The organism is Campylobacter lari (assembly GCF_001017575.1).
Taxonomy (GTDB): Bacteria; Campylobacterota; Campylobacteria; order Campylobacterales; family Campylobacteraceae; genus Campylobacter_D; species Campylobacter_D lari_C.
The window spans coordinates 458,174-515,844 of the sequence record NZ_CP011372.1 but is presented as its reverse complement, the minus strand read 5'-3'; the positions used below and the strand labels follow the sequence as shown (position 1 = coordinate 515,844).

The following is a 57,671-nucleotide window of genomic DNA, read 5'->3' as shown; positions in this document are numbered from 1 at the left end:
TGGAAAATAAAAAAATGAAAGTATATTTAAAATAAGCCTTAAGGCTTATTTTAAATGCTCTAATATATCTTCGCAAACCTTTCTAGGTTCTTTTGCTTTATAAATAGGTCTTCCAACCACAATAAAATCTGACAAATTATCCTTAGCACACTGTATATCAGCTACTCTTTTTTGATCATCTGAATTTTCTTTAAAGGGGCGAATTCCAGGGGTTAATGTGATAAAATTTGAATTAGTGTTTTCTTTTATCAACAAACTTTCATATACCGAGCAAACCATGCCATCAAGACCACTTTCATAGCTAATTTTAGAAAAATCTTTAACAGCTTGTTTAATATCTTGTTTATATATACTAAAAAATTCTTGCTCGTCAAAACTAGTTAAAGCAGACACAGAAAGCACCAAAGGTCTTTTACTTAAAGCATTTAAACGCTCCATAATCATACACATAGCACTTTTACCTGCACTTGCATGGATATTAAACATATCCACATCAAGCTTAGCAAGTTCTTCGCAAGCATCTGCCATAGTATTTGGTATATCATAAAGCTTTAAGTCTAAAAAGATTTTAAAATCATCCACTTTTTTAATCGCCTCTAAAAGCTTTATTCCGTCTCTTAAATACGATCTAAGCCCTATTTTAACCCAAAGATCTAAACCTTTTAATTCTTTAGCTAAATTTATGCATTCATCATAACTTGCCACATCAAAAGCCACACAAAGCTTCATTGTTCTTCCTTGTTGATTTTATCTAACACCCCATTGATAAATTTAGGAGCATTATCCCCTGCCATTTCCTTTGCAAGCTCTATAGCTTCGTTGATAATAATCGCTTTTTGTGTAGAAGTAAATAAAATCTCATAAGCACCCAAGCGTAAAATAGCCTTTTCTATACTAGCTACTCCATCTAACTTATGCTCTTTTAAACACTCATTAATTTTCTCATCAAGCAAAATAAGTTGCTCATTAATGCCATTATATAAATCTAGAGTGAATTTTCTTTGGTCATTACGAATTTTTTTCTCATCTAAAAATTCATTGATAAAATCTTTATTTTCTTGATTTAACTGTGCTGCATAAAGCAAAGAAACTATACTTTGTCTTACTTGGTGTCTAGTAGCCATTTTAAGCCTTAATTTTTTGGATTAAATTAAGCATTTCAACTACAGTAAGCATAGCTTCAAAACCTTTATTACCTGCTTTACTACCCGCTCTTTCTATAGCTTGCTCTAAAGTATCAGTTGTTAAAACTCCAAAACTTACGGGTATATTAGCTCCAAGTCCCACGCTTGCTATACCTTTAGTAGTTTCAGCCGCTACATAATCAAAATGCGGTGTACTTCCACGAATTACTGCTCCAACACAACAAATTCCATCAAATTTTTTACTCTCACAAGCTTGTTTTAGCGCAAAAGGAATTTCAAAAGCACCTGGCACTAAAACAAGACTTAAGTTTTCTTCTTTACCCCCATGTCTTAAAAAAGCATCTTTAGCACCTTCAACTAAACGATCTGTGATAATGTGATTAAATCTTGCATTGATAATTGCAATTTTTTCATCACCTTTTAAACTTAAATTTCCCTCTATTATATTCATATTTTTCCTTTTTAAATGATTTCTTGAATTTTTAAAAGCGTACTTACGCAGTTTTTAAGTCTTGAAAGATCAAGCATATTTGGTCCATCACACAAAGCCTTGCAAGGATCAATGTGTGTTTCAAAGAAAAATCCATCCACACCTACACTAGCCGCAGCTCTTGCTAAAGGCTCTACAAATTCACTTTTGCCTCCACTACTTCCACCATTTGCCCCTGGCATTTGCACACTATGGGTAGCGTCAAAAACAACCGGAGCATATTTTCTCATGATAACCAAACTTCTCATATCTACCACTAAATTCCCATAGCCAAAACTAGAACCTCTCTCAGCTACGAAAATCCCATTTTCTTTGGCTATTTCAAAACCTTCTTCGTTGATACCTCTAGTTTGTAAAATTTTAGCCACGCTGTATTTAATATCTTCAGGATTTAAAAATTGACCTTTTTTTACATTTACCTTAGCTTTTGTTTTGGCAGCTGCCACTAAAAGGTCGGTTTGTCTACACAAAAAAGCTGGAATTTGTAAAACATCTACAACTTCAGCTGCAATACTTGCTTGAGAACTCTCATGAATATCAGTAAGAATTTGCATGCCAAATTTATCTTTAACTTTTTGCAAAATTTCCAAACCTTTTTCAAGACCTGGTCCTCTAAAACTATTAATACTAGTTCTATTTGCTTTATCAAAACTTGATTTAAAATAAAAATCAATTCTATCATCTTTTAAAAAGCATTCAAGCTCTTGTGCAACCTTAAAAACAAGCTCTTCATTTTCTATCACACAAGGCCCTGCTATTAGTATCATTTTTTTCATCATTTTTCCTTGTTTTTTATTATTTTACTTTATTTTTATTATTTTCTTCAAGAGGGAAAACAAAATTTAAAATAATAGCTGTAATCCCACCTGCTGCGATTCCTGAAGAAAATAAAGTTTTAAACCACATTGGCATAAATTCTAAAATATCAGGATTATTAGAAACTCCAAGTCCTATACCCAAACTCATAGCTATAATGATAATAGAACGACGATTTAAATTTTCTTTAGAAATAATCCTAACCCCCGTTGCAGCTATAGTACCAAACATCACTAAAGTTGCCCCACCTAAAATAGGCTCTGGAATTTGCAAAGTAATATCAGCCACAATAGGAAATAAACCCAAAATCATCAACATAAAAGCTACAATAAACCCTACATAACGACTTGCAACACCTGTTAAAGCTATGACGCCGTTATTTTGCCCAAAACATGAGTTTGGAAAAGTATTAAAAAAAGCTGAAACAAAGGAATTAAAACCATTTGCTAAAACCCCGCCTTTTAATCTTTTTGCATAAAGTTCACCTTTAACTGGCTGATTAGAAACTTCGCTAGTAGCACTAATATCACCAATAGTTTCTAAAGAAGTTACCATAAAAACCAAAATCAAAGGTAAAATGAGATTATAATCAATACTCAAACCATAATGCAAAGGATCAGGTAAAAACATTAAAGGTAAATTTTCATTAAAATTAAAGCTAAAATTTTCAAAAGTCATAGCCACTAAAAGCCCTATTATCATAGCTATAAACAAAGAAGAAATTCTTATATAAGCATTGTTAAAACGATTTAATATAATAATACTTAAAATCACAACTCCAGCTAATAATAAATTTTGCAAAGAACCAAACTCGCCACTTGCCTTAGCCGCAAATCCACCTCCTGCACTCACAAGGCCAACATTAATCAAACTAAGACCTATAATCATCACTACTATACCTGAAACCAAAGGCGAAATCACTCTTCTAATAAAAGGTAAAATTTGTGAAATAATCATTTCAGTAGTTGAACAAAGCATTAAAGTACCAAAAATAGCTCCAAGCATTGCTTCTTGCGATAAACCATTATTTTTTAAAACAAGCCCGCCTAGTATAATAGGCGCAACAAAGTTAAAACTAGTTCCTTGAATAGATAAAAGTCCACTCCCTATAGGACCCCAAGTTTTAATCTGTAAAAGTGAAGCAACACCTGAAGCAAAAAGCGACATACAAATAATTCTAGCTGTATTAGTATCATCTATTCCAAGACCCTTGCAAATTAGTAAAGCAGGTGTAATTACAGCCACAAACATAGCCATTAAATGCACTAAAGCAGCAAAAAATGCTTTAGTAAAAGGTGGTCTATCTTCTAAACCATAAATTAAATCTGTTTTATTTTCCATTTTTCTTTCCTTTTGTTTGCTTACTAACCAAAATAATTCCTCCTAAAATAATGCTAAAAATTCCTATAAAAACCATCAAGCTAGGAAATTCATCTCCTAATAATATACCTAAAAACAAAGTAAAAACTACATCTATATAACTAACTCCTGCAACAATCCCTGCCTTTTTTGCCACCCCATAAGCTTTAGTAACATGAATTTGATACATTGCTCCAAAAATTCCCATCAAAACAATAAAAATCCAAGCTTTAAAACTAGGCATAACAAAAGGAGCAATTAAAAAATCAAGCTCTTTTATTTCATAAAAAGAACCTATAATCATAGATATTAAAGGCATAAGAGTACCAATTAAAACAAAAGATAAAGCTATAAAAGGAGCTGGGTATGATTTTCTAAGCTCTCTTACACTAGTTAGCGCCAAAGCTGCGCAAAAACCACTTAAAATTCCTAAAATACTATTTTTTAAATCAAAGCCTGAATGCGTAGTGCTATCTGCAAAAGGCTGACAAATTAACAACACCCCTATAAAAGCAATCAAAATCCCAAAACAAGCTTTTAATCCCAAACTTTCTTTAAAAAACAAAAAAGCAATCAAAGCTATAAAAATAGGTGCTGTTTTTTGAAAAGCAAAAGCACCGCCTAATGAAATATTAGAAACATTATAAAAGAAAAGATATAAAGCAATCGTTCCTATAATACCTCTAAAAATAAGCAGTCCAAGATGTCCACCACTTTTGTGAAAATTTAATTTTGAAAGCGCATAAAGCATAAAAGCTGTGCCTATAATATTTCTAAAAAACATAATTTCAATCGATGATAATTCTTCACTAAGAATTTTTGCACAAGCACCTACAAGTGCAAATTCTATGGAAGCAATAATCATAAAATATATACCTAAATTCTTTTTAACTATTCTTAACATATAAATTCCATATAAAAATTCCCGTTATTTTAGTCTTTTTTGCTTAATTTTAAGGCAATTTTTATATAATCACAAATAAAAATTTAAAAATGAGTATTAATGCAAAGTATTATTTTAATAGGAAAACCAAATGTTGGTAAATCAAGTCTTTTTAATAGACTTGCAAAAAAACGCATAGCCATAACTAGCGACATAAGCGGAACTACAAGAGATACTAACAAAATAGAGGTAGAAATTGATGGCAAAAAAGCTTTATTGATAGATAGTGGCGGACTTGATGAGAGCAATGAACTTTTTAAAAATGTCAAAGCAAATTCGCTTAAAGCTGCTAAAAATAGTGATATTATCTTTTATATGGTGGATGGAAAATTTTTACCTGATGATGAAGATAAAGCATTTTTTTATGAAATGAAAAAACTCAACAAACCCATAGCTTTAGTAATCAATAAAGTCGATAACAAAAAAGATGAAGAAAGATCTTGGGAATTTTCTAATTTTGGCGTAAAAGAAGTTTTTAATATCTCGGTTACACATAATATAGGCATTGATGAACTTTGTATGTGGGCTGGTAAGTTTTTAAATGAAAGTTATTTAAACGCAGATGAAGAAGAAGACTTTGAAAGTTATTTAGAAAATTTTGATGAAAACAGCGGAGATTTTAAGTTAAAAACCATCAATGAAAATCATATTAAAGTAGGAATTATCGGCAGAGTAAATGTAGGAAAATCAAGTCTTTTAAATGCCTTAGTTAAAGAAGAACGTAGCGTGGTAAGCGATATAGCAGGTACTACGATTGATCCTGTCAATGAAAGCATTATGCATAAAGATAAAATCATTGAGTTTGTAGATACTGCGGGTATTAGAAAACGTGGGAAAATACAAGGCTTAGAGCGTTATGCGCTAAATAGAACTGAATATGCCCTAGCTAATGCTCAAATTGCACTTTTAGTACTTGATGCAGCCGAAGGCTTTAACGAGCTTGATGAGCGTATTGCAGGACTTGCTGCTAAGCATTGTTTAGGTGTGATTATCGTGCTTAATAAATGGGATAAAAGTGAGCTTGATTTTGATAAAACTTTAAAAGAATTAAAACTAGATCGTTTTAAATTTCTAGCTTATGCACCCGTTGTAAGTGTATCAGCTTTAAGTGGAAAAAGAGTGCATGTACTTTTAGATAAAATCTTAGAAGTTTTTGCCAATTTCACGCAAAAAATTCCAACTGCAAAATTAAATACCTTGGTAGAAGAAGCCACAAGAGCTCACCCATTGCCTCATGATTATGGAAAACTAGTTAAGATATACTATGCTGTGCAGTATGACTTAGCACCTCCAAAAATAGCTCTAATCATGAATCGACCTAAAGCTTTGCATTTTAGCTATAAGCGCTATTTGCAAAATCAAATTAGAAAACAATTTAATTTTGAAGGCGTTCCTTTGATTTTAGCTTCAAGAAAAAAAGGTAGCAAAGATGAACAAGAAGGATAATCTCCTTTTTGTAGGCTTTATGGGCTGTGGTAAAACAACCATAGCAAGGACTTATGCAAAAAAATATGATAAATTCTTTTTAGATACAGACAGTTTAATTAAAGAAAAATTTAATCTTGAAATTAGTGAATTTTTTAAAACATATGGAGAGAAAAAATTCCGCAAAGAAGAAAAAAAACTTGTTTCTTTTTTAACTTGTGTGCAAAATTGCTCTATTGCAAGCGGTGGTGGTTTTATAGAGCAAAAAAAATTAAAAAATATTGGTATTATTGTTTATTTAAAAGCAAGTTTTGATTACCTTTTGCAAAGACTAAGCAAAGAAAAATTAACCACTAGACCTTTATTTGCAAATATAAATAACGCCAAAATTCTTTTTGATCAAAGAGTAAAAAAATATGAAAAAAAGGCAGATATTATAATCAACATTGAAAACAAAAGTATTAAAGAACTTATCAAAGAGATTAAAAAAGAGGTAAAATGAGAGTTATTACGGGATTACAGCCAAGTGGAGATTTACATATAGGTAATTATTTTGGCTCTATAAGACAAATGCTAAACATGCAAGAAGAAAATCAAATGTATATGTTTATAGCAAATTATCATGCTATGACTTCAAGTTTTAATGGAGAAAAACTCAGACAAAATTCACTCAAAGCTGCGGCAGCTTTTTTGAGTTTAGGGATTGATCCGCAAAAAAGCGTGTTTTGGTTGCAAAGCGATGTAAAAGAAGTAATGGAACTTTATTGGATTCTTTCTCAATTTACCCCAATGGGGCTTTTAGAAAGAGCACATAGTTATAAAGATAAAATTGCCAAAGGTTTAAATGCCAACCATGGACTTTTTTCTTACCCTGTTTTAATGGCCGCAGATATTTTACTTTTTAATGCTCAAATAGTTCCTGTAGGTAAAGATCAAATTCAACATGTTGAAATAGCAAGAGATATAGCCTTAAAAGTAAATAATGAATGGGGTGAAATTTTTACCTTACCTCAAGCTAAAGTTAATGATGAAGTTGCCGTAGTACCTGGCACCGATGGAGCCAAAATGAGTAAGTCCTATCAAAATACAATCGATATTTTTAATACACCAAAAGCTATTAAAAAACAAATTTCTTCCATTGTTACAGATAGTACAGCTTTGGAAGATCCAAAAGATTGGCAAAATTGCAATATATTTAAAATCGCAAAATTGTTTTTAGACAAAACAGAGCAAGAAGCTTTGAAAGGTCGCTATGAAAAAGGTGGCGAAGGTTATGGACATTTTAAAATGTATTTAAATGAAATCATTAATGAGTATTTTGCCTCGGCTAAGGACGAATATGAAAAATTATTAGCTAATCCTTCTAAAATTGAGGAAATTTTAGAATTTGGAGCAAGTAAAGCAAAAAAACAAGCCCAAGAAACAATGGAAAAAATTTATGTTAAAATAGGACTATAAAAGGAGTTAGAATGTTAGATTTAAAACTTTTACAAAATAATTTCGATGAAATTGCACAAAAACTAAAAGCTAAAAAAGTGGATGAAAATTTAATTAAAGAACTGAGTGATTTATTTGTAAATTTAAAAAAAGAAAAAGCACTTTTAGAAGAATTTCAAGCTTTTCAAAATAAATTTAGCAAAGAGCTTGCAACAGCACAAGATAAAGAAAGTTTAAAAGCACAACTAAGTCAAAATAAAGAAAAAATTAATACTCAATCAAAAATCGTTAATGAATTAGAAGAAAAACTAGAACAAATTGCTCTAGCAATACCAAATACCCCTGATGAATGCGTGCCTTTTGGAGAAGATGAGGATGAAAATGTAGAATTAAAAAAAGTTCTAACTCCACCTAGTTTTGATTTTGAAATTAAAGAACATCATGATTTAGGAGAAAAATTAAATTGGCTTGATTTTACAAGAGGAGTTAAAATCTCACAAAGTCGCTTTTGTGTGCTTAAAAACGAAGGAGCTTTACTAAGCAGAGCCTTAGTAAATTATATGATAGATTTTAATAGAAGTAGAGGTTTTGAATTAGTTAATGTACCTTTTTTAGTAAATAGTGCAACTATGTATGGTACCGGACAACTTCCTAAATTTAAAGATGATATGTATAAGGTAGAAAATGATGATTTATACCTCATCTCAACTTCTGAGATTCCCGTAACTAATCTTTATTCTAATGAAATTTTAACTCAAGAAGAATTGCCTTTAAAAATGACTTGCTATAGCGCTTGTTTTAGACAAGAAGCAGGAAGTGCAGGTAGAGACACAAGAGGTATTATAAGACAACATCAATTTGAAAAAGTAGAGCTTGTTAGTATATGCAAGCCTGATCAAAGCGAGCTAATGTTTGAAGAAATGCTAAATTGTGCTAGTGATTTACTAAGTTCTTTGGGTCTAGCACATAGACATTTGATGCTTTGTACTGGGGATTTAGGTTTTTCAGCTGCAAAAACAGTGGATTTAGAAGTTTGGCTTCCATCGCAAAATAAATACCGTGAAATTAGTTCTGTATCTAATTGTAAAGATTTTCAAGCAAGACGTGCAAAAATTCGCTTTAAAAATGATAAAGGCAAAAACGAATTAGTACATACACTTAATGGTTCTTCGCTAGCTGTTGGAAGAACCTTGGTAGCTATCATGGAAAATTATCAAGAAAAAGATGGAAGTATAAGAATTCCTGATGTATTAAGAAAATACTTTTAAGAGGAAACATGGCCGAAGAAGTAACACTTAAAGAGCAAGACACTCAAGAAAAAAACTTTTCAAATATCGATGAAAATCCAGGAGTGGAAGAACAAGCTATCCCTCCTGGGATGATACCTCCTGAATTAGAGGAAGAGGAAAGTACTTTTCAAAGGGTAGAAGAAGAACCACAAACAACACAACCTGAAGAGAAAAAAAAGCTTTTTGATAAAAAATTTATTATTTTAATTTCTACACTTGGAGGACTTGCTTTAATATTACTTATAGTTTTAATCTTACTCATAGTTTTCAAAGAAGATAAACAAGCTATTTTAAATACTCAAGTCCTAGATGATAATACTAGCTCAAGTATCACCAAAGTAAAACAATCAGCATTAGATCTTGTAGTACAAAAAGCTAATTTGTTATATGAAAAAGGTGATGTAGAAAGTGCTCTAGAACTTTACAATAATATCAATATTTTTAATCAATCCTTATCTAGCTATAATCTTGGTGTAGCTCAAATGAAACAAAAAGATTATACTAGCGCAATTGAAAACTTTAAACAATCATTGGATTTGGGTGAACATAGAGTTGCCGCAGCTATTAATATTGCAGTATGTTATTATTATATTGGCAACAAATCAAGTTTTCAGCATTATATTGGTTTAGCCAAAGTTTACCTTCCTCAAGAGTCAAATTCTTCATTGTATTATTATTATCAAGGATTAATTAATTATTATCAAGGATTTTACCCAGAATCCTTGCAAATGTTTTCAAAAGTAAACAATCAGTCTTATAAAGATGAGTCTTATTACATTAGTGGCAAGATTTATTCTCTTTTGCAATCTGAAAAAAATGCTATTGATTTTTTACAAAAACAAGAAGAATATAATGCAGATCTTCCCTTAGGGTTACTATACGCAAAAAACAGTCAATATGTGAAAGCAAAAGAATACCTTGAAAAATCTAGCAAAAATGACTTACATAAACAAAGAAGTCAAGTTGCTTTAGCTTTGGTTGAGCTAAAAATGGGTGAATACGAAAGTGGATCTCAAATTTTAAAAGCCTTATATATAAAAGATAAAGATATTGGATCAAAATACTATAAAATAAAAACAAGACTAAAAAGAAATTTATCTAATATTGATATAGCTCAACAAAGTTTTGCAAAAAGATTAATCATAGGAAAACAACAAATATATGATTTATTGTTTTATTTTTCACCTTATCGTGTTTTTGATGTAAAACAAAGCATGGAGCTTATAACAAAAGCTGATTTGGGAAATTTTTTACAAGGCTATGAATATGAAAACGAGTTACTTGTTAAAAGTAAAGCTCTATCGGGAGTTAATATAGAATTATCTCATGCTATAGATTTAGCTTTTAACTATCACTTAAGAGAAGCAAATCAAGAATTTAAAAATTTAAGCGAAATTTATCATGCACATGATGTAATCCATTATAATCTTGCTCTAACTTATGCACAATTACAAGATTACAATAACGCTTATAAGCATTTTTCAACTGCTTATCATTTAAATCCAAAAAACTATATTGCAGGAATCTTTGCTATATATTGTATGGATTTAGCAAAAAAAGACTATACCAAGCTAGCTAATGAACTTTTGGAAAATTTACAAGCAGATAATAGCATTGATCAAAATCATAACATATTTAAATATCTACTACACTTAGCTAAGAATGATTTTACTGCAATAATTCCTTACTTAGATAATCTTCCAAATTCAGGTGGCACTCCTTTGGAGTTAATGTTTGCCATCATAGCTGCTAATGGTAATAATCTGGAAACTTTAAGAAATCAAAAAATTAAAGAATTAAAAGACTTGTTAAATGAAGATATTATTAGCAATATTTTATATTTTAACTCCAAAAATATGAATCTTGATATTAAAGAATACGCCAAACAAGCACAGATGTATTTTCTAACTGCCAAACTTGATTATGATTCTTTATTCGGTGGTGCTGGTATAGTTAAAGACAGCTATGTGACACTTATGCAAATCACAGGCTTACTTAACCATGTTAGAAATGACATAAAAAAAAGACTTTCCAATAGCAATAAAAACTCTATAGGACTAATCTTTGCATTAGCTTATGTAGATGTATTTGCAAAAGAATACCAAGAAGCATATACACTTTATAATATTTTAATAGATGATTATAAGATCAAAGATGCTCAAACTTTATTTTTAGCTGCAGTTGCAGCAATAGGTTCAAACAATCCAAATTCAGCTATAGCTTTACTTGAACTAGCAAGATTGGAAAACGAAGAAACCTTAGAAGCAAGGCTTGCTTTGGGACTTTTATACCATGAAGTGCAAAACCTAGAACCTGCTATGTTTCAATATGAAAAAGTAGGTAATAATTTTGAAAGCAAATTCTTTACTTTTGATATTAAAAACTAGTATTTTCGTAACGAAAATACTAGTTATATAAAAATCATATAATTTATTTAACACTTATAAAAATCAGGATTATAATCTAAAAATAAGTGGCTCCGGATGTAGGATTCGAACCTACGACCAATCGGTTAACAGCCGACTACTCTACCGCTGAGCTAATCCGGAACATCAATAAATAAGAAATGACATTATATAAGAAAAAAATGCTCTTGTCAAGAGTTTTTCGCAAAAAATTATATTTTTTTATAAAATTTTACTCCAGCTAGATTTTTTACAATAATTTTTTGCTCCTTAAGTAGCTTTTCTAATATATCTTTGCTATATTGACTAAATTTGTTTTCTATATCAAATTCACTTTGAGCTCTAAGTTGCAACATTTTTAAAAGCTCTTGAGTATTAAAATCAATTTTTTTACCTTTATAATAATGCTTAGCAAGCACAACAGGGGTGCTATTAATATACATACTTAATTCTTCTAATTTTTCCATAGATACACCTTTAACAGGATAAGCTGGAGGTCTATCGATAGTGCTAAAATCTACTCTTAATGGCTTTATTTTGCCAAATACTTCATTTAAAGCTAACATTTCTTCTTTATTGTCATTTAAGCCTTGTACAACTAAAACTTCCATAACAAGCTCGCCTAGAAATTTTTCCCTAAAAGCAATCATTTTATCAATCATTGTTTCAAGTTTAATTTGTTTTAGAGCTTTATCTATTCTATAAAATGTTTTTTCTTTAGCACTATCAAGACTAAATTTAACCACATCAATATCCAATAAAGCATTGTATGCATTTGGATTTAATACACCACTGCCATTACTTAAAATCAAAAGTTTTTTATCTTGTTTTATTTTATTTAACTCACAAACTAATTCTTTCAAATGAGGATATAAACTAGGTTCACCATTTGCAGTTAATGTGAGAAAGTCAAATTTCACATCGCTAGCTAAAGATTGCTTTACCTGTTCTAAGATATCTTGAATTTTTGGATATATTAAAGATTTTTCCACGGGTTTTGCAGCTTGTAATTCACAATACACACAGTCAAAATTACATTGTTTTTGATTTGGACTTAAATCAATCCCTAAAGAAAGTCCAAATCTTCTTGAGCTTATAGGTCCAAAGGTAATTTTATTCACTTTTGTGATTTCTCTTGAACTAGCTTGATAAAATATTTAGCATTTTCAACGGGAATATCAGGCAAAATACCATGTCCTAGGTTGAAAATATGCGTACTATCTTGCATGATATTTAAAATTTTATCTACACCCTGCTCAATAGCTTTTTTATCATACAATCTACAAGGCTCCATATTACCCTGTAAAGTATATTTAGCGCCTAGCTTTTCTTTTGCCAATTCTAAAGGCGTACTCCAATCTACACCAAAAACATCAAAATTTCCATTTATACCATCCAAAAATCCACTAACACCTTTAGGAAATAAAATCACGGGAATATGCGGATATTTTTCTTTAATAAAATTAGCAATTTCAAGCATGTATTTAAAAGAAAACTCAAAAAACATTTCTTTTTCTAAAGCACTTGCCCAACTATCAAATATTTGTATAGCATTAGCTCCTGCTTTAATTTGCTCTTGAACATAATGCTTTAAAGCTAAAGTAAGTTTAGATAAAATTTGATGTAAAAATTCAGGATTTTGATAAACTAATTTTTTGCATTTTGCATAATTTTTACTACCGCTACCCTCTATCATATAAGTAGCAATAGTCCAAGGACTTCCACAAAAACCAATCAAAGCTTTATCTTGTGGAAGTTTTTCTCTAGTAAGCGCTAATGCATCATAAACATAAGAAAGATTTTTAATACTTTTTTCAACATCTAATCTTTCCAAATCTTCCTTGGTTTTAATAGGATTTGAAAATACCGGTCCTTCACCTTTTTCAAATTTTAAATCCATGCCCATTTCTAAAGGCACCACCAAAATATCTGAAAAAATAATAGCTGCATCAACACCCAAAATATCTACTGGTTGTAAGGTAACTTCACTTGCTTTTTGATAGTCCTTACAAAGTGATAAAAAATCTCCAGCGCTTGCTCTAACTTCCATGTATTCAGGCAGATATCTTCCTGCTTGACGCATCATCCAAACTGGAGTATAAGGGGTTGATTTTTTAAAACACGCATCAATAAAAATCATTTTTATTCCTTATTAATGATCACTTTTATGTAAGAAATAAAGTCCTACACAAAGAGCCAAAATAGAACCTGCCAAATAAGTCATATCCAAAACTGTATTAAGTTGCATTTGTAAAATTCTTTGGAAAAAATTTACAACTAAAACCATGATAATTACTTTTGCAAGCTTATCTTTTAACTGATCCAAACTATGCACTTCTAAAACTTTTGACTGCTTTGTTTGTTTAAAATCCTCTATTTCACTAATAAAAAGCTCATAAATTCCAAAAGAAAAAATAAATAAAACCAAAGCCATTAAATATAAATCCACAGCTCCTATGATCAAACCAACAATATCTTCATGCAAATCCACCGTAGAATTTGGCAACATAAAGTATTCAAATACATATTTTAAAACTTTAATCACATCATAACTTGCGATAAAAAATAAAACAAAAGCCCCTATTAAACCAAAAATTACAGGTAAAATAGTAACCAAACGACTTTTAACTAATAAATTCTCAAAAAATCTTTCTAGCATTTTTCTCCTTTTAAACTAACTCTAGCCATTTTTGTGCAATACGCACTGCATTTGTAGCAGCTCCTACACGAATTTGATCAGCCACACACCATAAGTGCAAAATGTTTTTATGATTAATATCACGTCTTATTCTTCCTACATAAGTTTCATTAGTATCACTTGTAAAAAGCGGCATAGGATATTTTTTATTTTCTACATCATCAATCACAACAACACTTGGTGCTTTAGAAAGTATCTCTCTAACCTTAGCAATATCAACATCTTTTTCAAAATGCATAGTAATGGCTTCACTATGACTTCTAAGCACAGGGACTCTTACGCAAGTTGCTGAAATTTCAAGTTTTTTATGTAATATTTTTTGCGTTTCATTCACCATTTTTAATTCTTCTTTAGTGTAGCCATTGTCACTAAAAACATCAATTTGAGGAATCAAATTTAAAGCCAGAGTGTATGGAAAAGTTTTTGCTTCAAATTCATCTAGTTTAAAAGCAAAAAAACTTTGCATTCCTTGAACTAATTCCTCCATACCTTCTTTACCCGCACCACTTGCTGCTTGATAAGTGCTCACATCTACTCTTTTTAGATTAAATACATCATCAAGTGGTTTTAAAACATGCACCATTTGTATAGTAGAGCAATTTGGATTAGCAATAATCCCTGTTTTTTCCCAATCTTTAATATCTTCACTATTACATTCAGGAACTACCAAAGGAATATTCTCATCCATTCTAAAATGACTTGTATTATCAATTACCACAGCACCACATTCTACTGCGTATTTTGCATACTCAGCACTTATATTTCCTCCAGCACTAAAAAAAGCAATATCTACAGGATTTTCTTTAAAAACACTTGGAGTTAATTCTTTTACTTTATAGCTTTTACCTCTAAATTCTACTTCAGTACCTGCACTTTTTGCACTTGCTAATGGCAAAATACTTTCAACTGGAAAATCAAGCTCATCTAAGACATTTAAAAGTTCTTCACCAACTGCTCCTGTTGCACCTACAATAGCTATTTTTTTCATTGCCCGTCCTTTTTAAGTAATATTGTATTTTTTCATTTTTTCGCTAAAAATTTTCTCACTCATCCCTATAAGCTTAGCTGCTTCTGTAATATCTTGTGAATTTTTTAAAGCTTCTAAAATCAATTCTTTTTCAAGATTTTTAATATCTTTACTTTTTCTACTTTCTAAAAATAAATCTTGAGCACTAATCTCATCATTTTCACTTAAAATACAAGCTCTTTGTATAATAGAAATCAATTCCCTAATATTACCTGGAAAATCATAAGTCAGTAAAACATCTTGTGCTTCTTGACTTAAAGTTTTTTCATTAAAATCATATTCTTTACACGTATCAAGCAAGACCTTTTGTGCAATTTGCAAAATTTCTTCTTGACGCTCTCTTAGTGGTGGTATATTAATAGGAATAGTATTAAGTCTATAATATAAATCTTGTCTAAACTCATTATCTGCAATCTTTTTTTCTATATGAGCATTAGTTGCACTGATAATTCTCACATCAATCTTTATACTTTTAGTACTTCCTAATCTTGTAATTTCTTTTTCTTGCAAGGCTCTTAATAATTTTGCTTGAATTTCATAAGGCATTTCACCTATTTCATCTAAAAACAAAGTACCTTCATTAGCAAGCTCAAATAATCCTATTTTAGTAGTATTAGCATCAGTAAATGCACCTTTTTCAAAACCAAAAAGCTCACTTTCTATCAAATTTGATGGAATTGCTGCCATATTAATTGCTACAAAAGGCTTTTGTGCTCTTTTTGAATTTTTATGCACAAAATTTGCAAAAACTTCTTTACCTACCCCACTTTCTCCAAAAAAAAGCACACTTGCATCTGTTTTGGCAGCTTTAGTAGCTAATTTTAAACAATCTTCCAAAGCCTTAGAAGTGCCATAAAAATCTTGATTTTCTTCTTTTTTGATAGTCTTTTTATTTGTTTTTTTAGAAGTCTTTTCTTGAATTATTTTTGCGCGTTTTATTGCGGTAACTAAAGTATTAATATCAAATGGTTTTACCAAAAAATCTTTTACACCAAGTCTTACTGCTTCTATAGCGCGATTTAGTGTTGCATTACCTGTAATAATAATAAAATCATATTTATTCTCACAAGCTTGCACAAATTCAATACCATCCATACCTGGCATATTAATATCTGTAATAATCAAATCAACATCATCATTTAGTTTCTTTAAAGCTTCAGTTGCTGATTTATAAGATTTTATAGTAAATTCTTCATACTCACTCAAAGCGATTTCGAGTGATTTTCTCATATTTATATCATCTTCGACTATAACCAAATTCATTTCAAACCTTAAGCTAAAATACCTTTTTTAGGACCACTTTTACCATGGCATTCTTTATATTTTTTACCACTACCACAAGGACAAGGTGAATTTCTAGGTACTTTAGTAATTTGTGCTTCACCATTTTCATCAACACCACTTTCTGTGGTATTAGCTAAAAACTGCTCATTTTGTTCATGGCTTTTTTCTTCAAAATTTTGTGCTTCTTTTGGAGTAAAGACTACGTTAAATAGCAATTTTAAACTATCAAATTTAACACGCTCAACAAGCTCCATGAAAAGATTATAGCTTTCTTTTTTATATTCCACCAAAGGATCTTTTTGGTTATAACTTCTTAAACCTATACCAGTTTTTAAAATATCCATTTGGTATAAATGCTCCCTCCATAGATTATCTAAAATTTGAAGGTATAAAATTCTTTCAATTCTTCTAGCTTCTTTATCTTCAATAATGCTCATTTTGTCTTTATAAGCTTTTTCTAAAATTTCGCTTAATTTATTTTCTACTTCAATTACACCCAAATCTTTAAAATCAGCTTCGCTAAGCTCAAGATTGCATTCATAATTTACTTTTTGTTTTAAACTTTCAAAATGCTTAACATCATCTTCAAGCTCTGCATTTAAATAAATTTGACTTACCAAGTGATTGCTATATTCAGCAATATTTTTTAAAATTTTATCTTGCAAGTCAAATTCTTCATCTAACAATTCATTTCTATAATTATAAATAGTCTTTCTTTGCTCATTAGCCACATCATCATATTCAAGCAAATGTTTTCTGCTTTCAAAATGTAAGCTTTCAACTTTTTTTTGTGCATTTTCAACAGCTCTTGTAACAATACGACTTTCTATATGCTCACCCTCTTCTATGCCCAATCTTTCCATAATATTTTTAATGCGATCGCCACCAAAAATTCTCAAAAGATTATCCTCTAAACTTAAATAAAATCTACTTACACCAGGATCACCTTGACGTCCTGCACGCCCACGAAGTTGATTGTCTATTCTTCTGCTTTCATGGCGCTCAGTTCCTATAATATAAAGCCCTCCTAAAGCTCTTATTTCATCATCTATTTTTATATCAACCCCACGGCCTGCCATATTAGTAGCTATAGTTACTGCGCCTTTTTTACCCGCATCTTGGATAATTAAAGCTTCTTGCTCGTGATTTTTAGCATTAAGCACATGATGAGGAATGCGTTCTTTTATAAGCATATTATGAAATACTTCACTTCTTTCAATACTTGCAGTCCCTACTAAAACCGGTTGACCTTTTGCGTTGGCTTTTTTTATCTCTTCAATAACTGCTTTAAATTTTTCTTCTTGAGTTTTATAAATCAAATCATCTTTATCTATTCTTGCAACCGGTATATTTGTAGGTATGGAAACCACATCTAAATTATAAATTTGAGAAAATTCTGTTGCCTCAGTTTGTGCAGTACCTGTCATACCTGCTAATTTTTTATACATTCTAAAATAATTTTGGAAAGTAATATCTGCTAAAGTTTGACTCTCTTCTTGAATTTTAACCCCTTCTTTAGCCTCTAATGCTTGGTGCAAGCCATCGCTAAAGCGTCTTCCTTCGCTTAATCTTCCCGTAAATTCATCAACAATTACAACTTCTTTATCTCTTAATACATAATGCACATCTTTTTCAAATAAATTATGTGCTTTTAAAGCCTGATCAAGCTGATGGGCTAATATTGCATTATCTAAGCTATATAAATTTTCCACTCCAAATAATTTTTCAGCCTTAGAAATTCCAGCCTCTGTGATCACAATAGTTCTATTTTTCTCATCAACAACAAAATCACCACTTGGTAATTCTTGAGGAGTAGCAGCTGCTTGGCCTTTTTGCATTTGTTTTGCTACTTCATTTGCTTTAATATAACCATCTAAAGTTCTATTTGTAGGCCCGCTTATAATAAGTGGAGTTCTTGCTTCATCTATTAAAATACTATCTACTTCATCAACTATAACAAAATTATGTTCCCTTTGTACTTTCTCAAGCTTTGAAAATTTCATATTATCGCGCAAATAATCAAAGCCAAATTCATTATTTGTACCATAAGTTATATCGCACTCATAAGCTTTTTTATGTGCCTCATCGCTATTTTGTTCTGAAAGTATTACTCCCACACTAAAACCTAAAAAATTATAAATAGCACTCATTTGCTCTGCATCTCTTTTAGCCAAATAATCATTTACAGTAACTACATGCACACCCTTACCGCTCATAGCATTTAATACAACAGGTAAAGTTGCAACCAAGGTTTTACCTTCCCCAGTTTTCATTTCAGCGATTTTTCCTTCATGTAAAACCATACCACCGATTAATTGCACATCAAAATGACGCATATTAAGCGTTCTTTTTCCTACTTCCCTAACTATTGCAAAAACATCATTTAGTATTTGATCTAAAGTTTTTTCTTCTTTTTGAATTTGTGTTTTAAAATCTATAAAATTTTGTTTTAATTCATCATCGCTTAAATTTTGGTATTTTGACTCTAAAGCATTAATTTGCGCAACTCTCTTTAAATATTTTTTTACTTCTCGATCGTTTTTTGTGCCAAATATTGCTTTAAATACACTAGAAAACATTTTTTTACCTTTAATTACAAAAATATATGCTAAATTATACCTTGATTTTAATTAGAACTATATAAAATTTTATTTGCATAAATTTTATATAATTTGCAAAATTTTTAAAGGATAATTATGAAATATTTTATATTTTTAATGATATTTGCTTGTAATATTTTTGCTTTTGATATAAATTTTAAAAATTTTAGCAGTGATTTTGAGCAAAAAGTGCAAAGTAATAATTCTTCGCTAAATTACAAAGGAAATTTTATCATTACTCAAAATAAAGCTTTTTGGAATTACACTAAGCCAAATAAAAAGCAAATTTATATCAATCATAAAGAAGTTGTTATCATAGAACCTGAATTAGAACAAGCCATTTATACTCAATTGCAAAATTTACCAAATCTTCAAGCAATTTTTAAAAATGCAAAATTAATATCTCATGAAAATTATGAAGCAAAATACGAAAATATCACATATAATATCAAACTAGAAAATAGTAGTCTTAATAGTATTTCTTATAAAGATGAATTGGGAAATTTAGTCAGTATTTATTTTTACAACCAAAAATTTGATCAAAATATTAACGAAAATATTTTTATACCAAAAATCCCAAGCCATTTTGATATAATCCAATAATCAAAATGGTATCTCTTTAAATAAATCTTGTTCTTTGCTTGGTGCTAACATTTGCATTTGAGTATTTTCCATAGTTTTTAAAATCATATCCATGGCCTCTTTGCTTGTATTGACATCTTGGTTAAAACTTATATTGCTATCCTTAACACTACTTGTTTGAGTAACATTCATATCTTTTGATTGGGTATTATTTTGATCTGAAGTTTTGGTAACTTTAAGAATATTTTGATTTTCTTCTTGCTTAATAGTTTCTTTTAAATCTTCGTCTTTTTTTTCTAAATCTTTGACAAAACGCTTTAATTCTTCTAAATCAAATTGACTCACTGAATTAATTCTTAAAATATAAATATTTTTTATTTGAGTTTTATATTTTTTATTGCTAAATTTAAGCAAAGTTTCTTTGAAATTGTTTTTGCCCACTTCTGTGAATAAATCTTCATAAAAATAGCTAGATATTATAGTATTTAGAGCATCTATAATCTTTTTCTCTTCTAAATTTTCACCTTCAAATTCTAGAGTTATTTCAATCTTTTTTAAAGTATTATTTCCAACCTTTGAATACAAATCTGTTCTAAAATCTTCTATACTTAAAGAATTAGCATAAATACTACAAAAAGAAAAAAATAAAATTACCACCCATCTCATAATCATTCTCCATCTTATTCTAAATTTACAAACTTTTCTTGTAAATAAAATTGTTTTACCTCTTTATCGAATTTTAAAATTTTTAAAAAATAATCCTCAAAAGGCATTTTATAATTATATACGATTTTTAAATTACTTGGATTAATAGCTCTTGATAAACATACATACAATTGTCCTTTTTCAAAAATTCCATCAATATCACATATTAATTTATCTATACTCATACCTTGAGATTTATGGATTGTTATAGCATAAGCTAGTTTTATAGGAAATTGAACAAATTTAGCTTTTATCTTAACTTCTAGTTTTTCATCTTTGTCTAACTCATACTCTTCTAAGGTATATTCATATGGTTTTAATTTCAATCTTTCACCATTATTTTTTTCTATTAAAATACATTCTTGCTCTTTATCTTTTATAAAATCTAAAACAACACCTTGCTCCCCATTATAATAATTCTCTTCTTTATTATTCACACAAAAAATAATCTTAGCGCCTATTTTTAATTTTAATTCACCCAAAGAATTAAGTCCATTAATCCACTGCTCATAAGTTTTATCATCTAAGGTACAATCTAGTTTTTCAGCTTTTGCTTTAAATATACTTTCTTTACCTTGTAAAAGATTTAATTTTTCAGTATTAATATAATTAGTTTTTTTATTTGTGGCACATAATAGAGTATATTCATCCATATATTCAAGTAAATTTTTTGAACTAATTAACATTTTTTTAAAGAAATTTAGCATTTCTTTATTTACTTCACCCATTCTAAGAAAAAACAAATATTCATAAAATTGCTTATCTAAAGTTCTTTTTGTAACGCTAAGTTTTAGATTAATAAATTTAAGATCATTCCAAGCTTGCGAAGAAAAAGCATATAAAGTATTTTGAAATAAAGTATTTTGGTTTTGATTTTCTTTATGCTTAACCACGGGTGGAAGTTGAAAAAAATCTCCAGCCAATAAAATTTTACCATTAAAACCACTTCTTGTTAATCTATAATAAATCATTTCCATCAATGAAGCACTTACCATAGAGATTTCATCAATAACCAATAAATCACATTGTTTTAAAATTCTCTTTAATTTTTCTAGCTTATCTTTTTGCTTCCTATCTTCATAATACAACTCATCATAATTTTGACATCTTTTAAAAGCAAAAAAACTATGTAAAGTAACCCCTCCTATATTAAAAGCACTAAGTGCAGTAGAACCCAATACAATAACAATTTTTCCTTGAACTCTATAAGATCTTATAAGCTCCATAGTTAAAAAAGACTTACCAACACCTGCACCACCAGTTAAAAATACATTATTATTTTTTAAAAAAGATCTTAAATTCTCTACAACCAAATTCAAACTACTCTTTCATGCAAGATATTATTAACATCATTGGCCTATGCCATTCTTTTTTAAATTTATTTTTAAATTCAGGAAAAAGATTGATAATTTTATTAGAAGGTTTTGGCTCAATAATATTGGTTATTTTAAAATTATTTTGCAATAATGAAGAAATATAACTTGTTAAGATACAGTGATATTTAACCACTTCCTCGCCTAAAAAATTATATTTATTTTTATTTTCATAAAAATAATTTTTAATAGGAAAATATTGAATATCCCCATTATTCTCATATATAAAATCTTGGGAAATATTTGCAGTAAAAACAGGATGCCCAACACTAAAAACTAAACTACCATTTTTATTAAGAAGTTTTGAAATATTAAAAATTAATTTTTCATAATCCTTTATATAATGAAAAACTAAAGAACTAATAACTATATCAAATTTTATATTTTGTAAATTAATGATTTTATCTATTTTTTCACAAGAGCCTCTATAAAAGGATATTTTATTTTTATATTTACTTGTTTTAATCTTAGCTTTATCTAACATTTTTAAAGATAAATCAATAGCAAAAACTTTTTTAACACCATTTTCTAAAGCATAAATACTATGCCACACATATCCACAACCTAAGTCTAATATAACTTTATCTTTTAAACTTATCAAACAAGTTTTAAATTTTTCCATTCACCAACACCCCATCCAATCCCACTTTAGATCTTAGCATTAAGGCATATTTATCAAAAAAAATATTATCATATTTATTATCTAACATCATACATCCTTATAATAACTTTATTATATCAAAACTTTTCATTTTAATCTCATCACCCAACCTCAAACCATCAAATAAACCATTAAAACAATTCAATAACCAAACAACACAAATCTAAGCCATAAAAATAACTAAAACAACCAAATCATCTAATTCTTAGTAAGCATTCTATCAAATCTTAAAGCTACAGTTAATTAAAAAATTTCACAATAAAAACGTACCCTACCGTTTAACCAAACAACCAAACAACTAAACAACTAAACAACTAAACAACTAAACAACTAAACAACTAAACAACTAAACAACTAAAAATCTAATTTTTCATATTAATAAAAAAGCAAAAAAATAAGCAGTAAAAACTAAAAAACTAAATTTATCAAACTCGCTATAAACATTTTAAACTTAAAACGACTAAATCCCCAAACAATATAAATCCAAAAGCTAAATCACTAAAAACACAAACAACTAAAAACAAAAATAAAAACCATGACAAAAAATAAAAAACAATAGCAAAAAAAATAAAACAATAAAGAATAAAAATAAATTAAAAAATAAAAAGGAATATAATTAAATAAAAAAACCACAAAAAATAAAATAATAAACCTAAAAACCATAAAAAATTTAAAAATAAAAACAAACTACTACTAAAAAAAATTAATAGCCACTCAAACTAAAACATCTAAAAAATAAAACCATCCAACTAAATAACTAAATTTTATAAAATAATAAAAAATAACAATAAACATCCTACCTAATCAACACAAACTAATTAGAAATTTTCACAAGCTAACCAAACTAATCCACCACAAGCAATAAAAACTAACTAAACCAATAAATAATTCATGATCGCACCATAAAAGAAATAAAAGAAATAAAAGAAATAAAAGAAATAAAAGAAATAAAAGAAATAAAAGAAATAAAAGAAATAAAAGAAATAAAAGAAATAAAAGAAATAAAAGAAATAAAAGAAATAAAAGAAATAAAAGAAATAAAAGAAATAAAAGAAATAAAAGAAATAAAAGAAATAAATTATAAAACAATAAAAACTATCTCTAAAGAAAAGAAATAATAAACTAATTAAGGATTCAACTAAGTAATAAGTAAGAATAATAAGAGAACTAACAAGTCCGCAATGAGCTACTTTCCCCCTGCCAGTAAGGCGTAGTATCATCACCCACGATGTGCTTAGCTTCTTGGTTCGGGATGGAGCAAGGCGTCTCCACATCTGTATAATCACGGACATTGTTATTTAAATATTCTATTTAATATAGCATAATAAAAGCAATCAATAAGATTTAGATATAAAAATCATTTTTATTTTAGTTTTTAATCTTATTCTTATATTTAGATGTTTTATTAAACTAAATCACTTTATTGTTTTAGAATACTTAAAAAACAATGTTAAGAGCAAGTTCTAATATAAACTTTACTTGTAAGATTTTATAAGCTAAATGTAGTTTTCATATAAAAACATTCAAAGCTTTATTAAAAACCTTAACAAGGAAGTGATGCTTAAATAAGATAAGCCAAACGCTCTATTAGTACTGGTCAGCTAAAGGACTTTCATCCATTACACACCCAGCCTATCAAACTAGTAGTCTTCTAGAGAGCTTAGAGAAGATTCATCTTAGAGTTGGCTTCACGCTTAGATGCTTTCAGCGTTTATCCGTTCCAAACTTAGCTACGCTGCGATGCTCTTGGCAGAACAACAGCTACACCAGTGGTTTGTTCAACCCGGTCCTCTCGTACTAGGGTCAAATCTCTTCAATCTTCTTACGCCCACGGCAGATAGGGACCGAACTGTCTCACGACGTTCTGAACCCAGCTCGCGTACCGCTTTAAATGGCGAACAGCCATACCCTTGGGACCTGCTCCAGCCCCAGGATGCGATGAGCCGACATCGAGGTGCCAAACCTCCCCGTCGATGTGAGCTCTTGGGGGAGATCAGCCTGTTATCCCCGGGGTACCTTTTATCCTTTGAGCGATGGCCCTTCCACACAGAACCACCGGATCACTAAGACCGACTTTCGTCTCTGCTTGACTTGTATGTCTTGCAGTTAAGCTGGCTTATACCTTTATACTCTACGAACGATTTCCAACCGTTCTGAGCCAACCTTTGTAAGCCTCCGTTATTATTTGGGAGGCGACCGCCCCAGTCAAACTACCCACCAGACATTGTCCCACTTGAGGATAACTCAAGCTGGTTAGCTACCCAAATAAGAAAGAGTGGTATCTCAACAACGGCTCATATACAACTGGCGTCATATACTCAAAGCCTCCCACCTATCCTGCACATTCTTATCCAAATAGCAGTGTCAAGCTGTAGTAAAGGTCCACGGGGTCTTTCCGTCTTGCCGCGGGTAGGAGGAATTTTCACCTCCACTACAATTTCACTGGATCCCTCTTTGAGACAGCTCCCATCTCGTTACGCCATTCATGCAGGTCGGTATTTAACCGACAAGGAATTTCGCTACCTTAGGACCGTTATAGTTACGGCCGCCGTTTACTCGGGCTTCGATCAAGAGCTTCGCTAATGCTAACCCCATCAATTAACCTTCGAGCACCGGGCAGGCGTCACACCCTATACATCCTCTTACGAGTTAGCAGAGTGCTGTGTTTTTGGTAAACAGTCGGGAGGGACTCTTTGTTGTAAGTTTCTTCGCTTTCGGAGTAAATCCTAATACGAAGCGAACCACACCTTATACCGAAGATACGGTGCTATTTTGCAGAGTTCCTTAAAGAGAGTTCTTCCACGCGCCTTAGAATACTCATCCCACCCACCTGTGTCGGTTTACGGTACGGGCAACATTAGCTAAACTTAGAAACTTTTCTTGGCTCGACGGCATCAGCAATTCTCCTCGCTGTCCGAAGACTTTGAAGAGCCTTTCAGTTCTCGGAGTATTGTTATACGGATTTGCCTATATAACCTCCTACGACCTTAGACTAGCACTTCCATCCGCTAGCTTGCTTAGCCCTAAGCGTCCTTCCATCGCACACTAATGTTGGTATTGGAATATTAACCAATTTGCCATCGTCTACCCCTTTCGGACTCGACTTAGGACCCGACTAACCCTACGATGACGAGCATCGCGTAGGAAACCTTGGGTTTACGGCGTTAATGATTCTCACATTAATTATCGCTACTCATGCCTGCATGCTCACTTCTATTCGCTCCAGCACTCCTTACCGGTATACCTTCGGCGCAAATAGAACGCTCTCCTACCACTTGATAAAATCAAGTCTACAGCTTCGGTACTTACTTTAGCCCCGTTATATTTTCCGCGCAAAATCACTAGACCAGTGAGCTATTACGCTTTCTTTAAAGGATGGCTGCTTCTAAGCCAACCTCCTGGTTGTTTAAGTAACTTCACATCGTTTTCCACTTAAGTAAGATTTAGGGACCTTAGCTGGTAGTCTGGGTTGTTTCCCTCTTGACGACGGATTTTATCACTCGCCGCCTGACTGCTGTGATTACATATAAGGTATTCGGAGTTTGATAGGGTTTGGTACATTGGTGTATGCCCTAGCCCATTCAGTGCTCTACCCCCTTATACTACGACACAACGCTATACCTAAATATATTTCGGAGAGAACCAGCTATCACGAAGTTTGATTGGCCTTTCACCCCTATCCACAAGTCATCCGGGGGCTTTTCAACGCCTATCGGTTCAGTCCTCCACTAGTTCTTACACTAGCTTCAACTTGCTCATGGATAGATCACTTCGTTTCGGGTCTGCAGCATCTGACTTAAGCGCCCTATTCAGACTCGCTTTCGCTACGGCTTCGCGTGTGCTTAACCTTGCCAGACACCACAACTCGCAGGCTCATTATGCAAAAGGCAGTCCATCACACTGTATTGCTACATAGTGCTCTGAATGATTGTAAGCAAATGGTTTCAGGTTCTATTTCACTCTGATCACCTCAGTTCTTTTCACCTTTCCCTCACGGTACTTGTGCACTATCGGTCTGGTATTAGTATTTAGGGTTGGATCGTGGTCGACCCAGCTTCAGACAGGATTCCTCGTGTCCCGCCCTACTCAGGATACTGCTAGCTAAGGTTTGGTTTTCGTATACGGGACTATCACCCTCTATGGCTACACTTTCCAGAGTGTTCTACTAACCTCACCTATTGCACATTGCAGTCCTACAACCCCCAGTGCAAGCACTGGGTTTGCCCTCTTGCGCTTTCGCTCGCCGCTACTGACGCAATCTCTATTGATTTCTTTTCCTGTAGGTACTAAGATGTTTCAATTCCCTACGTTCGCTCCATTATGGTAGTATATATCTCTATATACTGGGTTGCCCCATTCGGAAATCTACGGATCAAAGCTTCTTGACAGCTCCCCGTAGCTTATCGCAGTCTAGTACGTCCTTCATCGCCTTTACCAGCCAAGGCATCCACCATTCGCTCTTAATAGCTTACCTTTTAATTCATTCTAAAACGCATCACTTCCTTGTTAAAGTTTTTATGATAAGACTTTACTATCTTAAGACGGAAAGCATTTAAACACTTAATAAAACTAAATAAATTAGTCTCACTAGGTTGTGAGTTTAAAACTTGTCTTTAACTAAAAGCTAAAGAAAAGATAGCTAGGTTTTATCCTTTAACAAGTCCTGTAAAATTGTTTTTATTAAAACTTGCTTGTGACTCTTAACAATGATAATTCAAATAACATTAAATAACTAATCTAATATATAAAATATTCTATTATTTATTTAGCTTAGGTCTTAAAACCTAAAGGAAGTATATATAAAGAGTTTAAATAATTTAAAAACATAAGTAATAAATTATTTTACTTTACTTATTACTTTATTATTAGTTATATACTTGCTTTAAGTTTTAAAACTTTATTATATGATTGATAAACAAATCTTTTTTATGGTGGGCCTAACAAGACTTGAACTTGTGACCTCACCCTTATCAGGGGTGCACTCTAACCAGCTGAGCTATAGGCCCTTATAAATGGTGGAGAATAGCGGGATCGAACCGCTGACCTCCTGCGTGCAAAGCAGGCGCTCTCCCAGCTGAGCTAATTCCCCAAAATTAGCTTTTCATCAATCTTTGAAATCTAAACAAGGATGATTGAGTCTATATATGAACTGATAGTTGTGAGACTTATCAGTTTGTACTCTAGAAAGGAGGTGATCCAACCGCAGGTTCTCCTACGGTTACCTTGTTACGACTTCACCCCAGTCGCTGATTCCACTGTGGACGGTAACTAGTTTAGTATTCCGGCTTCGAGTGAAATCAACTCCCATGGTGTGACGGGCGGTGAGTACAAGACCCGGGAACGTATTCACCGTAGCATGGCTGATCTACGATTACTAGCGATTCCGGCTTCATGCTCTCGAGTTGCAGAGAACAATCCGAACTGGGACATATTTTATAGATTTGCTCCACCTCGCGGTATTGCGTCTCATTGTATATGCCATTGTAGCACGTGTGTCGCCCTGGGCATAAGGGCCATGATGACTTGACGTCGTCCACACCTTCCTCCTCCTTACGAAGGCAGTCTATTTAGAGTGCTCGGCCGAACCGTTAGCAACTAAATACGTGGGTTGCGCTCGTTGCGGGACTTAACCCAACATCTCACGACACGAGCTGACGACAGCCGTGCAGCACCTGTCTCTAAGTTCTAGCAAGCTAGCACCCTCTTATCTCTAAAAGGTTCTTAGGATATCAAGCCCAGGTAAGGTTCTTCGCGTATCTTCGAATTAAACCACATGCTCCACCGCTTGTGCGGGTCCCCGTCTATTCCTTTGAGTTTTAATCTTGCGACCGTACTCCCCAGGCGGTACACTTAATGCGTTAGCTGCATTACTGAGATGACTAGCACCCCAACAACTAGTGTACATCGTTTAGGGCGTGGACTACCAGGGTATCTAATCCTGTTTGCTCCCCACGCTTTCGCGCCTTAGCGTCAGTTAAGTTCCAGCAGATCGCCTTCGCAATGGGTATTCTTGGTGATATCTACGGATTTTACCCCTACACCACCAATTCCATCTGCCTCTCCCTCACTCTAGACTACCAGTTTCCCAAGCAGTTCAACGGTTAAGCCGTTGGATTTCACAAGAGACTTGATAATCCGCCTACGCGCCCTTTACGCCCAGTGATTCCGAGTAACGCTTGCACCCTCCGTATTACCGCGGCTGCTGGCACGGAGTTAGCCGGTGCTTATTCCTTAGGTACCGTCAGAATTCTTCCCTAAGAAAAGGAGTTTACGCTCCGAAAAGTGTCATCCTCCACGCGGCGTTGCTGCGTCAGGGTTTCCCCCATTGCGCAATATTCCCTACTGCTGCCTCCCGTAGGAGTCTGGACCGTGTCTCAGTTCCAGTGTGACTGATCATCCTCTCAGACCAGTTAAGCGTCATAGCCTTGGTGGGCCATTACCTCACCAACTAGCTGATACTATATAGTCTCATCCTACACCGAAAAAACTTTCCCTACTCAACTTGTGTTAAGCAGGAGTATAGAGTATTAGCAGTCGTTTCCAACTGTTGTCCTCTTGTGTAGGGCAGATTAACTATACCTTACTCACCCGTGCGCCACTAATCCACTTCTAGCAAGCTAAAAGCTTCATCGTTCGACTTGCATGTATTAGGCACGCCGCCAGCGTTCACTCTGAGCCAGGATCAAACTCTCCATAAAAAATAATTGGATAAGTTTAATCTTTTTCTTCAAAGAAAAAGTTGATTGTTAAGATTTAAAAATAAATCTTTCTGGCTCAATCGATCACTTATTTAGATTTCAAAGATTGACTATAAGATTTGATTAACAATATTAATAATTTAAAGAACAAATACTAAAAAATTAAGACAAAAAGTCTTAGCTTTTTAAAACCCTTTCGTTTAAAAAGGAAATGAAATTATAGCAATAAAAGCTTAAAGTTTTATTAAATAGATTATATATTTAAAGGAATTTGTTTTAGGATAAAAAAAAAGGGGGGGGCGGAGGGTGTGGAAAAAAGATTAGAGAAAGAAATATAGAGGTGTATTATAATATGTAATATATAGATTTAATATCGAAAAACTGGAGGTGATGGATATATAATATAAGTATTAGAGTTTAGCAAAAAAATGAGATGTTGGTTGATAGCATGTAGTAGTTATAATGGCAAGGAGAGTAAGATAAGGGCTTATTGAAGCCTTTGCGTAAAAATTATTTTTGTACTATGTGAACAAAATATCATGTATTTTTAAGACTATATAAATTTTTACCAGCCTATATTTTTTAAAAAAATCCATTAAAATATCTATTTTAACTCTTTGATTGTATTTGTGTGTAAATTTATTATTTGAACTTGAATATAGTTTTTCATCTCTGCTAATTTATTTTTCACCCCTATGATAAATTCTTGATAGATTTTAAAGTTAACTATGGTTATTTAATTAACACTAAATATTATAAAAATCATAAAAATAACTCAATATTTTCCACAAATCTTATTAAGTAAAGAATATAAACTTTTCTTTGTGATGACAAAATGAATTTTATATCAAATAAATTTTCAAATAAGAATTTCTATAGATCGCCATAATGATTGTATTGATTATATTATGTAAAAATTATTTTTATGATTTTAGAATTTTCCTCAAGTGTTTTTTAAACTAGAAAACACACAACAAATCTTAACATCACTACTATATCTTAAAAAATTATTAAAATATGCTTCTACATCCAAAATCAAATAATTTTTTAAATCCCTACTTAAGAGTTTCACTATATTTTTTTATTCTATCGTTGAATTTAAAAATCTCATAATTTATTTTTAACTCGGCATTAAAAATATCATCATCTGTTACTAAAATATTTACAAAATCAACATATTGACTTATATACATATTATTTGATAAAAAAATATTGTATCTACCTTGCATATATTTACATTGTTTTTACAATACTAATAGTAAAATGTTCATCATTATTGTCTATATAATAGACCAACAAAAGTATTATAATTTTCTAATCTCCTATATTGCAAGACAATAAAAAAATTAATTTAACTTATGGCGACCCCTAGAGGATTTGAACCTCTGTTATCACACAGAGAGAGTGACGTCCTGAGCCACTAGACGAAAGGGTCATGAGTGGTGTCCCGTGTTGGATTCGAACCAACGGCCCCCTCCTTAAAAGGGAGATGCTCTACCGGCTGAGCTAACGAGACAATGGCGCGGCGGACGGGGCTCGAACCCGCGACCTCCGGCGTGACAGGCCGATATTCTAACCAGCTGAACTACCGCCGCACCTAAAACAATAAAAGAATGGTGGTCACTATAAGACTCGAACTTATGACATCCACCTTGTAAGGGTGGCGCTCTACCAACTGAGCTAAGCGACCATTAAAGATTTTTAGTGGTGTCCCGTGTTGGATTCGAACCAACGGCCCCCTCCTTAAAAGGGAGATGCTCTACCGGCTGAGCTAACGAGACAATGGCGCGGCGGACGGGGCTCGAACCCGCGACCTCCGGCGTGACAGGCCGATATTCTAACCAGCTGAACTACCGCCGCACCTAAAACAATAAAAGAATGGTGGTCACTATAAGACTCGAACTTATGACATCCACCTTGTAAGGGTGGCGCTCTACCAACTGAGCTAAGCGACCATTAAAGATTTTTAGTGGTGTCCCGTGTTGGATTCGAACCAACGGCCCCCTCCTTAAAAGGGAGATGCTCTACCGGCTGAGCTAACGAGACATTCAAAAAATGAAATTATGCCAAAAGAATATTCTTTTGTCAAGATATAATATAAAATTTTGAGCATATTTTTTAATATGCTCAAAATTTAGGCTAAATCTAAAGAAACTTTCCCATTTTTAATTTCTGCAACTTTAACTTTAATTTCATTGCCTACTTCTAACTTTTCTTTAATCTTAGAATTATGCAATAAACCATCCACGCCTTCTTTAAGTTCTACAAAAACTCCAAATTCTACAACTTTTTGAACTTTTCCTATAAATTCTTCTCCGATATCAAATTTAGGCATTTCTTTTCTATCGCGTTTTTTATTAGAACCTTTAGAATGGAGTAAATTTAATATATATTCTTTGCTTTGAGAAATTAAATCATGATTAATTCCTGCTATCTTAACTTCGCCTTTATCTCTATCTAAGTCGATATTAACTTCAAATTTTTCGATGATTTCTTTTATAGTTTTTCCGCCTTGACCTATGATATCAGGAATTTTATTTGGATCTACATTAAAAATTTCAATCTTTGGTAAAATAGCTTCATTAACAATGATGCTTCTATCAGCCTCTTCCATTAGTTTTAAAATATGTTCTCTAGCTTCTTTTGCTTGATATAAAGCTTCTTTTAAAACCTGTTGCTCTATACCACCAAGTTTTATATCCATCTGCAAAGCAGTAATCCCTTCATAACTTCCTGCCACTTTAAAATCCATATCTCCGTCGTGATCTTCAAGCCCCATGATATCGGTTAAAATAGCATATTTTTCATCTTCAAAAACAAGCCCCATTGCCACACCTGCTACTAGTTTTTCACTTTTTACTCCTGCAGCTCTTAAAGCTAAAGCACCACCGCAAACAGTAGCCATAGAACTAGAACCATTACTTTCTAAAATTTCAGACACCAAACGAATAGTATGAGCATAATCTACATCCACACTAGGATGCAAAGCTCGTTTTGCTAAATTTCCATGCCCTAGTTCTCTTCTACCAGGAGCTTTTATAGGACTAGCCTCACCCACAGAAAACCCCGGAAAATTATAATTAACCATAAATTTTTCACAAATTGGATTTTTTTCTGTTAGCAAATCTGACATTTGCGCATCATTGTCATTTCCTAAAGTTGCAACAACTAAGGCTTGGGTTTGTCCTCTAGTAAAAAGACAAGATCCATGAGCACTTGGTAAAATATTTGTTTCTATATCTATTTTCCTAACATCTTTCAAACCTCTACCATCTGCTCTTTTATTTTCATTAATAATTTGGTTTCTAATAAGTTCTCTTTTACATACATGCAAAGCTTTTTCAATATCTTCAAATTTCCATTCATTTTCAATAGCTATTGTTTCGCTTTCAATTTCTTTTGCAATTTGTAAAATTTCACTTGCCCTTTCACTTTTTGCCATTTGATTAATAGCAATTTTAAGTTTTGTCATATAAGTATTTTTTATATAGTCAATAATTTGAGCATTATCTAGCTCTATTTTAAACTCAAGTTTGGAATTTTTTCTATAAGCAGCAAATGTTTTTTCATATTCATTGGAACCACGTAAAATTGCATTACTTGCAAAATCTAAAGCTTTTAAAGTATCATCTTCACTTAACTCATTCACACAATGTTTGTTGTTTTGCTTATTTGCCAAAGCTCTCATTTCTATCATTAAAAGCTCATCTTTAACACCTGCTACATAAAGATCTAGGGTGCTATTTTTTAGCTCACTATTGCTTGGATTTAAAACAAATTCATTATTTATACGACCTATTCTTACACCACAAACTGGTGCTTTGATGGGAATATCACTTAAATATAAAGCAATACTTGCAGCATTTAAACTCATCACCTGTAAATCCACTTCAGGATCAGCAGAAAGAACCATCACAACAATTTGCGTTGGATAAGCATAGCCTTTTGGAAAAAGAGGTCTTAAACTTCTATCTATAATCCTTGCGCTTAGTGTTTCATTGTCACCTGGTTTGGTTTCTCTTTTTACATAGCCACCTGGAATTTTACCTGCTGCATAGGCTTTTTCTATATATTGCACTGTAAGAGGTAAAAAATCCTCTTCTACCATTTTTTCTTCTCTTGCTACAGTTGCTAAGACTACTGCATTTTTTTCTTGCATTAAAATTGCACCAGCAGCTTGTTTTGCTACTTTATCGGTATCAAATATTTCAAGATGATTATTGATATTTATTTCATGTCGCATGATTTTCCTTTAAATTTTTATCATAGACAAAACCAAATAAGCTTTTTAAATTTTAAAAATTAAAACTTAAAAAGCCTGTTTTTATTTTGCCTATAAATTTATATCTAAACAACAAATTGTTTAGATATAAATTTACTTTTTTAAAGGTAAATAATATCTACTTTCTTCTAAAATATCTAAAATTTCATGGGTTTGTAAAATCGTTTTATTTTTAAAATAGAACTCAATATTTACAAAATGATCAATCTTTTGCACACAATAAACCTCATCTACAAAAACACTAATATAATCATACACATCACTTGGCATTAAGGCAGTGGCATAAATAATACTATTTACTTCTTCCTTTAGCAAACTTTTAATACATGAAGAAGCAGTAATCCCGCTTTCACAGCCCTCATGTAACATTAAAATATTTTTTCCTTTTAAGTCTTTTAAAAGATTTCCTTTTCTGTAACGATATACATTTTTTAAAATTTTTTCTTCATAAGTCCTATTTGCCTCACCATAAATATAATCTAAACTTATATCAAAAGCTCTAACTAAAGCCTCATTATAAACAAGCTCTTTTGTCTCACTAATCATAGCTATTTGACATTCATCATTATTGGGAGCTTTAATTTGCTCTGTGAATAAAAAATCATATGGGATTTCTAATTTTTGCGCCAGCGCATCGACAAAAACTATAGATTTTAAAGAAGGTGTAATAATAATATAATCTTTTAGTTTATTTAATGGTAATATATCATATAATCTATCAAGCGCATCTTTTTCATCTTCAAAAAGCATTATATAGACCTTTCATTTTCTTCCAAAGAAAAATCATAAGAAACTCCGCCCAACGGATAAAAATTAAACATAAAATATACACCACTTTGATCTTTAGCGCTAATCCCTCCGCTAGTAAGCTTAGGTGAAATATCCTTGCGATACATCAAAGAATAATTCCAACATTTTCTTTGATAGGTATAACCTACTTCCCATTTTTCAGGATCTTTATTTAAATCAAACCACAAACCACCAAATATTTGATAATTACTGTTTATGTTATATTGAGCTTTAGTTCCTAAAAAATTGTATTTTTCATTTTCATAAATTCTATAAGCATGATTTAAACTAAGCTTCCACTCACCATAATCAAACAAAGCTTCACTAAATACTTTATCAAACCTATTATCCACCCCAGAATATTCTGCTTCATTTCTCAAGCTTATATAATCATTATAAAAATATTCTACAACATTATCAAAACCACCAAAACTACCTTCTTTGGTAAAATATTTTGCCTTTAGATTATGGTATAATTTTTTTTTACCTAAAGTATTATAAAAATACTGATACATTGAAAAATTAAACTGCTCAGGATCATTTTTTAAATCTATAAAATCTTCAGTAATTTTACCTGATTTGGCCCCAGGTATAAAATAATTGACCCCCAAATATAATGTATGGTAAAAATTTTCATACGGCTTAGAAAGATCTGTATATAAAGAAAAATTATGAGAATTTTGAAACAAATGTTCTTGGTTCTTATTATCTGTATTAGAATAATCTACAAAATTTACATATATTCTTTCAGTAAAAGTAAAATTTAAAAAATCATCCAAAAAGCTTGTATGATAAATTAAAGGTAGATCAAAATCTAATGTTTTAGCATAAATACCTGTATGCCTATAATATCTATGAAAAGAAGCATCCAAACTATATTGTATATAATTGTCAAAAAATCCATTTAAATATCTATGATATTGAAAGGATGGATATTCTTGCATGGTATCTTTATTACTAATTTTGGAAGTATCTATATAATACTTTGCATAAGCACCATAATAATTATCATCATCGGATAAGAAATAATTTATTTTTGAAGTAACTAAAGAAGCTTCGGTTTTTGCGCTAGAGCTTAAATTCATATAATCTACATCATTTAAATAAGTAGCATCAATCCACAAACCTTCTTGAAACTCATCATTCAAGAGACTTTTGAACAAAGCTTCACTTGAATATTTGATTTCTAAGCCATAATGTTCTTTGTTTTTTAAATTTTCCTTTCTTCTATAACTTGATTTTTCTCCAAAAATACCACCGCTAATTTCACCTTGAGAATAAGGACTATCAATAAATCTTAAAGTTGAGTATAATCCATAACCTCTTTTTGTTCTAATTTGAGGTTCAAATTGAATATCTGCATTATCATCAATAACATAATAAATTGGCTGGTTGTAATACAACCCCTCACTTTGCTTTAAAACTACCTGAGGAATTAATAAACCACTTTTTCTTTTAGTATCCACACTAAAACCAAAATAAGGTAAATACATCACAGGAGTATTTTTAACATATAATCTTGCATTATAAAGATGCAAAAAATTACTTTCTTTATTTAATTTTCCTTCATCAAAACGAATCTCCCAATCAGGATTTTCTACATTACAACTAGAAACAACTGACTTTTTAGTTATAACAAATTTATCATTTAAATCAGCTTGATGACATTGCAACCAAACCTCTAAATCGTTATTTGAAAAAAATAAATTTTTAAAAGCTGTTGTATTATCTTTAAGGTTAATTTTAGTATAAGTAGAATTAGTTCTTTCTTTTTGCCCTCGTAAGATATTCACATCACCAAACAGTTCTAAATCTTTTGTTGTTTCATTAAATTTAGCCTCACTTGCAGTGATTAAATATAAATCAGAAACTACAACTACATTATCTTTTGCTTCTATGATATCATTTGTTTTTACAACATCTAAAGCATAAATATCTACTTTAGAAGCATACAAGCTTCCTACACAAGCTAAAGAAAGTAATATTTTACGCAAGATCTATCACCACTGTTTTTGCTGCATAATCATGCCAAGTTTTTAAAACAATATTACTCAAGGCCCAAGCAAATCCTAAACCATACAACATATCACTAATTTGCCTTACACCTGCTCTTAAAGCACTTTGGGTAAAATTTGGCTTATCTAGCAATTCTTGATCAATCACCATAATCTTCAAAAGCATTTTTCCTAAAGTTGCACCATACAAATAAGTAAATAAACTATGATATGCAAACTGTAAAATCAAAATTCCGCCAGCAAAGCGCATTAAAAGATTATGAATTTCATCATAAGTTTGCATAGAATTAATTTTATCAAGCAAAATAATACTTACAATAGCTAAAATTACAAAACTATCAATAATATAAGCTAAAAATCTTTTTTTAAAACTTGCTATTTTTAGCTCTTCTTTTTCTAGTTTATCAAATAATTCTTGATTTGCACTCATTTAAGAACCTGAAAAGCAATATCTTTTCTATATTGTTTTCCTTTAAAATGAACATTTTCACAAAGCATATAAGCGTTTTTTTGAGCTTCCTCAATGCTTTTTCCAGTTCCTACACAAACCAATACACGACCACCACTAGCATACAATTTATCATCTTCCAAACTTACACCAGCATAAGAAATATGAGAATTTTGCGGGACATTATCTATCTCGATCAAGGCTTTTGGTGAGTCCTTGTAAGGATAATTTTTACTTGCACAAACCACACCCACAGCAAATTCATTTTTAATTTTTATATTAGTATTAGCAAGATTTTTATTCACACATGCTAAAAATAAATCCAAAGGATTTTCTATCAAAGGCATCAAAACTTCACACTCAGGATCGCCAAAACGCACATTATACTCTAAAACATAAGGTTTATTATTTACAACCATTAAACCTATAAACAACACTCCAACAAATTCAGCACCTTCTTCTTTCATACCTTTAAGGGTTGGCGCCACTATATCTTTTTTCACCTGCTCTAACAAATTCTCACTTGCTAAAGTACTTGGGGCATAAGCTCCCATGCCACCTGTATTAGGTCCTTTATCATTATCTAATAATCTTTTATGATCTTGCGCAGCAGGCAATAATATAAAATCATTTCCATCACAAACTGCAAATACACTCAATTCAAAACCATTAAGATATTCTTCAATTACGACAATTTTTCCAGCCTCACCAAAGCTTTCTCCACTCAGCATATTTTTAGTGGCTTCTAAAGCTTCTTCGTGACTTTGTGCGATAATCACCCCTTTACCTGCACATAAACCATCTGCTTTTACAACAATAGGAGGTGTTAAGGATGTTATAAATTTCTTAGCTTTTTCATAATCTGTTGTATTTAAAAATTTAGCTGTTTTAATTTTATATTTTTTTAAAAAACTCTTCATATAAGATTTTGAAGCCTCTAGCATAGCAGCAGCTTTAGTAGGCCCAAAAATAGCAATATTATTTTCTTTAAAAAGATCTACTATACCCTCTGCTAAAAAATTTTCACTTCCAACTATGCAAAGATCAATTTCAGATGCTTTTGCATAAGCTGTAATCACCTTAGGATCTTTCATATTAAGATTGATTCCTATTTTAGCAGTAGCACCATTTCCTGGAGCAAAATAAAATTCTAAATTATCATTTGTTTTTTGAAGAGCCAAAGCGATAGAATACTCTCTTGCACCGCTTCCTAATATTAAAATTTTCATTATTTTCCTTAAAAGTGTTGCAAAAAACCCAAATGGCCGGAGTATAAGTGTCTGACCCTCAAAAAGTCAAAGTATGCCATTAGGTGATTTTTAAAGGCTGCAGCTTCTCGCTTTTTTCAAAACTCAAACGAAGTCACAGAACACGGTAAATCACACATCACAGCTTATAATTAATGTGTTGGATCCTCTTTAATACCATATCGAACCATTTAGGCAATATAATTATAACCAAGAAAACTTAAAAATAGGGTTTAAAAAGGATTTTTATAAAATTTTAAATTTAGTTTTAGAATCTTTTTTTAAGAAATATTTCCCCTCTAAAATAACATCAGCAACAGGTGCCCATATAGTCTTTTCATCGACATAAACTATATCAAATTCAGTGTTTTTCATTAATCCTTGATAATTTACTTTTTTAGGTGCATGTTTAACTACATAATAAGGATTCATTGCAAAAATTTGAATCTTCATATTAATATATAAATCAGGATTAGAAGTAACCACTAAAAAATTCTTTTCGCATTCTTTTCGAACCTTCTTAACATAAGAAAACAACAATTGATCATTTGGGTTTAAGGCATGTTTATTTAGCCTATTTAAATAAAGCTCAGCAAAAGAAAGCGTGCAAAAAGAAATTTCACTTGCTGTTTTAAAATAAGAGTTTTTAATACTTGTTGATTTTAAAGATTTTTTCCAAATTTCTATATCTAATTTTGTAGCACAAATATTCAAACCTTGCTTAATTTTTTCAAAAAGTTTTTCTCTTGCCATATTAAAACTATTACTAAAAATAGTAAAATTTTTTTCATAAAAAGACTTTTTCATTGCCTCTAATTTTTCTACGCTTTTTGTAAAATAGTCAACTTCATTTTTAATTTCTATTAATTTTTGTTTTTTACTTTGTATCAACTCTTCAAATTCTTGGCGTTTTTTACCATTTTCAGATTCTAATCTTGCTTGTTTTGATTTTATATCTGTAATTAAAGTACTCATCTGACGATCTAGTGCTAATTTTCTATTTTTCCTATTATCAATCGAAGCTAAAAGTGCTTGATAATGACATTGATGAGATAAAAACACCTCATCATACAAACGCTCCATATTGATATGTTTTTGCTTATCTTTCATATCTTTATATGCCATTTCAAGGTGCACTATAATATTTTTCATTGCAGAAAAATCAGCTTGATTGATAGTATTATCCGAAAATAATAAAGTATCTAAAGCCTTATACAAAAAACGCTTCATAGCAAAAAAATCAATAATATATGGCACCTCATCTGTGTTGATATCTTTTACTGCATTAATTGATAAAGTTTCATTATAAAAATATCTTTGAATTGCTTGTGGAATAGTTAAGTTCAATACAATTTTATCAAGATTGTCATAATCAGTTTCCCTATAAAGCTCTTGGACATAAGCATCACGTCTTGTCAGTCTTAAATCTTCTAATTCATCATCACTATCTGTTTTCCAAAAATCTCTTTCTTTGATAAAATCACTATCTCCAAATTCTTGAAATTTAGAAGGTCTTAAATCGGTAATATGCTTTCCATCGGATCTAAATTCAACAAACATACCAACTGTTGGCATACTTCTTTTATCGTGCCATGCATGCTTGTTAAATTCAAAAAATGTTTTTGCAAGATTAATTACTGTTCCTCTTCCAGTAGCATCCACATAAACCATTATTTTTCCGTGCATATCCAAATCCTTGATCTAAAGAAAAATTCAATTCTTATTTTAACTTTGTTTTTATAAATTTACAATTATATTTTAAAATTTCACAAAATAAACATCTTTAGGTATTTTATTTATGTTTTTATATCAATATTTTAAAAACCCAAAACAAACAGGAGCGTTTTGCGCAAGCTCCAAAAAATTAAGCAAACTCATAACTTCTCATGTTCAACATGCAAAAAATATCGTTGAAATAGGGCCTGGTACCGGAAGTTTTACAAAGTATATCCTCAAACAAAAAAGTCATAATGCAAGATTTTTTGCCGTTGAAATCAATCCTCACATGGCAAAAAAATTAAAACAAAATATAAAAAATATAGATATAGAAGTCAACTCAGCAGAATTTTTACCAAATATGCTAGAAAAAAGAGCAATCAACAGCGTTGATTTAATTATCTCAGGAATTCCTTGGGCTTTATTAAATTCCAAAGAGCAAGATTTATTATTAAAATCTATTCATGATGCTTTAGAGGAAAATGGTTGTTTTGCAACATTTGCTTATATACTCCCAACACCAAAAGGAAGGGCTTTTAAGAAAAAACTTTTTGCCACTTTTAGCAAGGTAGAAATTTCACCTATCATTTGGCAAAATCTCCCTCCTGCTTTTGTATATTTTTGCACTAAATAATCATTCCCATTCAATCGTTGCTGGTGGCTTACTAGAAATATCATACACTACGCGATTGATTCCTTCTACTTCATTAATAATACGGCGTGAAATATTTTCTAATAATTCATAAGGTAAATGAGAAAAAGTCGCAGTCATACCATCGCTTGCATTAACTACACGTACACAAACTGCGTTATCATAGGTTCTATTATCTCCCATTACACCAACACTTTGCACGTTTAAAAGCACACAAAAAGCTTGCCATGTCTTATCATACCAACCACTGCTTTTTAATTCTTCGATCAAAATAACATCTGCTTTTCTTAAAAGCTCCAAGCTAGGCTCATTTACCTCGCCCATTATACGTATAGCAAGACCTGGACCTGGAAAAGGATGGCGATAAACTACATCTTTACTTAAACCAAGTTCCATTCCTAAAGCTCTTACCTCATCTTTAAAAATTTCCTTTAAAGGCTCGATGAGTTTTAAATTCATCTTTTCAGGTAAACCACCCACATTGTGATGAGATTTTATAGTCTTACTAGCCCCTACAACCGAGCTTTCAATAATATCCGTATACAAAGTCCCTTGTGCTAGATATTTTACGTCTTTATGTTTTTTAGCTTCTTCTTCAAAAACTTCTATGAAAGTATTTCCTATGATTTTTCTCTTTTGCTCAGGATCTCTCACTCCTGCTAAGCGACTTAAGAAAATCTCCCTTGCATCAATACTGATTAAATCAATACCCAAGGTGTGTCTAAACATATACTCAACTTGTTCTTTTTCACCGCTTCTTAAAAGACCATTATCAACAAAAACAACTACTACTTGATCTTTTATCGCACTTGCTAATAATGCAGCCACTACACTGCTATCAACCCCGCCACTAACAGCACAAAGTACTTTATCATTTCCTACTTCTTCTTTGATTTTTTGTGCTTGAGTTTTTGCAAAAGATCCCATATTCCATACACTATCACAGTTACATGCGTATTTTGCGAAATTTTTCAAAATGCTTTTCCCAAATTCACTATGTTGCACTTCAGGGTGAAATTGTAAAGCAAAGAATTTACGCTTCTCATCTCCAAATACACAAAATGGACTATTTTCACTAGTTGCTAAAACCTCAAAACCTTGTGGTAAATTCTCAACCTTATCAGAATGGCTCATCCATACTGTTTGCTTTTTAGGTAAATTTTTAAACAAATCACTATCATTTTGAATATCTATAGTTGCTTTGCCATATTCTTTATGACCTGCTGGAGCAACATTTGCTCCAAAATGATGTGCCATAAGTTGCATACCATAACATATTCCTAAAACTGGTATATTTAAATCAAAAACACCCTTATCGCAAAAATAAGCATCATTTGCATATACACTAGCTGGCCCACCACTTAAAATAATACCTTTGGGCTCTTTAGCTTTAATCTCATCTAAGCTCACATTAAAAGGTAAAATTTCTGCATACACACCCTGCTCTCTTAATCTTCTAGCAATGAGTTGCGTGTATTGTGAACCAAAGTCCAAAACTAAAATATCTGCTTTTTTCATCTAACTCCTTTATAAATTTAACAATTGAAATTGTACATACCAAACTATAATAGATATTATATAACCAACCAAAATCGTCCATGCATATTTTAAATGAGCATTAAAAGTATAAATTCCTTTCATTTTGCCCATTACTCCTACTCCAGCAGCTGAACCAAAACTAATCAAAGATCCCCCTATTCCTGCTGTAAGAGTTACCAAAAGCCATTGAGTATCATCCATGCTTGGATTTGCTTTTAATACCGCGCTCATAACCGGAACATTATCAACAATAGCGGATAAAAATCCTACTCCTATATTAATACTAGTAGCTCCAAATTTTGCATAAAGATCAGAAGCATATGCAAGCCAACCAACAAAATGCAAAGCACCTACTGCAGATAAAATACCAAAGAAAAATAATAAAGTATCCATTTCAATACGCGTCATATAATGAAAAATATTTAAATCTTTTTTACCTTGTTTTCTATTGAAAAAATACATATATAAACTAAGCAATGAAAGACCAAAAATCATACCCCACATTGCAGGTAAATCACAAATACTATGAATAAATACTGCCAAAGCTATAGTTAAAAAACCAAGTACAATAAAAACTTTACCGCCTGGTTTAATTTCTACTTTTTCTAAATTATCCTTATGGAAATTTGGCTTAATATTAGGCACATAACGTGACAATAAATAAGCAGTAAGTAACCAGCCAATAAAAGAAGCAGGAAAAAGAGCAAAAAATTCAAAAAATGTGGCTTTTTTTGCTGTCCAAACCATCAAAGTAGTAATATCACCAAAAGGCGACCAAGCTCCACCAGCATTAGCTGCTACTACAATATTTATAGCACCTGGAATTAAAAATTCTTTGTTATGTTTATCTATGGTTAAAAGCACAGTGGATAAAATCAAAGCTGTTGTAAGATTATCTGCAATTGGAGAGATAAAAAAAGCTAAAATACCTGTTAGCCAAAATAACTTTCTATAAGTATAACCCTTGCTTACAAGTTTGTATTTTAAAGTTTCAAAAACTGATCTTTCTATCAAAGCTTCTATAAAAGTCATAGCGGCTATCAAAAAAAAGACAATTTGTGCAATTTCTAAAATAAGATGATTAACACTCTCTTCAAGCATTTGCGTATCTAAATCATTCATTACCATATATATACCTATGATAACAAAAGATAAAGTTCCTATAAATAAAGCAGGCTTAGTTTTATTGATATGATATTTCTCTTCTGCTGCGATAAAATAATAACCTAATATAAAAATTATTAAAACACCTATACCCAAAGCGCTAAAAGCCAAATTCAACTCATGAGTTTGGCCTGCTAATAAAAAACTAATACTAAAACAAAGTAAAAAAAGTATTCTACTCATATTTCACTCTCCAAAGATTGGAATTTTTTAATCTCTTTTACACTGCCATTATTATCTTTTATCTCATAAAATGGAGCATCTTTATAGCCACATGCATTTAGAAATATTAATAAAAAAAATGTTAAAATAATTAAATGAAAATTAAAACGAGTCATTACATCATCAACGAGCTTGCTGATTTTAAACATTATAAACCTTTAAAAATGTTTTTTCAATATAAAGAGTTTTTAAATTTGTTTAATCACAATCACCAACAAATGATTACTAAACTCTTTATAAAAAATAATACTTTGATTATTTTAGTTAAACACCACATTGCGTATATGGAGCTTAATCACGATAATACCAAAAAAATGATTAAAAGTCTCATAAAAAACTATACTTTAGCTAGGCCAATGAGTAATTTTGCAAAAGTAGAAAATATAAAAATACTTAGCGATAAAAACTTTATATCTAAAAATAGTATTTTTGCTGATCATAAAAAAACTCATCTAGAGCTTTCTAATGGAAATTTTAAAAATCATTTTGAAAATCCTATTTTATATAATAAATTTGAAGAATTACGAAAGCTTATAAAAAATGCTTGAAAATGAACTCAAAACCTTGCCAAATTTGCCGGGTGTGTATCAGTATTTTGATATTCAAGGTAAGCTTTTATATGTAGGTAAGGCCAAGAATTTAAAAAACCGTGTTAGAAGTTATTTTAACTTCACTCCAAATCTTTGCCCAAATCCTAATAATAGCTTAAGAATTCAAAAAATGATTAGCCAAACACATCATTTAGAATTTATCACCACAAAAAGCGAGGCTGATGCTTTAATACTAGAAAATTCTTTTATAAAGCAACTTCATCCAAAATACAATATACTATTAAGAGATGATAAAACCTACCCTTATATTTACATAGATTTAAACGAAGATTTTCCTAGATTTGAAATTACAAGAAAAATCATCAAAAAAAACAAAATAAAATATTTTGGTCCATTTTTTAAAGGAGCAAAAGAGCTTTTAAATGCTTTGTATTTATCATTTGAACTAAGACAAAAAAAATCCTGCAAAGAACTTTGCCTTTTTTATCAAATTAAACGCTGTAAAGGACCATGTGAAGAAAAAATCTCTAAACAAGAATATGAAAAAATTATCCAAAAGGCCACTCAAGCTCTTTTAAATCCCTTATCTTTAACAAAAAACCTAGAAAATAAAATGCTTGAATATGCAAAAAATGAAAACTACGAAGAAGCAGCTATTATAAGGGATCAAATCAAAACAATAGAAGATTTAAGCGTAAAAATACAAATAGACCTTGCAAAATTAGAAGATTTTGATGTTTTTGCCATATATCATGAAGTAAATATACTCTCTATGGTACGTTTTGTTATAAATAATGGTAGAATAATTAGCTCAAACCATAAAGTGCTAACCCTAAATCATCAAGATGAATTTGACCTAAATGCAGTATATAAACAATACATATTAGAAAATTACACCCAAGATAGCCCAATAAATTCAACCCGAATTTATACGCATGAAGAATTTGAAGATATGAACCTTTTGCAAAATTTACTTAGTGAAAGGTTTTCTAGGAAATTTCATCTTAAAACTCCAAAACTTGGTGAAAAAAAGGCCTTATGCGAACTTGCACTAGAAAATGCAAAAATAAACATACAAAAACACTTAAAAAGTGATGATTATTTATTTTTAAAAGAATTAAAAGAATTTTTTAACCTACAAAATTATCCTAATTATATAGAAATTTTTGACAATTCCCATATGCAAGGTGAAGCAAATGTCGGTGCTTTAGTAGCTTATAAAGATGGAAAATTTGATAAAAGCTCTTATAGACACTACCATTTATCCTATAAAAATGATTATGATCAAATGCTTCAAACTCTTAGCAAGAGAGCTATGTCATTTGATAAAAATCCCCCACCTGATTTATGGTTAATTGATGGGGGAGATGCTTTATTAAAACTAGCCAATGATATCATTAAAAGTTCTGGGGCAAATGTAGATATTTTAGCTATTTCTAAAGAAAAAATAGATACAAAAGCTTATAGGGCAAAAGGAAGTGCGAAAGATAAAATTTATACCCAAGAAGGTAAAATTCAACTTTCAACTGATGATAAAAAATTACAATTTTTGCAAAAATTACGCGATGAAGCACATCGCTTTGCAATTAGTTTTCATCAAAAAACAAAAAGAAAACAAGATTTGCAAAGTTCTAAATTAATACAACTTGGAATTTCCCAAGGATATATTAAAAAATTTTTAGATTATTATGGTAGTTTTGATAAGATTAGCAAAGCTAGCTTTGATGAATTAAAATTACTTTCCAATGCAAAAATAGCTAAATTAATCAAGGAAAATTTATGATATTATTTATTAGTCTCTTGACTTTAATTTTATGTTTTTTAAATTATTATTTTTTATATCCTATCCATCAAAAACTATTCTTCATTTATACTTTTATGAGTATTTTGATTTTTATTATTGCGTGTGTTTATATAATCTTAAAAAATCAAAAAATCAAAAAAAATAAAATTTTAACACAAGAAATTGAAAAATATCTTTCTCTGTCAAAATCAAATTCTTTGGAAGAATTAAAAGAAAATTTAAAGCTATCGTTTGATTTAATCAACAAGCAATTGCAAGATCAAAAGCTACAAAACCAACTTATACAAAAAGATTTTCAATATCTTATCCAAGGTTTAAATTACTTACAAACAGATAATTTATACACACTAAAACCAATTTTACAACAATACCACCACAATAAAATTCCCATAAATGATTGTTTTGAAAATATACATGCAGGTATCATAAACAACAATGTTATTGAAAATTTTCTTTTGCAATGTATATTATCAAATATAGGAATTAGTAGTGAAATTACAAAGGATTACAAAGAAAAGAATTTTAGCCTTATTATCTCAAAAGAAAAGGTTGATGATATTTTAAATTTTACTTTTACTAAAATTTGTGCTGAAGATATTATTAATTTTTTAAATGCCAATTTCACACAAGAAACTTACAAAAAAAGAAATTCTCATAATGTTTTGATTTTTAAATCTACTAGTTTTGAAAACGAACTTATTTTAAATATAACCAATCAATTTTGCCAAAACAACCAAACTGTAAATAATTTAAGTGATTTTAAAAAATCTTTACAATTAAATTTCAAATTGATTTTAATTGATTATGAAGTTATAAAATTTGATCTTACACATATCAGTCAAATTTTGCAAGAATATAAAATAAAAAATTCACAAAATACCATTTTACTTTTTTCCAAAGATAGAGTTAAAAACTGTGATTTTGCCAATATAATCTTAAATGATATTAACAAAAATGAATGGCTAGCATTGTTAAAACAATATATCAATCAAGTTTAGTTCTATGATTTATAGCTTTATGCAAAGATATAAAATCAACATTTTCTAAACTCACACCACTTGGAATACCTTGAGCTATTTGCGAAAAACTTAAATTTAAATCTTTTAATTTTTCCTCAATAAAAAAAACAATAGCATCAGAATTTAAGCCTTGTGTGAAAGCAAAAAATATTTCTTTGGTTTTATTATGCTCAATCATGCTTCTTAATTTTATAATATTTTCTTCACTTGTATCATCAAGTACAAAATAAAGCCCATCGTAACTTCTACTATCTTCTAAAACCAAGACATCTTTAGAATCTTGAACTATACAGATAATATTACGATTTCTTTCTATATTAGAACAAACTTCACATAATTCATTTTCACTTAAAGCACCACATTGTGTGCATTTTTTTATCATTCTTATAGATTCTTCAATATGATAAGCAAGTTTAGAACCCAACAAAGGATCTTTTATACAAACATGATATGCAAGTCTTAAAGCAGATTTTTTTCCTATAGTAGGCAATGCAGAAAAAGCAGCTACTAGCTCATTAAATTTTTCTAAGCCTTTCAAAATTATTTCAACCTTGAAAAAACAATTTTAAAAGTATGATAACCATCTTCATAACTATAGGTTAGATTATAACCATGAAGATTGCAAATATTATTAATAATATAAAGCCCTAGTCCCATTCCTTCTACTTGAGTATTATGCTCTCTTACAAAAGGTTTTAAATAATAATCAAAAGTTTTTTTAAGTTGAATTCCCTTATTTCTAACAATAATATAATCTCCAGAACATATAATCTCACAAGCTTTATCAACTGAGTATTTAATAGCATTATCAATTAAATTTTTAAGCATTAAAGAAAAGAGTTCTAGATCAGCAACTATCATAGTATCCTCTTTATAAGTAATTTTTACTTTTTGATAAAAATCATCTCTCATTAAATAATCTTCAGCTTGCTCTAAAATCAAACTCAGATGATAAGTTTGCAAATTAAGCTGGCAATTTCTTGATAAAACTTTTTCAATTTTTCCAAATTCATCTATTAATAATTCAAGTCTTTCAAAAATTGCCACCAAACGATCTTTTTGCTTTTGATTATCTAGCATTTCACAAACTATCCTACCTTTTCCAATAGGTGTTTTAAGCTCATGCATAATCATTCTTAAGAAAAACTGTCTTGATTTTACAAGTTCTTGAATTTTATTGATAGCATGATCAAATTCAAAAGAAATTTCAGAAATTTCATCATTAATCTGAGAATACTCAGATAAAGGTTCAATTTTACCTGCACTAATATTTTTAATTTTCTTTTTTAAAATTTTTAAAGGCATTAAAGATCTTAATACTGAAAAATATAAAAATATAATCAAAATCAAGCTAAAAAAGAAACTCAATAAAAATAAATATTCAAGACGTGCAGATGCGTTTAACTCATAAAGATGTTTTGTATTAAGCTGCTCTACATAGAAAAAAATTTGATTGTGATAGATAATAGAAGAAAAGCTTCCGTGCAAGGAATTAACCCTAAGTACTTTTTCACCTTTGGCAACAATATGTTTTATATTACGCTCATTTTCAACTAATTTAAAAGATTTAGAAAGAAGATACTCATGTATTGAAAAACCTTCTTTTCTTTCTAAATTATATATTATCTTTTCTACAATTTCTTTTTGTCTGCTTTGTTCATTAGTCAAATAAGAATCTATCTGAACCTTCCCCAAAAGCACAAACAAGGCACAAACAAATAAAAAAGCCGTTGCAAAAAGGACTGTGATCTTAAGATTAATAGTTACTTTCATCCTATTAATTTATATCCTATTCCTCTAACTGAGAAAATGTGTTTTGGTGCTTTTGAGCTATCACCAATCTTAGTTCTAAGTCTACCAATAATTACATCTAAACTCTTAGAATCTTTATCTTTTAAACTCTTACAGTGGTATACAAGTTGCTCTCTGCTAACTGAAAATCCATGTTGTCTTATCATATAACTTAAAATTTCATACTCAGCGGGTGTTAAAACCAAAACTTCATCATTGTAACTAATCTCATGTCTTTTTTCATCAATTTTAAATGCTGAATTGATAATTTTCTCAGGAGTTTCATTTACGCGTTTTGAACGACGAATCAAACTCATAATTCTTGCATGCATTTCTTTTGGATCATAAGGTTTTGGTAGATAATCATCCGCACCTATTTGAAGTCCTACAATTTTATCACTTAAATCACTTCTAGCTGAAGAAATAATAATAGGAATACTATATTTTTCCCTTATTTCACGACAAACTTCAAGACCATCAAGTCCAGGTAAAGTTAAATCAAGAATTAAACAATCATAGTTTTTTATACCAGCACTCATTCCTAAATACGGATCTTCATAATTAGTAACTTTTATATTAAACTGGGCCAAATATTCTGCCAAAAACTCTGCAAAATCTGGATCATCTTCGATCATTAAAACATTAATCATCTCTACCCCTTTAGTGAAAATATGTTACAAACTTAATATTATAACACATAATTTAACTATTCATTTATTTTTTTGCTAAAATTACAATATTAATTTTTCAAGAGAGGAAAAAAGTGGAACTTAACTATTATGAAATACTAGAAATTTCTCAAACATCAGACAAAGAAACCATAAAAAAAGCTTATAGAAAAATGGCGTTAAAATATCATCCTGATAGAAACCAAGGAGATAAAGAAGCTGAAGAAAAATTTAAACTTGTCAACGAAGCCTATGAAGTGCTTAGCAATGATGAAAAAAGAAGTATATATGATAGATATGGAAAAGAAGGGCTTAAAGGACAAGCAGGCGGTTTTAGCGGTTTTGGAGATGTTGACTTAGGCGATATATTTTCAAGCTTTTTTGGAGATGGATTTGGTTTTAGCAGCTCAACACGCAAAAAAGAAAAAGGAAATAAATATCCTCACGATTTAAAAATAGCGACAAAAATTAGCTTTAAAGAAGCTGTTTTTGGCTGCAAAAAGGTGATCGATTTTACCTATAAAAGCTTTTGTAAATCCTGCAAAGGAAGTGGCTCGGAAAATGGAAAATTAGATACTTGTCCTCATTGCGGAGGAAAAGGACAAGTTGGTATTAGACAAGGTTTTATGACCTTTGTGCAAACTTGTGATCATTGTAAAGGTAGCGGTCAGATTATCAAAGATAAATGTAAAACATGCCATGGTAATGGTTATGAAGAAATTAAAGATCGTATAGAGCTTGATATACCAGAGGGTATAGATAGCGGCATGAGCCTTAGAGTGCAAAACAAAGCCAATGAGCTTCCAAATTCTTCTCAAAGAGGTGATTTGTATATCAAAATCATCGTAGAAGATGATGATAAATTTATCAGACATGATGATGATATCTATACCATAGTACCTGTATTTTTTACCCAAGCTGCTCTAGGAAAGACTATTAAAGTTTCTACCATAAGAGGAGAGGCTGATCTTAAGCTTCCAGTAGGTGCAAAAGATAAACAAAAATTTGAATTAGCTAACGAAGGTGTTAAAAATATTCATAATGGAAAATTAGGCTCGCACATTGTACAGATTGAAATAAAGTTTCCAAAAACACTTACTGACGAACAAAAAAATCTACTATTACAACTTGAAAAAAGCTTTGGTTTAGCAGATGAAGAAGCTTTTATAGAACAAGAAAGCTTGTTTGATAAAATTAAATCTTGGTTTAGTCACTAAGGAAGTTTTAAAGCCATCTCCATGGCTTTATAAATTTCTTCTGTTTTTTGACACTCTAAAAATAACTCAAAAGCAAAAACACCTTGCCATAAAAGCATTTGTGCGCCATCTTTTATTGTCAAGCCATTTTCTCTTGCTAATTTTAAAAAAGGTGTATTTTTGCCATAAATCACATCAAAAGCATATTTGGCTTGTTGAAAAAAACCTTTTAAAATCTCTTCTTGACAAGGTAATTTTTCATCATTTAAACCTGTGCTAGTTGTATTAATAATCAAATCAATTTTTTTACTTAAATCAAGCTGATCATATAAAAAACATGGATAATCGGTTAATTTTACAAATCTAGCACTAGAGCGATTTGTTATTGTAACTTCAATATTTCTAGATTTTAAAGCATAAGCTAAAGCTTTAGCTGTACCCCCAGCACCCAAAATCAAAGCATTTTTGATAAGAGAAAAATCCTCAATCGCTTTTAAAAATCCTAGATAATCTGTATTGTAAGCATAAATTTTGTTATTTTTATTTAGCAAAGTATTAGCAGAGCCTATATGCATAACACTTTCATCTTTGAAATCAGCTATTTCACAAGCTACTTCTTTAAAAGGTATGGTGATATTAGCACCATCAAATTTTTGAACAATTTCTTTTAATTTTGTTTTATCTGTTAAATGATATCTTGTATAAACTGCATCTTTTTTGAGAGCTTGCAAGGCATTATTATGCATTCTTGGAGATTTAGAATGCATAATAGGATCGCCTATAACCGCAAAAGTTTTCATTTTACTCTAAACGTAAAAGCACCTTTTGCTATTTTAGAACGTACTTTTTCTAATTCAGCCTTTAATTCACTTTCTTTATAAGGCCCAACTAAAACTTTTGTTAATTCTTTGCCATTTACTATTGTTTTGTAAATTTTATAATCATATCCATTTTCTTTAAGTATATTTAATTCTTTTGATTTAGGATCTAAACTATTTAAAGAAAAAACTTGAATATAAGCACCTGCAGGAAGTTGCGTTTGAACACTTGGGGTTTTTATACTCTCAAACAATTCATTTGTATTACTCTGCTCTGGAGCTTTTGATTTTTCAACTACATTATTTTTTGGTTTTTCAGAAGGTTTTTGAATTGGTTTTTCTATGGATTTTTCTACAGGCTTAATCTCTTCTTGTTTTTCTTCCACCTTAACTGGCTCTTCTTTTGATTCTACTGTAGCAATTTGATCTAACACACTATTGCTTGGAATTTCTTGCTTTTCCTCTATAGTAGTATTTGTATCAGCCAAAGAGCTCTCTTCTTTTAATTTTCTAGCTAAAGCTTCAAATTCATCTTCTTCTTTGGTGCTATCTGTAATAGGTAAAGAATTAAAATTATTTTCATAAGCAGCTTGCTCTTGAGGCTCTGATGGCATTTGCAATGTTTTTTCTTCACTTGGATCATTGATTAGCTTCATTGCTATCATAACAACCAAAAATACAATGATTAAAATAATCGATCTAAGTAAAATTTTTTTGAGCTTTTCACTTTTATTGCTTTTTTGCAAAATAATATCATCAAATTCATTTTTGTTATTTTCTTCCATTTTTTATCCTTTCAAAAAATTACATATGTTTAGACCAAGAAGCACCACGTTCTTTTTGATAAACTTCATAAGGTAAGGTCAAGATATTAAATTCTCTAGGTATGTCCATACTAGGAAAAACTTTCCACTCTACAGGCATTTTTTGGGAAAAAAGTAAAGATAACTTAGAGCCCAAAGAACAAGCCTCGTTAAAGGTTGTATGCCCTTTATGGATATATAAATGCAAGTGATTATTAGTTCTTGTTCTATAAGCGGTAAAATTAATAAAACCTTCTTCTCTTAAAACAAGTTGTGCTCTATGCCAAAAACGTTCCGCATTAAAACCATTATAATCAAATACAATATTTTCAACCTTATCAAAACTATTGATCAAAGAATGCGCCACGATTATCTTTTTTTCCATATGCTCTTGTATAACACTAGCAGTTAATGGAGCATTGACTTTCTCAAATTTATCAAAGAAAATTCTACCCTTGTATTCATATTTATTTACTATAGTATCACGCTTTATATAATAATGGCTCGTAACCATTTTAATTAAAGCTAAATCCATTGTTGTAATCAAAATAAAGCCCTTTCGTAAATAATAAAATTACTTGCTAAATCCTTTAGTTTAACCTTGATTTCCTCTTGTAATTTAGTATTTTGTATATCATCTAAAATATCAGCTATATAATTTGCAACAATAGCAATTTGCTCTTCCTTAAAGCCTCTTGCTGTTAAAGCCGCTGTTCCAAGTCTTAAACCACTCGTCACAAAAGGACTTCTAGTTTCACCTGGAACAGTATTTTTATTAGCTGTAATACCTGCTCTTTCTAGTGCTAAATCTGCATCTTTACCACTAAATTCTTTATTTAAAAAGCTTAATAAAATCAAATGATTATCAGTGCCACCGCTGACTAAATCATATTTTCTATCTATTAAAACTTGCGCCAAAGTAGCAGTATTTTTAATGATTTGCTTAGCATAAATTTTCCACTCATCGCTTAAATTATATTTAAACCCAACTGCCTTAGCAGCAATTACATGCATTAGTGGACCACCTTGAATACCTGGGAAAATTGCAGAATTGATTTTTTTAGCAATTTCTTCATCATTACACATAATAATCCCACCTCTTGGACCTCTTAAAGTTTTATGTGTAGTAGAACTTACAACATGAGCATAAGGAAATGGACTAGGATGCTCACCTGCTACAACCAAACCTGCAATATGTGCAATATCAGCAAATAAGTACGCACCAACCTCATCTGCTATTTCTCTAAATTTAGCAAAATCAATCACTCTAGGATAAGCACTAGCACCACAAACAATAAGTTTTGGCTTAACTTCTTTTGCTATCTCTCTAACTTTATCATAATTAATTCTTCCATCAAGCTCAACTCCATAAAAAAAGCTTTCATAAACTTTTCCAGAAGAACTTACTTTAGAACCATGAGTTAAGTGTCCTCCATGGCTTAAATCCATACCTAAAATTCTATCACCAGGATTTAATAATGCCATATACACACCTTGATTTGCTTGTGAACCTGAACTAGGTTGTACATTAGCAAAATTACAATTAAAAAGTTTTTTACATCTTTCTATAGCAATCGTTTCAATCTCATCTACAAATTCACATCCACCATAATATCTTTTACCAGGATAGCCTTCTGCATATTTATTTGTTAAAATGCTACCCATTACCTCCATAACTTCTGGTATGGTAAAATTTTCACTTGCTATCATTTCAAGACCATCACATTGTCTTGCTAACTCTTTTTGGGTTAAATCAAAAATTTCTTTATCAAAATTTTCCAACATTTACTCTCCTTTTATCTCATTTTTAAGTGGTCTCATGGCTGGGAAAAGCACTACATCGCGAATTGATTTTTTATTAATTAAAAGCATAACTAATCTATCTATTCCTATACCTTGACCTGCGGTTGGCGCCATAGCATAACCTAGCGCATTAACAAAATCTTCATCCATTTCACATGCTTCTTCATCGCCTGCATTTTTTGCTTCAATTTGCTTTAAAAATCTTTCATATTGATCTAGTGGATCATTAAGCTCATTAAATCCATTAGCAATTTCTCTACCTGCAATAAACAACTCAAATCTTTCAGCAATATCTTTATCTTTATCACTTCTTCTAGATAAAGGACTTATAGAAATAGGAAAATCTATCACAAAAGTAGGATCAATCAATTTATCTTCAACATAATTATCAAAAAGTTCAGCTTGTAAATGACCTAATTCTAATTTTTCATTAGCTTCAAAGCCGTCTTTTTTTAGCTTTTCTAAGATTAATTCTTTATTGTTAATAAGCTCATCATCTAAACCACCATATTTTTTTAATGCATCTTTATAAGTAATTCTTTCAAATGGCTTAGAAAAATCAATTATTTTTTCATCAAATTCAAGTTTTTTATCTAAATTTAACTTATCTAAAAGCATAGCAAAAAGCTCTTCTGTTAAATCCATTAAATCATGATAATTATGATAAGCCCAATAAAACTCAATTGTAGTAAATTCAGGATTATGTGTTAAATCCATCCCTTCATTTCTAAAACATCTATTAATCTCATAAACTGCCTCAAAACCACCTACAATCAAACGTTTTAGATATAATTCTGGGGCAATTCTTAAAAATCTTTCCACACCCAAAGCATTGTGATAAGTCACAAAAGGCTTTGCATTTGCTCCCCCAGCAATAGGATGCATCATAGGAGTTTCAACTTCCAAAAATCCTTTATTATCAAAAAAAGATCTAATATAAGAAACGATTTTAGAACGCAAAATAAAATCTTTTCTCACCTCACTATTCATAATCATATCAAGATATCTTTTTCTATACCTTTGCTCAATATCTGTCAACCCATGATATTTTTCCGGCAAAGGCACTATGGCTTTTGTAGCTATTTGAATTTGTTCTACATGAAGACTGAATTCTCCTGTTTTTGTCATAAAAGGAAAGCCTTTAACCAAAACAATATCTCCTACTTCAAGATATTTTTTTAAAATGGCAAAGTATTCTTCCCCTAAAATATTTTGATTAAAATAAATTTGCAGATTATCTTGCTCATCTTCTATATTAGCAAATACTGATTTACCGGCTATCCTAAGAAGCTTTAATCTTCCTGCTAATGCTCCATGAACATTTTCATCGCGCTGATTTTCCATATCTTTAATGTAAGCAAATTTACTTTTATATTCACTTATACTCATTTCTTTTTTTAAAAAGTGCGGATAAGGGTTGATCCCTAATTCTTTTAGCTCTTGCGCTTTTTGAATTTTTTGTTGTTCTAGAATATTATCAAACATTAAATATACCTTTATTTTTTACTACATTGTGGACATAGACCATAAAGTTGCATTAAATGTCCTGTTAATTTAAAATTATATTCTTTTGCGATTAACATTTGTTGTTGCTCAATAATAGGATTTTCAAATTCTACAATCTCTCCACAACTTTTACATATTAAATGATCATGGTGAGGTTTATTTGCAAGTTCAAATTTCTTCCCTGAGGCGCCAAAAGATATAGAAGTAGCCATACCCGATTCTTCTAATAAATTTAAAGTTCTATAAACTGTCGCAATGCCTACATTTAGTTCGGGATTTTTTTGTTTAATTTCTACATATAAGCTTTCTGGGGTATAATGCATATCACTATTATATAAGGTTTTCAAAAGCACTTCTCTTTGTTTAGTATATTTTAGACCATTATCTTTAAGTGTTTTTTTAAAACGTTCAAGCAAAACATCATATTCTATATTTTCAATTTGCATTATTTACCTCCGAATTTAGACTTATATTAGAATCTATAATTTGTTCTTGTATTTTATCTAAACCATTTTGAGTAAAATCCGTATTCATTATATATTCACCTGTTTGCCTAAGTAAATCCAACATATAACTATTTTTAGCATATTTTTCCAAGCTTGAATTTAAAAATTCTATATTATTAATACAAGCTACCAAAATTGCAAAAATCAAAAATATTTTAGCACTGCCAAATAAAAATCCACCAATGCGATCTATAAAACCAAGACCACTCATACTAAACATTTTTGATAGTATATTTCCCAAAGCCATACAAGCTATCCATATCACGATTAATAAAACTAAAAATCCCGCAAAAATTGCGAGATTTTCATTTTCAATTGCATAAAAATTATTATTAATAATTTCTGCCATTTCTTTAGCATATCTTGAAGCAAGTAAAACCCCACCAACTATACCTAATAAACCAAAAATTTCCTTAAACAAGCCACTTACTAAGCCTTTTAAGCCCAAAATCACAGTTAAGCCCAAAACAAATACATCAAACCACGAAAAATTTTCCATCTACGCTAAACTCCAAATATTTTATTCAATTATTTTAGGAACTATAAAAAATCCATCTTGAGAATTTGGAGCATGCTTGCTAATTACATCAAATACTTCAGATTTTATACTTTCATCTAGTCTAAATGGCGTTCCACCTTTTGTAGTACTAGTCATAGCTTCCACATCATCAAGTTTTAATTCATCTAATTTTTCTACAAAATTAACAATTTGACTTAATTGCTCTTCTAATTCTTGTCTTTTCTCATCGGCAATTTTTAAAGCACTTAGCTTTTCAAGTTTAGTCAATAATTTATCATCAATTTGCATGATTTACCTTAATTTTTAATTTATATCCAAGAAAACTCTTTTTTAGATTAAAAATTATAACATAAAATCATTTATTTTTTCATTTTTATATGTTACAATTATAGACTTAAAACAACAAATAATGTTTATTCTTTCTAAAAAAGGGAAAATATGGCTTTAAAAGAAAACTTAAAAGCAGTCCAAGAAGAATTAAGCTCTCAAGAGCAAATGATGGAAAATTTTATCAAATCTGAGCGCTTTATAAAAAAATACAAATACTATTTCATTACAATTATTATGCTTTTAATTGTATATTTTGGTGGTAGTTATTTTTATAATTTAAAACAAGAAACTAATATTCAAGAAAGCAATATAATTTTTAATAACTTATTAAAAAATCCTTCAGATCAAAAGCCACTCGAAGAATTAAAACAAAAAAATGCAAATTTATACACCATATTCATGATGAATCAAAACAGTCAAGATCTTAATAAAACTTTAAGTCTTGATATAGATCCTTTGTTAAAACAAATAGTGCTTGCTCAAAATAATCAAAAGTCAGAATTTTTAAAAGATTATAATACCTTGCTAGCAGGTTTTGAATTTCTAAAACAAAATGATTTTAAAAATGCAGATATAGAATTTAATAAAATACCTATAAATTCACCTTTATGGCAAATTATTACAAGTTTAAAACATTACCAAGGAATAAAATGAAACACCTTTATCTATTTGTTATAATTTTAATATTTTTTAGTGCTTGTGGCACAAAAAGAGAGTATTATCAACCAACACAAACAGAACAACTTCCTTATAACTCACATAATATTAATGGTAAGATTATCAATTTCAATAACAATATAGCACAATTAAATAGCAATTCCTTTATTGATACCATGGGGAATATTATTAATTTTAAACTAGATAAAAATTATCATATTTTAAATATGCAACAAGAAGAAGTTCTTATTGGCGATGATAACGGAAACTTTAAAATTTTAAATTTACAAGGTGATGAATTATTTTCTCATAAATTCAATGAAAGCGTAGTAAGTGCAAGTATAGATGGAGATGATATAGCCCTGGTTTTAGCTAGCAATACCTTAGTATATGCAAATAAAAATCTTGGTATTAAAATGCTTCAAAATTTAGGCACAGCTTATGCTCAAGACAGTCGTTATACTAATCCTTATTTTTTAAATACTATTATCATATATCCTATGCTTAATGGAAAATTAGCCATACTTAACAAAAGCACCTTAAAAGTTAGTAAAGAAATTTTAGTAAGCAGTGAAGAGTTTTTTAACAATATTATCTACCTTCATGTAAAAAACGATACCATGGTGGCTGCAACAGCACAAAAAATCATCGTTGTTACTCCAAATAGAACCTTATATTTAAATGAAAA

48 protein-coding genes, 11 tRNA genes and 3 rRNA genes (2 of these 62 running past the window's edge) are annotated in these 57,671 nt (G+C 30.5%); 14 read left to right on the top strand and 48 right to left on the bottom strand.

Annotation, left to right across the window (positions count from 1 at the left end):
• On the top strand, positions 1-35 hold the end of the coding sequence (locus CD56_RS02730) for an META domain-containing protein (protein ID WP_039617879.1). It extends 379 nt beyond the left edge of the window; the window shows 35 of its 414 coding nt (coding positions 380-414); its start codon lies off the left edge, out of view; it ends in the stop codon at positions 33-35.
• A 10-nt stretch (positions 36-45) separates the two neighbouring features.
• On the opposite strand, the gene pyrF is transcribed toward CD56_RS02730, so the two are convergent.
• Genes pyrF through CD56_RS02700 form a run of 6 tightly spaced genes read right to left on the bottom strand, consistent with a single transcriptional unit; the run spans position 46 to position 4,714 of the window.
• Positions 46-729: an orotidine-5'-phosphate decarboxylase gene (gene pyrF, locus CD56_RS02725; RefSeq protein WP_039617878.1), complete on the bottom strand. Its 684-nt coding sequence runs from the start codon at positions 727-729 to the stop codon at positions 46-48.
• Positions 726-1,124 carry a transcription antitermination factor NusB gene (nusB, locus tag CD56_RS02720; RefSeq protein ID WP_039617877.1) on the bottom strand — a complete coding sequence of 133 codons (399 nt, stop codon included), beginning with the start codon at positions 1,122-1,124 and terminating at the stop codon, positions 726-728. Before nusB ends, pyrF begins: the two co-directional genes overlap by 4 nt.
• Position 1,125: 1 nt before the next feature.
• Positions 1,126-1,596: a 6,7-dimethyl-8-ribityllumazine synthase gene (gene ribH, locus CD56_RS02715; RefSeq protein ID WP_047208101.1), complete on the bottom strand. Its 471-nt coding sequence runs from the start codon at positions 1,594-1,596 to the stop codon at positions 1,126-1,128.
• Positions 1,597-1,607: 11 nt separating this feature from the next.
• Positions 1,608-2,411 carry a 3-deoxy-8-phosphooctulonate synthase gene (gene kdsA / locus CD56_RS02710; RefSeq protein WP_039617873.1) on the bottom strand — a complete coding sequence of 268 codons (804 nt, stop codon included), beginning with the start codon at positions 2,409-2,411 and terminating at the stop codon, positions 1,608-1,610.
• A 19-nt stretch (positions 2,412-2,430) separates the two neighbouring features.
• Positions 2,431-3,792, bottom strand: a complete 1,362-nt coding sequence (locus tag CD56_RS02705) for a uracil-xanthine permease family protein (RefSeq protein ID WP_047208100.1) — start codon at positions 3,790-3,792, stop codon at positions 2,431-2,433.
• Complete coding sequence (locus tag CD56_RS02700) at positions 3,782-4,714, bottom strand: DMT family transporter (protein ID WP_047208099.1); 933 nt, start codon at positions 4,712-4,714, stop codon at positions 3,782-3,784. The genes CD56_RS02705 and CD56_RS02700 overlap by 11 nt, the downstream gene beginning before the upstream one ends.
• 99 nt (positions 4,715-4,813) lie before the next feature.
• Between CD56_RS02700 and der the strand changes: the two genes are divergently transcribed.
• Genes der through CD56_RS02675 form a run of 5 tightly spaced genes read left to right on the top strand, consistent with a single transcriptional unit; the run spans position 4,814 to position 11,291 of the window.
• Entirely contained in the window at positions 4,814-6,199 is a 1,386-nt protein-coding gene (der, locus tag CD56_RS02695) for a ribosome biogenesis GTPase Der (RefSeq protein WP_039625618.1), read from the top strand.
• A complete protein-coding gene (locus CD56_RS02690; RefSeq protein WP_047208098.1) occupies positions 6,183-6,680 on the top strand; it encodes a shikimate kinase in 498 nt (165 codons plus the stop codon). The genes der and CD56_RS02690 overlap by 17 nt, the downstream gene beginning before the upstream one ends.
• The gene (trpS, locus tag CD56_RS02685; RefSeq protein ID WP_047208097.1) at positions 6,677-7,636 is read left to right on the top strand and encodes a tryptophan--tRNA ligase; all 960 of its coding nucleotides are present in this window, start codon (positions 6,677-6,679) and stop codon (positions 7,634-7,636) included. The genes CD56_RS02690 and trpS overlap by 4 nt, the downstream gene beginning before the upstream one ends.
• An 11-nt stretch (positions 7,637-7,647) precedes the next feature.
• Positions 7,648-8,883, top strand: a complete 1,236-nt coding sequence (serS, locus tag CD56_RS02680; protein WP_047208096.1) for a serine--tRNA ligase — start codon at positions 7,648-7,650, stop codon at positions 8,881-8,883.
• A gap of 8 nt (positions 8,884-8,891) precedes the next feature.
• Entirely contained in the window at positions 8,892-11,291 is a 2,400-nt protein-coding gene (locus tag CD56_RS02675; protein ID WP_047208095.1) for a tetratricopeptide repeat protein, read from the top strand.
• 87 nt (positions 11,292-11,378) lie between these two features.
• On the opposite strand, the gene CD56_RS02670 is transcribed toward CD56_RS02675, so the two are convergent.
• From CD56_RS02670 to secA, 7 genes are all read right to left on the bottom strand, one after another.
• A tRNA-Asn gene (locus CD56_RS02670) sits at positions 11,379-11,453 on the bottom strand.
• A gap of 68 nt (positions 11,454-11,521) precedes the next feature.
• Entirely contained in the window at positions 11,522-12,430 is a 909-nt protein-coding gene (locus CD56_RS02665; protein ID WP_080956328.1) for a radical SAM protein, read from the bottom strand.
• The gene (gene hemE, locus CD56_RS02660) at positions 12,427-13,449 is read right to left on the bottom strand and encodes a uroporphyrinogen decarboxylase (protein ID WP_047208094.1); all 1,023 of its coding nucleotides are present in this window, start codon (positions 13,447-13,449) and stop codon (positions 12,427-12,429) included. Before hemE ends, CD56_RS02665 begins: the two co-directional genes overlap by 4 nt.
• A 12-nt stretch (positions 13,450-13,461) precedes the next feature.
• Complete coding sequence (locus tag CD56_RS02655) at positions 13,462-13,968, bottom strand: YqhA family protein (protein WP_012661246.1); 507 nt, start codon at positions 13,966-13,968, stop codon at positions 13,462-13,464.
• A 10-nt stretch (positions 13,969-13,978) separates the two neighbouring features.
• On the bottom strand, positions 13,979-14,995 hold the full coding sequence (locus CD56_RS02650) for an aspartate-semialdehyde dehydrogenase (RefSeq protein WP_047208093.1): 1,017 nt from the start codon (positions 14,993-14,995) through the stop codon (positions 13,979-13,981).
• A 12-nt stretch (positions 14,996-15,007) separates the two neighbouring features.
• On the bottom strand, positions 15,008-16,297 hold the full coding sequence (locus CD56_RS02645) for a sigma-54-dependent transcriptional regulator (protein WP_039617854.1): 1,290 nt from the start codon (positions 16,295-16,297) through the stop codon (positions 15,008-15,010).
• Positions 16,298-16,305: 8 nt separating this feature from the next.
• Positions 16,306-18,897: a preprotein translocase subunit SecA gene (gene secA, locus CD56_RS02640; protein ID WP_047208092.1), complete on the bottom strand. Its 2,592-nt coding sequence runs from the start codon at positions 18,895-18,897 to the stop codon at positions 16,306-16,308.
• A gap of 117 nt (positions 18,898-19,014) precedes the next feature.
• Here secA and lolA point away from each other — a divergent pair, with 117 nt between their 5' ends.
• Positions 19,015-19,521: a LolA-like outer membrane lipoprotein chaperone gene (gene lolA, locus CD56_RS02635; RefSeq protein ID WP_039617849.1), complete on the top strand. Its 507-nt coding sequence runs from the start codon at positions 19,015-19,017 to the stop codon at positions 19,519-19,521.
• Here the strand turns inward: lolA and CD56_RS02630 are convergent, their stop codons facing one another.
• The 22 genes from CD56_RS02630 to CD56_RS02520 all read right to left on the bottom strand — a co-directional run bounded on the left by CD56_RS02630 (position 19,522) and on the right by CD56_RS02520 (position 39,404).
• Positions 19,522-20,166 (bottom strand): flagellar basal body-associated FliL family protein, encoded by a 645-nt coding sequence (locus tag CD56_RS02630; RefSeq protein WP_052243076.1) that lies wholly within the window; start codon positions 20,164-20,166, stop codon positions 19,522-19,524. It abuts the gene before it with no gap.
• A gap of 14 nt (positions 20,167-20,180) precedes the next feature.
• Entirely contained in the window at positions 20,181-21,524 is a 1,344-nt protein-coding gene (locus CD56_RS02625) for an ATP-dependent DNA helicase (protein ID WP_321029228.1), read from the bottom strand.
• Position 21,525: 1 nt separating this feature from the next.
• Complete coding sequence (locus CD56_RS02620; RefSeq protein WP_052768359.1) at positions 21,526-22,200, bottom strand: class I SAM-dependent methyltransferase; 675 nt, start codon at positions 22,198-22,200, stop codon at positions 21,526-21,528.
• Between the two features lie 1,212 nt (positions 22,201-23,412).
• Positions 23,413-23,529, bottom strand: a 5S ribosomal RNA gene (gene rrf, locus CD56_RS02610).
• A 276-nt stretch (positions 23,530-23,805) separates the two neighbouring features.
• Positions 23,806-26,713 (bottom strand): 23S ribosomal RNA (locus CD56_RS02605).
• Between the two features lie 455 nt (positions 26,714-27,168).
• Positions 27,169-27,245, bottom strand: a tRNA-Ile gene (locus CD56_RS02600).
• A gap of 7 nt (positions 27,246-27,252) precedes the next feature.
• Positions 27,253-27,328, bottom strand: a tRNA-Ala gene (locus CD56_RS02595).
• A 95-nt stretch (positions 27,329-27,423) separates the two neighbouring features.
• Positions 27,424-28,937: ribosomal RNA gene (locus CD56_RS02590) — 16S ribosomal RNA — on the bottom strand.
• The 16S, 23S and 5S rRNA genes sit together here with 2 tRNA genes alongside, the layout of an rRNA operon.
• 1,359 nt (positions 28,938-30,296) lie before the next feature.
• Positions 30,297-30,372 (bottom strand) — tRNA-Glu (locus CD56_RS02585).
• 5 nt (positions 30,373-30,377) lie between these two features.
• A tRNA-Lys gene (locus tag CD56_RS02580) sits at positions 30,378-30,453 on the bottom strand.
• Between the two features lie 2 nt (positions 30,454-30,455).
• Positions 30,456-30,532, bottom strand: a tRNA-Asp gene (locus CD56_RS02575).
• A gap of 19 nt (positions 30,533-30,551) precedes the next feature.
• A tRNA-Val gene (locus CD56_RS02570) sits at positions 30,552-30,627 on the bottom strand.
• Between the two features lie 15 nt (positions 30,628-30,642).
• Positions 30,643-30,718: transfer RNA gene (locus CD56_RS02565), tRNA-Lys, on the bottom strand.
• Between the two features lie 2 nt (positions 30,719-30,720).
• Positions 30,721-30,797 (bottom strand) — tRNA-Asp (locus CD56_RS02560).
• A gap of 19 nt (positions 30,798-30,816) precedes the next feature.
• A tRNA-Val gene (locus tag CD56_RS02555) sits at positions 30,817-30,892 on the bottom strand.
• 15 nt (positions 30,893-30,907) lie between these two features.
• Positions 30,908-30,983 (bottom strand) — tRNA-Lys (locus tag CD56_RS02550).
• Between the two features lie 88 nt (positions 30,984-31,071).
• A complete protein-coding gene (locus CD56_RS02545) occupies positions 31,072-33,180 on the bottom strand; it encodes a polyribonucleotide nucleotidyltransferase (RefSeq protein ID WP_047208091.1) in 2,109 nt (702 codons plus the stop codon).
• Between the two features lie 132 nt (positions 33,181-33,312).
• Entirely contained in the window at positions 33,313-33,969 is a 657-nt protein-coding gene (locus CD56_RS02540; RefSeq protein WP_047208090.1) for a phosphoribosyltransferase family protein, read from the bottom strand.
• A complete protein-coding gene (locus CD56_RS02535) occupies positions 33,969-36,005 on the bottom strand; it encodes an LPS-assembly protein LptD (protein ID WP_047208089.1) in 2,037 nt (678 codons plus the stop codon). The genes CD56_RS02540 and CD56_RS02535 overlap by 1 nt, the downstream gene beginning before the upstream one ends.
• The gene (locus tag CD56_RS02530) at positions 35,995-36,453 is read right to left on the bottom strand and encodes an RDD family protein (RefSeq protein WP_039617840.1); all 459 of its coding nucleotides are present in this window, start codon (positions 36,451-36,453) and stop codon (positions 35,995-35,997) included. Before CD56_RS02530 ends, CD56_RS02535 begins: the two co-directional genes overlap by 11 nt.
• Positions 36,450-37,700: a phosphoribosylamine--glycine ligase gene (gene purD, locus CD56_RS02525; protein ID WP_047208088.1), complete on the bottom strand. Its 1,251-nt coding sequence runs from the start codon at positions 37,698-37,700 to the stop codon at positions 36,450-36,452. Before purD ends, CD56_RS02530 begins: the two co-directional genes overlap by 4 nt.
• A 264-nt stretch (positions 37,701-37,964) precedes the next feature.
• Positions 37,965-39,404: a hypothetical protein gene (locus CD56_RS02520; protein ID WP_039617838.1), complete on the bottom strand. Its 1,440-nt coding sequence runs from the start codon at positions 39,402-39,404 to the stop codon at positions 37,965-37,967.
• 112 nt (positions 39,405-39,516) lie between these two features.
• Between CD56_RS02520 and CD56_RS02515 the strand changes: the two genes are divergently transcribed.
• On the top strand, positions 39,517-40,068 hold the full coding sequence (locus CD56_RS02515; RefSeq protein ID WP_039617837.1) for a class I SAM-dependent methyltransferase: 552 nt from the start codon (positions 39,517-39,519) through the stop codon (positions 40,066-40,068).
• Here CD56_RS02515 and guaA read toward each other — a convergent pair whose 3' ends face one another.
• Entirely contained in the window at positions 40,069-41,604 is a 1,536-nt protein-coding gene (gene guaA / locus CD56_RS02510) for a glutamine-hydrolyzing GMP synthase (protein WP_039641066.1), read from the bottom strand.
• A gap of 9 nt (positions 41,605-41,613) precedes the next feature.
• Entirely contained in the window at positions 41,614-42,972 is a 1,359-nt protein-coding gene (gene nhaD / locus CD56_RS02505; protein ID WP_039617835.1) for a sodium:proton antiporter NhaD, read from the bottom strand.
• Positions 42,973-43,106: 134 nt separating this feature from the next.
• Between nhaD and CD56_RS02495 the strand changes: the two genes are divergently transcribed.
• From CD56_RS02495 to CD56_RS02485, 3 genes are read left to right on the top strand one after another with little or no spacing between them, the layout of a single operon-like run.
• Positions 43,107-43,559: a hypothetical protein gene (locus tag CD56_RS02495; protein WP_039617832.1), complete on the top strand. Its 453-nt coding sequence runs from the start codon at positions 43,107-43,109 to the stop codon at positions 43,557-43,559.
• Positions 43,552-45,345: an excinuclease ABC subunit UvrC gene (gene uvrC, locus CD56_RS02490; protein ID WP_047208087.1), complete on the top strand. Its 1,794-nt coding sequence runs from the start codon at positions 43,552-43,554 to the stop codon at positions 45,343-45,345. The genes CD56_RS02495 and uvrC overlap by 8 nt, the downstream gene beginning before the upstream one ends.
• Complete coding sequence (locus CD56_RS02485; protein WP_039617830.1) at positions 45,342-46,364, top strand: hypothetical protein; 1,023 nt, start codon at positions 45,342-45,344, stop codon at positions 46,362-46,364. The genes uvrC and CD56_RS02485 overlap by 4 nt, the downstream gene beginning before the upstream one ends.
• Here CD56_RS02485 and recR read toward each other — a convergent pair.
• Genes recR through CD56_RS02470 form a run of 3 tightly spaced genes read right to left on the bottom strand, consistent with a single transcriptional unit; the run spans position 46,351 to position 48,826 of the window.
• Positions 46,351-46,926: a recombination mediator RecR gene (recR, locus tag CD56_RS02480; RefSeq protein WP_039617828.1), complete on the bottom strand. Its 576-nt coding sequence runs from the start codon at positions 46,924-46,926 to the stop codon at positions 46,351-46,353. The genes CD56_RS02485 and recR overlap by 14 nt on opposite strands.
• Positions 46,926-48,158, bottom strand: coding sequence for an ArsS family sensor histidine kinase (locus CD56_RS02475; protein ID WP_039617827.1), 1,233 nt, complete (start codon positions 48,156-48,158; stop codon positions 46,926-46,928). The genes recR and CD56_RS02475 overlap by 1 nt, the downstream gene beginning before the upstream one ends.
• Positions 48,155-48,826, bottom strand: coding sequence for a response regulator transcription factor (locus CD56_RS02470; RefSeq protein ID WP_039617824.1), 672 nt, complete (start codon positions 48,824-48,826; stop codon positions 48,155-48,157). Before CD56_RS02470 ends, CD56_RS02475 begins: the two co-directional genes overlap by 4 nt.
• A gap of 113 nt (positions 48,827-48,939) precedes the next feature.
• Between CD56_RS02470 and dnaJ the strand changes: the two genes are divergently transcribed.
• Positions 48,940-50,061, top strand: a complete 1,122-nt coding sequence (dnaJ, locus tag CD56_RS02465) for a molecular chaperone DnaJ (RefSeq protein ID WP_047208086.1) — start codon at positions 48,940-48,942, stop codon at positions 50,059-50,061.
• On the opposite strand, the gene CD56_RS02460 is transcribed toward dnaJ, so the two are convergent.
• The 8 genes from CD56_RS02460 to gatC are packed head-to-tail and all read right to left on the bottom strand — an operon-like array spanning position 50,058 to position 56,284.
• Positions 50,058-50,840 (bottom strand): shikimate dehydrogenase, encoded by a 783-nt coding sequence (locus tag CD56_RS02460; protein WP_047208085.1) that lies wholly within the window; start codon positions 50,838-50,840, stop codon positions 50,058-50,060. The two genes, dnaJ and CD56_RS02460, sit on opposite strands and share 4 nt — an antisense overlap.
• Positions 50,837-51,643 (bottom strand): SPOR domain-containing protein, encoded by an 807-nt coding sequence (locus tag CD56_RS02455; RefSeq protein ID WP_047208084.1) that lies wholly within the window; start codon positions 51,641-51,643, stop codon positions 50,837-50,839. Before CD56_RS02455 ends, CD56_RS02460 begins: the two co-directional genes overlap by 4 nt.
• Positions 51,644-51,662: 19 nt before the next feature.
• The gene (locus tag CD56_RS02450; RefSeq protein WP_012661221.1) at positions 51,663-52,208 is read right to left on the bottom strand and encodes a DUF1882 domain-containing protein; all 546 of its coding nucleotides are present in this window, start codon (positions 52,206-52,208) and stop codon (positions 51,663-51,665) included.
• On the bottom strand, positions 52,205-53,446 hold the full coding sequence (locus CD56_RS02445) for a serine hydroxymethyltransferase (RefSeq protein WP_039617813.1): 1,242 nt from the start codon (positions 53,444-53,446) through the stop codon (positions 52,205-52,207). The genes CD56_RS02450 and CD56_RS02445 overlap by 4 nt, the downstream gene beginning before the upstream one ends.
• Positions 53,447-54,949: a lysine--tRNA ligase gene (gene lysS, locus CD56_RS02440; protein ID WP_047208083.1), complete on the bottom strand. Its 1,503-nt coding sequence runs from the start codon at positions 54,947-54,949 to the stop codon at positions 53,447-53,449.
• An 11-nt stretch (positions 54,950-54,960) separates the two neighbouring features.
• Positions 54,961-55,416 (bottom strand): Fur family transcriptional regulator, encoded by a 456-nt coding sequence (locus CD56_RS02435; protein ID WP_039617809.1) that lies wholly within the window; start codon positions 55,414-55,416, stop codon positions 54,961-54,963.
• On the bottom strand, positions 55,406-55,975 hold the full coding sequence (locus tag CD56_RS02430) for a CvpA family protein (RefSeq protein WP_047208082.1): 570 nt from the start codon (positions 55,973-55,975) through the stop codon (positions 55,406-55,408). Before CD56_RS02430 ends, CD56_RS02435 begins: the two co-directional genes overlap by 11 nt.
• Positions 55,976-55,996: 21 nt before the next feature.
• The gene (gene gatC, locus CD56_RS02425; protein WP_039625566.1) at positions 55,997-56,284 is read right to left on the bottom strand and encodes an Asp-tRNA(Asn)/Glu-tRNA(Gln) amidotransferase subunit GatC; all 288 of its coding nucleotides are present in this window, start codon (positions 56,282-56,284) and stop codon (positions 55,997-55,999) included.
• A 150-nt stretch (positions 56,285-56,434) separates the two neighbouring features.
• Between gatC and CD56_RS02420 the strand changes: the two genes are divergently transcribed.
• On the top strand, positions 56,435-56,980 hold the full coding sequence (locus CD56_RS02420; RefSeq protein WP_047208081.1) for a hypothetical protein: 546 nt from the start codon (positions 56,435-56,437) through the stop codon (positions 56,978-56,980).
• A protein-coding gene (locus CD56_RS02415; protein WP_047208080.1) for a hypothetical protein crosses the window boundary here: on the top strand, positions 56,977-57,671 show its 5' portion. It continues 301 nt past the right edge of the window; 695 of the gene's 996 nt are visible here — the first part of the coding sequence; it begins with the start codon at positions 56,977-56,979; the stop codon falls past the right edge of the window. Before CD56_RS02420 ends, CD56_RS02415 begins: the two co-directional genes overlap by 4 nt.

What these genes read in the sequence shown, in the direction of transcription:
- CD56_RS02700 (WP_047208099.1), bottom strand. Translation starts at nt 4,714, where the DNA reads ATGTTAAGAATAGTTAAAAAGAATTTAGGTATATATTTTATGATTATT.
- CD56_RS02650 (WP_047208093.1), bottom strand. Translation starts at nt 14,995, where the DNA reads ATGAAAAAAATAGCTATTGTAGGTGCAACAGGAGCAGTTGGTGAAGAA.
- CD56_RS02515 (WP_039617837.1), top strand. Translation starts at nt 39,517, where the DNA reads ATGTTTTTATATCAATATTTTAAAAACCCAAAACAAACAGGAGCGTTT.
- CD56_RS02430 (WP_047208082.1), bottom strand. Translation starts at nt 55,975, where the DNA reads ATGGAAAATTTTTCGTGGTTTGATGTATTTGTTTTGGGCTTAACTGTG.
- CD56_RS02460 (WP_047208085.1), bottom strand. Translation starts at nt 50,840, where the DNA reads ATGAAAACTTTTGCGGTTATAGGCGATCCTATTATGCATTCTAAATCT.
- CD56_RS02435 (WP_039617809.1), bottom strand. Translation starts at nt 55,416, where the DNA reads ATGCAAATTGAAAATATAGAATATGATGTTTTGCTTGAACGTTTTAAA.
- CD56_RS02645 (WP_039617854.1), bottom strand. Translation starts at nt 16,297, where the DNA reads ATGAATTTGGTTATAGTCGAAGATGATATAAATATGAGAAAATCACTC.
- CD56_RS02705 (WP_047208100.1), bottom strand. Translation starts at nt 3,792, where the DNA reads ATGGAAAATAAAACAGATTTAATTTATGGTTTAGAAGATAGACCACCT.
- CD56_RS02620 (WP_052768359.1), bottom strand. Translation starts at nt 22,200, where the DNA reads ATGGAAAAATTTAAAACTTGTTTGATAAGTTTAAAAGATAAAGTTATA.
- pyrF (WP_039617878.1), bottom strand. Translation starts at nt 729, where the DNA reads ATGAAGCTTTGTGTGGCTTTTGATGTGGCAAGTTATGATGAATGCATA.
- secA (WP_047208092.1), bottom strand. Translation starts at nt 18,897, where the DNA reads ATGTTTTCTAGTGTATTTAAAGCAATATTTGGCACAAAAAACGATCGA.
- CD56_RS02530 (WP_039617840.1), bottom strand. Translation starts at nt 36,453, where the DNA reads ATGAGTGCAAATCAAGAATTATTTGATAAACTAGAAAAAGAAGAGCTA.
- CD56_RS02485 (WP_039617830.1), top strand. Translation starts at nt 45,342, where the DNA reads ATGATATTATTTATTAGTCTCTTGACTTTAATTTTATGTTTTTTAAAT.
- lysS (WP_047208083.1), bottom strand. Translation starts at nt 54,949, where the DNA reads ATGTTTGATAATATTCTAGAACAACAAAAAATTCAAAAAGCGCAAGAG.
- uvrC (WP_047208087.1), top strand. Translation starts at nt 43,552, where the DNA reads ATGCTTGAAAATGAACTCAAAACCTTGCCAAATTTGCCGGGTGTGTAT.
- CD56_RS02675 (WP_047208095.1), top strand. Translation starts at nt 8,892, where the DNA reads ATGGCCGAAGAAGTAACACTTAAAGAGCAAGACACTCAAGAAAAAAAC.
- gatC (WP_039625566.1), bottom strand. Translation starts at nt 56,284, where the DNA reads ATGCAAATTGATGATAAATTATTGACTAAACTTGAAAAGCTAAGTGCT.
- CD56_RS02420 (WP_047208081.1), top strand. Translation starts at nt 56,435, where the DNA reads ATGGCTTTAAAAGAAAACTTAAAAGCAGTCCAAGAAGAATTAAGCTCT.
- der (WP_039625618.1), top strand. Translation starts at nt 4,814, where the DNA reads ATGCAAAGTATTATTTTAATAGGAAAACCAAATGTTGGTAAATCAAGT.
- ribH (WP_047208101.1), bottom strand. Translation starts at nt 1,596, where the DNA reads ATGAATATAATAGAGGGAAATTTAAGTTTAAAAGGTGATGAAAAAATT.
- trpS (WP_047208097.1), top strand. Translation starts at nt 6,677, where the DNA reads ATGAGAGTTATTACGGGATTACAGCCAAGTGGAGATTTACATATAGGT.
- CD56_RS02690 (WP_047208098.1), top strand. Translation starts at nt 6,183, where the DNA reads ATGAACAAGAAGGATAATCTCCTTTTTGTAGGCTTTATGGGCTGTGGT.
- guaA (WP_039641066.1), bottom strand. Translation starts at nt 41,604, where the DNA reads ATGAAAAAAGCAGATATTTTAGTTTTGGACTTTGGTTCACAATACACG.
- kdsA (WP_039617873.1), bottom strand. Translation starts at nt 2,411, where the DNA reads ATGAAAAAAATGATACTAATAGCAGGGCCTTGTGTGATAGAAAATGAA.
- CD56_RS02655 (WP_012661246.1), bottom strand. Translation starts at nt 13,968, where the DNA reads ATGCTAGAAAGATTTTTTGAGAATTTATTAGTTAAAAGTCGTTTGGTT.
- CD56_RS02495 (WP_039617832.1), top strand. Translation starts at nt 43,107, where the DNA reads ATGAAAATTAAAACGAGTCATTACATCATCAACGAGCTTGCTGATTTT.
- CD56_RS02540 (WP_047208090.1), bottom strand. Translation starts at nt 33,969, where the DNA reads ATGCTTTTTGAAGATGAAAAAGATGCGCTTGATAGATTATATGATATA.
- nhaD (WP_039617835.1), bottom strand. Translation starts at nt 42,972, where the DNA reads ATGAGTAGAATACTTTTTTTACTTTGTTTTAGTATTAGTTTTTTATTA.
- purD (WP_047208088.1), bottom strand. Translation starts at nt 37,700, where the DNA reads ATGAAAATTTTAATATTAGGAAGCGGTGCAAGAGAGTATTCTATCGCT.
- CD56_RS02445 (WP_039617813.1), bottom strand. Translation starts at nt 53,446, where the DNA reads ATGTTGGAAAATTTTGATAAAGAAATTTTTGATTTAACCCAAAAAGAG.
- CD56_RS02475 (WP_039617827.1), bottom strand. Translation starts at nt 48,158, where the DNA reads ATGAAAGTAACTATTAATCTTAAGATCACAGTCCTTTTTGCAACGGCT.
- lolA (WP_039617849.1), top strand. Translation starts at nt 19,015, where the DNA reads ATGAAATATTTTATATTTTTAATGATATTTGCTTGTAATATTTTTGCT.
- CD56_RS02470 (WP_039617824.1), bottom strand. Translation starts at nt 48,826, where the DNA reads ATGATTAATGTTTTAATGATCGAAGATGATCCAGATTTTGCAGAGTTT.
- serS (WP_047208096.1), top strand. Translation starts at nt 7,648, where the DNA reads ATGTTAGATTTAAAACTTTTACAAAATAATTTCGATGAAATTGCACAA.
- nusB (WP_039617877.1), bottom strand. Translation starts at nt 1,124, where the DNA reads ATGGCTACTAGACACCAAGTAAGACAAAGTATAGTTTCTTTGCTTTAT.
- hemE (WP_047208094.1), bottom strand. Translation starts at nt 13,449, where the DNA reads ATGATTTTTATTGATGCGTGTTTTAAAAAATCAACCCCTTATACTCCA.
- CD56_RS02630 (WP_052243076.1), bottom strand. Translation starts at nt 20,166, where the DNA reads ATGAGATGGGTGGTAATTTTATTTTTTTCTTTTTGTAGTATTTATGCT.
- CD56_RS02455 (WP_047208084.1), bottom strand. Translation starts at nt 51,643, where the DNA reads ATGGAAGAAAATAACAAAAATGAATTTGATGATATTATTTTGCAAAAA.
- CD56_RS02545 (WP_047208091.1), bottom strand. Translation starts at nt 33,180, where the DNA reads ATGCGACATGAAATAAATATCAATAATCATCTTGAAATATTTGATACC.
- CD56_RS02520 (WP_039617838.1), bottom strand. Translation starts at nt 39,404, where the DNA reads ATGCACGGAAAAATAATGGTTTATGTGGATGCTACTGGAAGAGGAACA.